The organism is Pseudomonas sp. Irchel s3a10 (genome assembly GCF_900187525.1).
In the GTDB taxonomy this organism is placed as follows: domain Bacteria; phylum Pseudomonadota; class Gammaproteobacteria; order Pseudomonadales; family Pseudomonadaceae; genus Aquipseudomonas; species Aquipseudomonas koreensis_G.
Window position 1 is genome coordinate 741,862 of record NZ_FYDR01000002.1, and the last position, 57,671, is coordinate 799,532.

47 protein-coding genes (2 of these 47 only partly in view) are annotated in these 57,671 nt (G+C 60.9%); 31 read left to right on the forward strand and 16 right to left on the reverse strand.

Features of this window, described 5'->3' with window-relative positions; translation table 11 throughout:
* On the forward strand, positions 1 to 609 hold the 3' portion of the coding sequence (locus tag CKW11_RS08975; protein WP_095137235.1) for an IclR family transcriptional regulator. The gene continues 195 nt to the left of window position 1, outside the view; only the last 609 of its 804 coding nucleotides appear in the window; its start codon lies off the left edge, out of view; it ends in the stop codon at positions 607 to 609.
* A 4-nt stretch (positions 610 to 613) separates the two neighbouring features.
* On the opposite strand, the gene CKW11_RS08980 is transcribed toward CKW11_RS08975, so the two are convergent.
* A complete protein-coding gene (locus CKW11_RS08980) occupies positions 614 to 1,666 on the reverse strand; it encodes an NAD(P)-dependent alcohol dehydrogenase (RefSeq protein ID WP_095137236.1) in 1,053 nt (350 codons plus the stop codon).
* 190 nt (positions 1,667 to 1,856) lie between these two features.
* Here CKW11_RS08980 and CKW11_RS08985 point away from each other — a divergent pair, with 190 nt between their 5' ends.
* A complete protein-coding gene (locus CKW11_RS08985) occupies positions 1,857 to 2,747 on the forward strand; it encodes an AraC family transcriptional regulator (RefSeq protein WP_007961974.1) in 891 nt (296 codons plus the stop codon).
* Between the two features lie 185 nt (positions 2,748 to 2,932).
* Here the strand turns inward: CKW11_RS08985 and CKW11_RS08990 are convergent, their stop codons facing one another.
* Complete coding sequence (locus CKW11_RS08990; protein WP_027612388.1) at positions 2,933 to 4,597, reverse strand: electron transfer flavoprotein-ubiquinone oxidoreductase; 1,665 nt, start codon at positions 4,595 to 4,597, stop codon at positions 2,933 to 2,935.
* Positions 4,598 to 5,122: 525 nt separating this feature from the next.
* Here CKW11_RS08990 and CKW11_RS08995 point away from each other — a divergent pair.
* The 10 genes from CKW11_RS08995 (at position 5,123) to CKW11_RS09040 (ending at position 14,564) form a co-directional block, all read left to right on the forward strand.
* On the forward strand, positions 5,123 to 5,872 hold the full coding sequence (locus tag CKW11_RS08995) for an electron transfer flavoprotein subunit beta/FixA family protein (protein WP_003226982.1): 750 nt from the start codon (positions 5,123 to 5,125) through the stop codon (positions 5,870 to 5,872).
* A 2-nt stretch (positions 5,873 to 5,874) separates the two neighbouring features.
* Positions 5,875 to 6,804: an electron transfer flavoprotein subunit alpha/FixB family protein gene (locus CKW11_RS09000; protein ID WP_041069267.1), complete on the forward strand. Its 930-nt coding sequence runs from the start codon at positions 5,875 to 5,877 to the stop codon at positions 6,802 to 6,804.
* Positions 6,805 to 6,884: 80 nt separating this feature from the next.
* The gene (locus CKW11_RS09005) at positions 6,885 to 7,706 is read left to right on the forward strand and encodes an ABC transporter substrate-binding protein (RefSeq protein WP_095137237.1); all 822 of its coding nucleotides are present in this window, start codon (positions 6,885 to 6,887) and stop codon (positions 7,704 to 7,706) included.
* A 9-nt stretch (positions 7,707 to 7,715) separates the two neighbouring features.
* Positions 7,716 to 8,072 carry a DUF4398 domain-containing protein gene (locus tag CKW11_RS09010; protein WP_177439987.1) on the forward strand — a complete coding sequence of 119 codons (357 nt, stop codon included), beginning with the start codon at positions 7,716 to 7,718 and terminating at the stop codon, positions 8,070 to 8,072.
* A complete protein-coding gene (locus tag CKW11_RS09015; protein WP_095137239.1) occupies positions 8,069 to 8,881 on the forward strand; it encodes an OmpA family protein in 813 nt (270 codons plus the stop codon). The genes CKW11_RS09010 and CKW11_RS09015 overlap by 4 nt, the downstream gene beginning before the upstream one ends.
* A 201-nt stretch (positions 8,882 to 9,082) precedes the next feature.
* Entirely contained in the window at positions 9,083 to 10,522 is a 1,440-nt protein-coding gene (locus CKW11_RS09020) for a PLP-dependent aminotransferase family protein (protein ID WP_064588649.1), read from the forward strand.
* A 78-nt stretch (positions 10,523 to 10,600) separates the two neighbouring features.
* Positions 10,601 to 11,092 (forward strand): translation initiation factor 2, encoded by a 492-nt coding sequence (locus CKW11_RS09025; protein WP_095137240.1) that lies wholly within the window; start codon positions 10,601 to 10,603, stop codon positions 11,090 to 11,092.
* A gap of 165 nt (positions 11,093 to 11,257) precedes the next feature.
* Positions 11,258 to 11,512, forward strand: a complete 255-nt coding sequence (locus CKW11_RS09030; RefSeq protein ID WP_095137241.1) for a YkgJ family cysteine cluster protein — start codon at positions 11,258 to 11,260, stop codon at positions 11,510 to 11,512.
* Positions 11,513 to 11,553: 41 nt separating this feature from the next.
* Entirely contained in the window at positions 11,554 to 12,159 is a 606-nt protein-coding gene (locus CKW11_RS09035) for an START domain-containing protein (RefSeq protein ID WP_095137242.1), read from the forward strand.
* 311 nt (positions 12,160 to 12,470) lie between these two features.
* Positions 12,471 to 14,564 (forward strand): LTA synthase family protein, encoded by a 2,094-nt coding sequence (locus CKW11_RS09040; RefSeq protein ID WP_095137243.1) that lies wholly within the window; start codon positions 12,471 to 12,473, stop codon positions 14,562 to 14,564.
* Between the two features lie 57 nt (positions 14,565 to 14,621).
* Here the strand turns inward: CKW11_RS09040 and CKW11_RS09045 are convergent, their stop codons facing one another.
* Positions 14,622 to 14,780 carry a DUF3309 family protein gene (locus tag CKW11_RS09045; RefSeq protein WP_169432680.1) on the reverse strand — a complete coding sequence of 53 codons (159 nt, stop codon included), beginning with the start codon at positions 14,778 to 14,780 and terminating at the stop codon, positions 14,622 to 14,624.
* Positions 14,781 to 15,103: 323 nt separating this feature from the next.
* Between CKW11_RS09045 and CKW11_RS09050 the strand changes: the two genes are divergently transcribed.
* From CKW11_RS09050 to csrA, 3 genes are all read left to right on the forward strand, one after another.
* Positions 15,104 to 15,919: an SDR family oxidoreductase gene (locus CKW11_RS09050; RefSeq protein WP_095137244.1), complete on the forward strand. Its 816-nt coding sequence runs from the start codon at positions 15,104 to 15,106 to the stop codon at positions 15,917 to 15,919.
* A 63-nt stretch (positions 15,920 to 15,982) separates the two neighbouring features.
* The gene (locus CKW11_RS09055; RefSeq protein WP_003226957.1) at positions 15,983 to 16,315 is read left to right on the forward strand and encodes a YnfA family protein; all 333 of its coding nucleotides are present in this window, start codon (positions 15,983 to 15,985) and stop codon (positions 16,313 to 16,315) included.
* A gap of 146 nt (positions 16,316 to 16,461) precedes the next feature.
* A complete protein-coding gene (gene csrA, locus CKW11_RS09060) occupies positions 16,462 to 16,647 on the forward strand; it encodes a carbon storage regulator CsrA (RefSeq protein ID WP_095137245.1) in 186 nt (61 codons plus the stop codon).
* On the opposite strand, the gene CKW11_RS09065 is transcribed toward csrA, so the two are convergent.
* The 5 genes from CKW11_RS09065 to mnmC form a co-directional block, all read right to left on the reverse strand.
* The gene (locus CKW11_RS09065; protein WP_003192759.1) at positions 16,644 to 16,871 is read right to left on the reverse strand and encodes a YheU family protein; all 228 of its coding nucleotides are present in this window, start codon (positions 16,869 to 16,871) and stop codon (positions 16,644 to 16,646) included. The two genes, csrA and CKW11_RS09065, sit on opposite strands and share 4 nt — an antisense overlap.
* A gap of 165 nt (positions 16,872 to 17,036) precedes the next feature.
* A complete protein-coding gene (locus tag CKW11_RS09070; RefSeq protein ID WP_027612398.1) occupies positions 17,037 to 18,227 on the reverse strand; it encodes an osmoprotectant NAGGN system M42 family peptidase in 1,191 nt (396 codons plus the stop codon).
* Between the two features lie 164 nt (positions 18,228 to 18,391).
* The gene (gene ngg / locus CKW11_RS09075; RefSeq protein WP_095137246.1) at positions 18,392 to 20,140 is read right to left on the reverse strand and encodes an N-acetylglutaminylglutamine synthetase; all 1,749 of its coding nucleotides are present in this window, start codon (positions 20,138 to 20,140) and stop codon (positions 18,392 to 18,394) included.
* A 3-nt stretch (positions 20,141 to 20,143) separates the two neighbouring features.
* Complete coding sequence (locus CKW11_RS09080) at positions 20,144 to 21,916, reverse strand: N-acetylglutaminylglutamine amidotransferase (protein WP_095137247.1); 1,773 nt, start codon at positions 21,914 to 21,916, stop codon at positions 20,144 to 20,146.
* A 150-nt stretch (positions 21,917 to 22,066) separates the two neighbouring features.
* The gene (gene mnmC / locus CKW11_RS09085; protein ID WP_095137248.1) at positions 22,067 to 24,046 is read right to left on the reverse strand and encodes a bifunctional tRNA (5-methylaminomethyl-2-thiouridine)(34)-methyltransferase MnmD/FAD-dependent 5-carboxymethylaminomethyl-2-thiouridine(34) oxidoreductase MnmC; all 1,980 of its coding nucleotides are present in this window, start codon (positions 24,044 to 24,046) and stop codon (positions 22,067 to 22,069) included.
* A 341-nt stretch (positions 24,047 to 24,387) separates the two neighbouring features.
* Between mnmC and pap the strand changes: the two genes are divergently transcribed.
* Positions 24,388 to 25,902: a polyphosphate:AMP phosphotransferase gene (gene pap / locus CKW11_RS09090; RefSeq protein WP_095137249.1), complete on the forward strand. Its 1,515-nt coding sequence runs from the start codon at positions 24,388 to 24,390 to the stop codon at positions 25,900 to 25,902.
* Between the two features lie 103 nt (positions 25,903 to 26,005).
* Positions 26,006 to 27,190, forward strand: a complete 1,185-nt coding sequence (locus tag CKW11_RS09095; protein ID WP_095137250.1) for a thiolase family protein — start codon at positions 26,006 to 26,008, stop codon at positions 27,188 to 27,190.
* A gap of 109 nt (positions 27,191 to 27,299) precedes the next feature.
* Here the strand turns inward: CKW11_RS09095 and CKW11_RS09100 are convergent, their stop codons facing one another.
* A complete protein-coding gene (locus CKW11_RS09100; RefSeq protein ID WP_095137251.1) occupies positions 27,300 to 27,494 on the reverse strand; it encodes a DUF6316 family protein in 195 nt (64 codons plus the stop codon).
* Positions 27,495 to 27,703: 209 nt separating this feature from the next.
* Between CKW11_RS09100 and CKW11_RS09105 the strand changes: the two genes are divergently transcribed.
* On the forward strand, positions 27,704 to 28,663 hold the full coding sequence (locus tag CKW11_RS09105; RefSeq protein ID WP_095137252.1) for a DMT family transporter: 960 nt from the start codon (positions 27,704 to 27,706) through the stop codon (positions 28,661 to 28,663).
* A 113-nt stretch (positions 28,664 to 28,776) separates the two neighbouring features.
* Here the strand turns inward: CKW11_RS09105 and CKW11_RS09110 are convergent, their stop codons facing one another.
* On the reverse strand, positions 28,777 to 30,171 hold the full coding sequence (locus CKW11_RS09110; RefSeq protein WP_095137253.1) for a class II fumarate hydratase: 1,395 nt from the start codon (positions 30,169 to 30,171) through the stop codon (positions 28,777 to 28,779).
* 193 nt (positions 30,172 to 30,364) lie between these two features.
* On the opposite strand from CKW11_RS09110, the gene CKW11_RS09115 reads away from it, so the two are divergent.
* The 5 genes from CKW11_RS09115 (at position 30,365) to CKW11_RS09135 (ending at position 34,820) form a co-directional block, all read left to right on the forward strand.
* Complete coding sequence (locus CKW11_RS09115) at positions 30,365 to 30,880, forward strand: DUF2059 domain-containing protein (protein ID WP_047598727.1); 516 nt, start codon at positions 30,365 to 30,367, stop codon at positions 30,878 to 30,880.
* Between the two features lie 12 nt (positions 30,881 to 30,892).
* Positions 30,893 to 31,192, forward strand: coding sequence for a BolA family transcriptional regulator (locus CKW11_RS09120; protein ID WP_095137254.1), 300 nt, complete (start codon positions 30,893 to 30,895; stop codon positions 31,190 to 31,192).
* A gap of 238 nt (positions 31,193 to 31,430) precedes the next feature.
* Positions 31,431 to 32,372 (forward strand): rhodanese-related sulfurtransferase, encoded by a 942-nt coding sequence (locus tag CKW11_RS09125; protein WP_007963600.1) that lies wholly within the window; start codon positions 31,431 to 31,433, stop codon positions 32,370 to 32,372.
* A gap of 35 nt (positions 32,373 to 32,407) precedes the next feature.
* Complete coding sequence (locus tag CKW11_RS09130) at positions 32,408 to 33,010, forward strand: DsbA family protein (RefSeq protein WP_177439993.1); 603 nt, start codon at positions 32,408 to 32,410, stop codon at positions 33,008 to 33,010.
* Positions 33,003 to 34,820 (forward strand): ABC transporter ATP-binding protein, encoded by a 1,818-nt coding sequence (locus CKW11_RS09135; protein WP_095137256.1) that lies wholly within the window; start codon positions 33,003 to 33,005, stop codon positions 34,818 to 34,820. Before CKW11_RS09130 ends, CKW11_RS09135 begins: the two co-directional genes overlap by 8 nt.
* On the opposite strand, the gene CKW11_RS09140 is transcribed toward CKW11_RS09135, so the two are convergent.
* A complete protein-coding gene (locus CKW11_RS09140) occupies positions 34,821 to 39,437 on the reverse strand; it encodes a deaminase domain-containing protein (protein WP_095137257.1) in 4,617 nt (1,538 codons plus the stop codon).
* Positions 39,438 to 39,610: 173 nt separating this feature from the next.
* On the opposite strand from CKW11_RS09140, the gene CKW11_RS09145 reads away from it, so the two are divergent.
* Together CKW11_RS09145 and CKW11_RS09150 are read left to right on the forward strand one after the other, a co-directional pair.
* Positions 39,611 to 42,070: an EAL domain-containing protein gene (locus tag CKW11_RS09145; protein WP_095137258.1), complete on the forward strand. Its 2,460-nt coding sequence runs from the start codon at positions 39,611 to 39,613 to the stop codon at positions 42,068 to 42,070.
* A 79-nt stretch (positions 42,071 to 42,149) separates the two neighbouring features.
* Positions 42,150 to 42,911 (forward strand): iron-containing redox enzyme family protein, encoded by a 762-nt coding sequence (locus tag CKW11_RS09150; protein ID WP_262924845.1) that lies wholly within the window; start codon positions 42,150 to 42,152, stop codon positions 42,909 to 42,911.
* Positions 42,912 to 43,047: 136 nt separating this feature from the next.
* Here CKW11_RS09150 and CKW11_RS09155 read toward each other — a convergent pair whose 3' ends face one another.
* The 5 genes from CKW11_RS09155 to CKW11_RS09175 form a co-directional block, all read right to left on the reverse strand.
* Entirely contained in the window at positions 43,048 to 43,974 is a 927-nt protein-coding gene (locus CKW11_RS09155; protein ID WP_095137259.1) for a GGDEF domain-containing protein, read from the reverse strand.
* Positions 43,975 to 44,336: 362 nt separating this feature from the next.
* The gene (locus CKW11_RS09160; protein ID WP_003226924.1) at positions 44,337 to 45,077 is read right to left on the reverse strand and encodes a YciK family oxidoreductase; all 741 of its coding nucleotides are present in this window, start codon (positions 45,075 to 45,077) and stop codon (positions 44,337 to 44,339) included.
* 167 nt (positions 45,078 to 45,244) lie between these two features.
* Entirely contained in the window at positions 45,245 to 45,916 is a 672-nt protein-coding gene (gene mupP, locus CKW11_RS09165; protein ID WP_003226921.1) for an N-acetylmuramic acid 6-phosphate phosphatase MupP, read from the reverse strand.
* 4 nt (positions 45,917 to 45,920) lie between these two features.
* Positions 45,921 to 46,619, reverse strand: a complete 699-nt coding sequence (gene ubiG / locus CKW11_RS09170) for a bifunctional 2-polyprenyl-6-hydroxyphenol methylase/3-demethylubiquinol 3-O-methyltransferase UbiG (protein WP_047598712.1) — start codon at positions 46,617 to 46,619, stop codon at positions 45,921 to 45,923.
* A 57-nt stretch (positions 46,620 to 46,676) separates the two neighbouring features.
* The gene (locus CKW11_RS09175; RefSeq protein ID WP_095137260.1) at positions 46,677 to 48,011 is read right to left on the reverse strand and encodes a TRZ/ATZ family hydrolase; all 1,335 of its coding nucleotides are present in this window, start codon (positions 48,009 to 48,011) and stop codon (positions 46,677 to 46,679) included.
* Between the two features lie 108 nt (positions 48,012 to 48,119).
* Here CKW11_RS09175 and mtnA point away from each other — a divergent pair, with 108 nt between their 5' ends.
* From mtnA to CKW11_RS09205, 6 genes are all read left to right on the forward strand, one after another.
* Positions 48,120 to 49,196, forward strand: coding sequence for an S-methyl-5-thioribose-1-phosphate isomerase (gene mtnA, locus CKW11_RS09180; protein WP_095137261.1), 1,077 nt, complete (start codon positions 48,120 to 48,122; stop codon positions 49,194 to 49,196).
* A gap of 415 nt (positions 49,197 to 49,611) precedes the next feature.
* Entirely contained in the window at positions 49,612 to 52,266 is a 2,655-nt protein-coding gene (gene gyrA, locus CKW11_RS09185) for a DNA gyrase subunit A (RefSeq protein WP_027612418.1), read from the forward strand.
* 221 nt (positions 52,267 to 52,487) lie between these two features.
* Positions 52,488 to 53,573, forward strand: a complete 1,086-nt coding sequence (serC, locus tag CKW11_RS09190) for a 3-phosphoserine/phosphohydroxythreonine transaminase (protein ID WP_095137262.1) — start codon at positions 52,488 to 52,490, stop codon at positions 53,571 to 53,573.
* Complete coding sequence (gene pheA, locus CKW11_RS09195; RefSeq protein ID WP_003226907.1) at positions 53,573 to 54,667, forward strand: prephenate dehydratase; 1,095 nt, start codon at positions 53,573 to 53,575, stop codon at positions 54,665 to 54,667. Before serC ends, pheA begins: the two co-directional genes overlap by 1 nt.
* 13 nt (positions 54,668 to 54,680) lie before the next feature.
* Positions 54,681 to 55,793, forward strand: coding sequence for a histidinol-phosphate transaminase (gene hisC / locus CKW11_RS09200; RefSeq protein ID WP_095137263.1), 1,113 nt, complete (start codon positions 54,681 to 54,683; stop codon positions 55,791 to 55,793).
* Positions 55,794 to 55,821: 28 nt separating this feature from the next.
* A protein-coding gene (locus CKW11_RS09205; protein WP_256582039.1) for a bifunctional prephenate dehydrogenase/3-phosphoshikimate 1-carboxyvinyltransferase crosses the window boundary here: on the forward strand, positions 55,822 to 57,671 show its 5' portion. The gene runs 358 nt beyond the window's last position; only the first 1,850 of its 2,208 coding nucleotides appear in the window; the start codon lies at positions 55,822 to 55,824; its stop codon lies beyond the right edge, outside the window.

The window sequence follows — 57,671 nt, forward strand, 5'->3', positions numbered from 1 at the left end:
GTGGTGCCACAAATCGGCTATCTGCTGGGGCCGAAGTTGATCGAACTGGGGTTTCAGGCGCGCGAAGAGTTGCCGCTGGTGAGTCTGGCCGGGCCGTATCTGGACGAGTTGTCGGCGCTGACCGGCGACACCGTGCACCTGGGCATTCGTGAAGGCGACGAGGTCTTGTATCTGCTGAAGAATCCGGGGCGCAACGGCCCGGAAATGCGTTCGCGGGTCGGCCACCGGATGCCTTTGGCACGCACCGGGATCGGCAAGGCGTTGATGCTCGATGATTCACCGCAGGATTGGCAGCGCCTGTACGACATCAGCCTGCCGGCGGGTGGGAAAAGTCAGTTCTGGCCGCAGCATCCGCAGCAGTCGTGGGAACAGCTCGAACAGCGCATGGCCGAGTACGTGGCCGGTGGCTACGCCTTCGATCTGGAAGACAACGAACCGTCGATCCGCTGCGTGGCGGCGCCGATTCGTGATGCGAGCAAGCGCATTGTGGCGGCGATCAGTATCGCCAGCACCGTGCCGTACATGCCGCTGGAAAAAATGGCCGAGCTGATCCCCCTGATCAAAGGGGTCACAGCCCGGCTGTCGGCGGAGCTTGGCTTGAAGGTCTGAGGCCTTAAACCTTGAGCGTCGCCATGTCGATCACGAAGCGATACTTCACGTCACCGGCAATCATCCGCGCGTAAGCCTCGTTGATCTGGCGGATGTCGAGCATTTCGATGTCGCAGGTGATGTTGTGCTCGGCGCAGAAATCCAGCACTTCCTGGGTTTCGGCGATGCCGCCGATCAACGAGCCGGCCAGTACGCGGCGGCTCATCACCAGTTTGCCGGCGTGTACCGGCGGATCAACCGGTTCGATCAGACCGACGATGATGTGCACGCCGTCGAAGCGCAGGGTGTCGAGGTACGGGTTGAGATCATGCTGCACCGGAATGGTGTCGAGCAGGAAATCGAAACGACCTGCGGCGGCGGCCATCTGCTCGGCATCGGTGGAGACGATCACATGATCGGCGCCCTGACGACGACCTTCTTCGGCCTTGCTCGCCGAGCGGGTGAACAGCGTGACTTCCGCGCCCATCGCCTTGGCGAACTTGATGCCCATGTGGCCGAGGCCGCCCATGCCGAGAATCCCGACCTTGTCGCCGGCCTTGACCCCATAGTGCTTAAGCGGCGAATAGGTGGTGATGCCGGCACAGAGGATCGGCGCGGCGCTGGCCAGGTCGAGTTTCTCCGGGATGCGCACCACGAAGTGTTCGCTGACCACGATGCTGTCCGAATAGCCGCCCATGGTGTTGCTGCCATCGACCCGGTCCGGGGTGGCGTAGGTCATGGTCGGGCCTTCGAGGCAGTATTGCTCGAGGTTCTGCTGGCAGGCAGCGCAGGTGCGGCAGGAGTCGACCATGCAGCCGACACCGACCAGATCGCCGACTTTGTGTTGAGTGACGTTCGCACCGACGGCGGTGACTTTGCCGACGATCTCGTGGCCGGGCATCAACGGATAAACCGCGATGCCCCATTCGTTGCGTGCCTGGTGGATGTCGGAGTGGCAAACGCCGCAATACAGGATCTCGATCGCCACGTCGTCAGCGCGTGGACTGCGGCGTTCGAATTTCATCGGGGCGAGGGGAGTGGTGGCCGATTGAGCGGCATAACCGATAGCGGTGTACATAAGAAACCTCGCAGAAGCAGTGACAGGTGAGGTGGCGCATTTTGGGCGCCGTCTGCCGCTGCGGCCATGACGATTCCTCCGGGTCTCATGCCTAATCCTCCGGCATGCAGGTCTGGGCAAGCGCATTGGCAAAAGGATCTGCGATGATGCTTGCATGCCTTTTTCCGTGACTTTTTTGAAGACCCCTCCGATGCAGTTGACCCGTCACCTTGATGCCAATGCCACGCTGGTTTCGCTGATCGAGCCGCTGGCGCTCTGCGATGGTTACAGCCAGACCGGGTTGCCCGGCGTGCAGGTCTTGCGCGCCAGTTGCGACGTGGCGCGTGGCCCGCACATTTATGAGCCGAGCCTGATGATTATCGCCCAGGGCAGCAAACTGGCGTTCCTCGGCCCGCGCACCATGGAGTACGGCGCCGGGCACTACCTGATTCAGGCGCTGCCGGTGCCGTTCGAGTGCGAAACCTTTGCCTTGCCGGATGCGCCGTTGCTGGGGGTGTCGGTGGCCATCGACCGGGTGCTGCTCGGCGAGCTGGTACTGGCCATGGGACTGGCGCCTGGGCGGCATATTCCGGCGCAAACGCCGGAGTCGATGACCTCGGTGGTGCTCGACGATGACATGCGTGGCTGCGTCGAACGCTTGCTGCGTTGTCTGCACGATCCGCTGGAGCGGCAGATTCTCGGGCCTGCGCGGGTGCGTGAATTGTTGTTCACTGCGTTGCGCGGGCCGCAGGCCGATGTGTTGCGCGCGCTGGTCGAGCAGCAGGGACAGTTCGCCCGGGTCGCGGCGTCGATCAGTCATCTGCATGCGCACTATACCGAGCCGCTGAACGTCGAGACTTTGGCCAGTTGCGCGAACATGAGCGTGTCGTCCTTTCACGAACACTTCAAGCGCAGCACGCTGTTGTCGCCGGTGCAGTATCTGAAGCGCTTGCGCCTGCTCAAGGCGCAGACCTTGCTGGTCGCCGAAGGGCTGGGCGTGGCGCAGGTGGCGCATCGGGTGGGGTATCAGAGTACGTCGCAGTTCAGTCGCGAGTACAAGCGCTACTTCGAGCGCAGTCCTGGCGACGAACGCGTTGCCTGAGTCTGCGCAAATCCCTTGTAGGAGTGAGCCTGCTCGCGATAGCGGTGAGTCAGTCAACGATGATGCTGACTGATACACCGCTATCGCGAGCAGGCTCACTCCTACAGTGATTTTGTGGTGCAACAAGGAATGGTGGGCAACAAAAAGGCCCCCATTTCGGGAGCCTCGTTGTTCAGCGATACGGCTTACATGTTCGGGTAAGTCGGGCCGCCAGCGCCTTCCGGCGTGACCCAGGTGATGTTCTGCGAAGGGTCCTTGATGTCACAGGTCTTGCAGTGCACGCAGTTCTGGGCGTTGATCTGGAAGCGTTTTTCGCCGTCTTCCTTGGTGATCACTTCATACACGCCGGCCGGGCAGTAGCGCTGCGCCGGTTCGTCGTACAGCGGCAGGTTCTTGCTGATCGGGATGCTCGGGTCGGTCAGCTTCAAGTGGCACGGCTGTTCTTCTTCGTGGTTGGTACCGGAGATGAACACCGAGCTCAGTTTGTCGAAGCTGAGTTTGCCGTCCGGCTTCGGATAGTCGATCTTCTTGCAGTCGGCCGCGAGCTTGAGGCAAGCGTAATCCGGCTTGGTGTCGTGCAGGGTAAACGGCAGTTTGCCGCCGAAGATGTTCTGGTCCAGCCAGTTGAAACCACCACCGACGATCGCGCCGAACTTGTGGATCGCCGGGCCGAAGTTACGGCTGGCGAACAGTTCGTCGTAGAGCCAGCTCTTCTTGAACGCGTCGACGTAAGTGGTTAGCTCTTCGGTGCCATCCTTCTCGGCGAACAGTGCGTCGGCCACCGATTCAGCGGCGAGCATGCCGGACTTCATCGCGGTGTGGCTGCCCTTGATCTTGGCGAAGTTCAGGGTGCCGAGGTCGCAACCGATCAGCGCGCCGCCCTTGAAGACCATTTTCGGCAGCGAGTTCAGGCCACCTTTGCAAATCGCGCGGGCGCCGTAGCTGACACGCTTGCCGCCTTCGAGGTACTGAGCCAGCACCGGGTGGTGCTTGAGGCGCTGGAACTCGTCGAACGGCGACAGGTAAGTGTTGCTGTAGGACAGGTCAACGATCAGACCGACCACTACCTGGTTGTTTTCCAGGTGATAGAGGAACGAGCCACCGGTATTTTCGGTGCCCATGATGTCCAGCGGCCAACCGGCGGTGTGCACCACCAGGCCTGGCTGGTGTTTGGCCGGGTCGATTTCCCAGATTTCCTTCAGGCCGATGCCGTAGTGCTGGGCGTCGGCATCGCTGTCGAGGTTGTAACGCTTGATCAACTGCTTGCCGATGTGACCACGGCAGCCCTCGGCGAACAGCGTGTACTTGCCACGCAGTTCCATGCCCGGGGTGTACAGGCCTTCTTTCGGGTTGCCTTCGCGGTCGACGCCCAGATCACCGGTGATGATCCCGCGCACGATGCCGTTTTCGTCGATCAGCGCTTCCTGAGCGGCGAAGCCCGGGTAGATTTCCACGCCGAGGTTCTCGGCCTGCTGCGCAAGCCAGCGGCACAGGTTGCCGAGGGAAATGATGTAGTTGCCTTCGTTGTGCATGGTCTTGGGCACAAAGAAGTCAGGAATTTTCTGCGCACTGTCGGCGTTTTTCAGCACGAAAATGTCATCGCGGGTGACCGGGGTGTTCAGCGGGGCGCCGAGTTCTTTCCAGTCCGGGAACAGTTCGTTCAGAGCGCGTGGTTCGAACACGGCACCGGAAAGGATGTGCGCGCCGACTTCGGAGCCTTTTTCGACCACGCAGACGCTGATTTCCTTACCGGCTTCGGCGGCCTTCTGCTTCAGACGGCAGGCGGCGGACAGGCCAGCGGGGCCGGCACCGACGATGACCACGTCGAATTCCATGTATTCGCGTTCCACAGGCTATCTCCTACTCAAGGCTCAACAGTTTTTTTTCTAATTTGGAGGTTCGGTGTCGTATCCGTTATTGCCTTTACGTTAACGTCAAGGGTAATAATGGGCAAACCACCTTTCTCTCTAGGCGGCGCATTATATCTACACCACTCCGAGCGTCCAATACAAACGTTTGTTTGAATCGGCTCCAGCCCAGAGAAATCAAAGAAGCGCGGCTTATGAACGGCCATTTTGCCGTATTGACCGGAATAGGCGTTCCGGTCAAGATACGGGCGGTTTTGCGCTCGCCGTAGGCAGACTGGCGGTTTCAAGAGCACCTCTAAAGACAGGGCACAGGCAGTACAGGGTGATGCGCAGCGCAAGTCCGGCGCGCAGTTTACACACCGTGCGATTCAATGACTTGTTGGTCACCACTGACGAACGGTCATCGCCCCCAGCCGGCGTTTTTAGAGGTGCCCTTGTGCCCGATGAGCATCAACCGCCAGGTTCGCCTAGGCGACTTTCTTTTCACCGGAGAGTAACGAGGAATCCATGAAGGTTCTTGTAGCTGTCAAACGCGTTGTGGATTACAACGTCAAGGTCCGCGTCAAGGCGGACAATTCCGGCGTAGACCTCGCCAACGTCAAGATGTCGATGAACCCGTTCTGCGAAATCGCAGTGGAAGAAGCCGTACGCCTGAAAGAGAAAGGTGTTGCGACTGAAATCGTCGTCGTCTCCATCGGCCCGTCCACCGCTCAGGAACAGCTGCGTACCGCACTGGCTCTGGGTGCCGACCGCGCCATCCTCGTCGAATCCGCTGAAGACCTGACTTCGCTGGCCGTGGCCAAGCTGCTCAAGGCTGTGGTCGACAAGGAACAGCCTCAGTTGGTGATCCTGGGCAAACAGGCCATCGACAGCGACAACAACCAGACCGGCCAGATGCTCGCTGCACTGAGCGGCTACGGTCAGGGCACTTTCGCCTCGAAAGTCGAAGTTTCCGGCGACAGCGTTGCCGTGACTCGCGAAATCGACGGCGGCGCGCAGACCGTTTCCCTGAAACTGCCGGCCATCGTCACCACCGACTTGCGTTTGAACGAGCCGCGCTACGCGTCCCTGCCAAACATCATGAAAGCCAAGAAGAAGCCTCTCGAAGTGCTGACTCCGGACGCTTTGGGCGTTTCCACCGCCTCCACCAACAAGACCCTGAAAGTCGAAGCGCCGGCTGCACGCAGCGCAGGCATCAAGGTCAAGTCGGTGGCTGAACTGGTCGAGAAACTGAAAAACGAAGCGAAGGTAATCTAATCATGACTATCTTGGTAATCGCCGAACACGACAACAAGGTGCTGGCCCCGGCCACACTGAACACCGTGGCTGCTGCTGCCAAAATCGGTGGCGACATTCACGTGCTGGTTGCAGGTCAGGGCGCTGGCGCCGTGGCCGAAGCCGCTGCGAAAATCGCTGGCGTGAGCAAAGTCCTCAACGCTGACAACGCCGCTTACGCGCATCAGTTGCCGGAAAACGTTGCGCCGCTGGTTGCAGAGCTGGGCGCCGGCTACAGCCACATCCTGGCTGCCGCCACATCCAACGGCAAAAACATCCTGCCGCGCGTTGCTGCTGCGCTGGACGTTGACCAGATCTCCGAGATCATCTCGGTCGAAAGCGCCGACACCTTCAAGCGTCCGATCTACGCCGGTAACGCCATCGCTACCGTGCAATCGACCGCCGCGATCAAAGTGATCACCGTGCGTGCCACCGGTTTCGACCCGGTTGCCGCTGAAGGTGGTTCGGCAGCTGTTGAAGCCGTAGCGGCTGCGCACGACGCCGGCACTTCCAGCTTCGTCAGCGAAGAACTGGCCAAGTCCGATCGTCCGGAACTGACCGCTGCCAAGATCGTCGTTTCCGGCGGCCGCGGCATGCAGAACGGTGACAACTTCAAACACCTGTACGCCCTGGCCGACAAGCTGGGCGCCGCCGTCGGTGCTTCGCGCGCCGCGGTCGACGCAGGTTTCGTACCGAACGACATGCAGGTCGGTCAGACCGGCAAGATCGTTGCGCCACAGCTGTACATCGCCGTCGGTATCTCCGGCGCGATCCAGCACCTGGCCGGCATGAAAGACTCCAAAGTGATCGTTGCGATCAACAAGGATGAAGAAGCGCCGATCTTCCAGGTGGCCGATTACGGCCTGGTGGCGGATCTGTTCGAAGCGGTACCTGAGCTGGAGAAGCTGGTCTAATCCGGCGGCTTCACTTATAAAGAGCCCGGCCTTCTGGTCGGGCTTTTTTTTGTCTCGAATTTGAGTGGGAGTGTTTTGCCATGGAGCTGCGCCGCGGGTTGTTACTGGGATTGATCCTGTTGCCGGGGATGGCTGCGGCCGCCGGCAAATGCGAGCGTCTCGTCGTCACCGGCAGCCCGGATGCGCCGCCGTACCTGTGGCAGGATCCACAGAATCCCAAGCACTTGATCGGCGCCAGTGCCGACCTGTTGCAGCAAGTGGCCAAGGATCTGGGGATCAAGGTCGAGCTGCTTTACGCCGGCAAACGCGCGCAGGCCCTCGATGAAGTGCGCAGTGGACGCATGGACATGCTGGCCGACACGCCGCTGATGTTCAACGAGCTGGAAAACCTCGACTACATCTATCCGCCGTTGCTGGAAAACGACTATCTGGTGTGGACGCGCAAAGGCTCGACGCTGGCCTACAGCGAAGCCAAAGACCTGCACGGGCACACCGGCGGGCTGTCGGAAAAGTCTCGAATGACCCAGGCATTCGGCACTTTCGCCGAGCAGAATCTGACCCTGACGCGGACGGCAAACCTCACTCAGGCCTTTCAGAAACTTCTGCTGGGCGAAGTCGAATATGTACTCGCCGGGCGCTACTCGGGCATGGCCGCCGCGCAGGCGTTGGGCATGGCCAATGATCTGCTGGCGTTCGAGCAACCGATCGACCGACCGGGACTGTTCCTCGCGGTTTCGCACAACTCGGCCTGCAACGATCCGTGGTTGCGCGGACAGCTCGCTAAAAAGATGACAGAATTGCCCGCGTCCGGACTGACCGAAGCCGCGCTGCAAAGCAACATCGAGCGCTGGAAGGCGCAGCAGCAACAGCCGCAGCCACCTGTCAGTGCCCCAAAACAGTAGGGATTCTTAGTGAGTATTCGACCTCTTTTCGCGGCCATGGCCGTTCTGGCCCTGGCCGGCTGCGCCAACGACCCGGCACCCAATGAGCAAATGCGTCTGACCGAGCAGGCCATCACCCAGGCCAGGGCTGTCGGTGCGACCGCCGATGAAGTGCCGGAAATGAAACTGGCCGAAGACAAGTTCAACCGAGCCAAAGGCAACATGAACGACGAGTCTTTCAAGAACGCCCGCATGCGCGCCGAACAGGCTGAGCTGGATGCTCGTCTGGCCGAAGCCAGGGTGCTGACGCAAAAGAGCGAAGAGCAACTCAACGTGCTCAACACCCGCATCATCCGACTGCGCAAGCAACTGGGAGATGCCCAATGAGCCTCAAGTCCAAAGCCCTCGGCGGGTTGATTCTGGCCGGTTGCGCGAGCCTCTATGGTTGCGCCGGTCAACACGGTGAGGCCGCATTGCAACAGGCCGGCAGTGATTTCCAGAAGGTCAAGGAAGATTCCAACGTGCTGCGTATCGCGCCGAAGGATGTGATCCGCGCCGGTGAGTCGCTGGCCCGTGCCGATCGCCTGTCCACCTATTGGGGCAGTGGCTCGGACGTGGTGCATTACGCCTACCTGAGTCAGCGCTACAGCGAAATCGCCCGCGAACACACCAATCTGGTGCTCAACGAAGAGCGCGCGGCGAAGCTTGAGCTGGAGCGTCAACGCCTGCAACTGGCCCTGCGCGAGTCCAAACTGCTGAGTGTGCAGCAGCAGGGCAAGTGGCTTGAGGAGCAGATCGTTGCGCTGGCCACCACGCAAACCGATCGCGGTCTGGTCATGACCTTGGGCGACGTGCTGTTCGACACCGGCGAAGCGGAGCTGAAAAACTCGGCCAACCGCGTGGTGCTGAAGATCGTGCAGTTCCTGCAGCTCAACCCGAAACGCGTGGTGCGCATCGAGGGCTACACTGACAGCACCGGCGGCAAACAGGAAAACCTCAAGCTGTCGCGTGATCGCGCGCAGGCGGTGGCCGATGTGCTGATGGACCTGGGGATCGAGGACAAGCGCATTCAGGTCGAAGGTTACGGCGACGAATACCCGGTGGACGTCAACGCTTCCGAGCGCGGGCGGGCACAGAACCGTCGGGTGGAAATTGTGTTCTCCGACGAAAAAGGCCAGCTCGGCGCCGCCCGCTGAGGGCTGCGTCTCTGGAAAGCCCGGCCTGTCATGCAGCGCCGGGCTTTTTTACGTCTGTCGAATAGCGCGCAAATCCGTACAGTTGTAGCTGACACTGCACTGTACGGTCGACTATGGTGGCAACTGTCCCAGTACACTTCTAAACTGTTCCGGTATTGTTTCACACAAGAATAAAATGCCCGTGAAATCGAGTGCTGCGTCATGACCAACCTCTTGCTCTACCAACGTATTGCTCAACAACTGGCGGAAGACATCCGGCGCGGTGTCTATCAGCCCGGAGAACGCGTGCCGTCGGTGCGCAAGATGAGTTCGCAGCTCAATGTCAGCCATGCAACGGTGTTGCAGGCTTACGCCAATCTCGAAGATCAGGGCCTGATCCGCGCACGGCCGCAGTCCGGTTACTACGTGCACCAGACCCCGGCACTGACAGCGCCGACCCCGGACATCGCCCGGGTCGAACGGCCAGGGCTGGTCACCCGCGCCAGCATCATTCAGCAAGTGCTGGTCGAATCCCGTCGCGAAGGGGTGTTCCCGTTGGGCGCTGCGGTGCCGAGTGTCGAATACCTCCCGGTGCGTGCGCTGCATCAGCAACTGGCCAAGGTCACCCGATTCCATAGCCCGCGCGCGTTCAGTTACATGTTCAGCCCCGGTTTCGAACCGCTGCGTCGGCAAGTGGCGATCCGCATGCGCGACGCGGGTGTGGTGGTCGATCCGTCGGAAGTGGTGATCACCCACGGGTGTGTCGATGCGTTGCAGATGTCGCTGCGGGTGCTGACCCGTCCGGGCGACCTGATCGCCGCCGAATCGCCAACCTATTACGGTCTGCTGCAACTGGCCGACCTTCTGGGCCTGAAAGTGATTGAGATCCCCAGCGATCCGGCCACCGGCATGAGCCTCGAAGCCCTGCAACTGGCGGCGAACCAATGGTCGATCAAAGCCCTGGTTCTGACCACTCGCCTGAGCAATCCACTGGGCGGCACCATGCCGGAAGAGCGGCAGAAACAATTGCTGCGCCTGGCTTCTGACTTCGATATCCAGATCGTCGAAGACGACATCTATGGCGAGTTGATGTTCGAACAGGGCCGCACCAAAGCCCTCAAGGCCTACGATCGGCTGGATCGGGTGATCTACTGCTCGAGTTTCTCCAAGACGTTGTCGCCGGGTGTGCGTGTCGGCTGGATGATCGCCGGCAAGTATCAGCAGGAAATCCAGCGTCTGCAGACCTTCACCACGCATTCGGCGTGCAGCGTGACGCAAATGGCGATTGCCGCTTATCTGGAAAATGGCGGTTATGACCGGCATTTACGGTACATCCGCCAGGAATACCGAAAAAACCTCAGCGCGTTCCAGCTGGCGGTGCAGCAGTACTTCCCTGAAGGCACGCAAATGACCCGGCCCACGGGCGGTTTCATCCTCTGGGTGAGTCTGCCTGGCAGGGTCAATACCCAGGAATTGCATGTCCGCGCATTGCAGCAGGGGATCAGCATTGCACCGGGGCTGATCTTCAGTAATACCGAGCAGTTCAACCACTGTATCCGCCTGAACTGCGGCACGCCGTGGAATCGCGAGGCGGAAAGGGCGCTGATGACCCTCGGTTTGCTGGCGACGCAGTTGTGTCAGGAAACCGCAGGCGGTTTCTGAACGAGTGGCGCACCGTGCTTGTCTTGTGACGCTCAACAGGCGAGCATATGGCCCTCTGCCGTTAGTGTTGTAGGGCTCATGAAAGCGATTTTGCCTACTGCCTGGATTTTGTTTGGTGTATTGACGATGGGCCTTGCGCCCGGTGTCATGGCAGCCGCCGTTCAGGAAAAGCCTGCGGCGTCAGCTCCGGCGAGCAAAACGGCCAGCAACAAAGCCGCTGCGGATAAAAAAGCTCAGACTAAAAAAGCACCGCAGAAGAAGGCCGCCCCGTTGAAGAAACGCCCCCCGGTCGCGTCCAAGTCGAAATCGGCCAGTGAGGTGGCGAAAACCCGACTGCCGCCGGCCAAGCTCGATCTGAGTCTGCCCAAGGACATGGTTCAGCAACTCAAACCTGCCGGCACCGTGCCGATGCCGAAAAACGACGCGATCCTGCCGCAGATGTTTGGCGAGAAGAACAGCGGCTTCCAGCTCAACGGCCGCCTGCTCAGCAACGAAATGCAGTTGCAGCTGCGCAACGAAGAGCGCCGCGATGTCGAAGGCGCCGCGCTGGATTTCGAATTCAAACAGTAAATTCAATCGACCCGTGACCCGCAGACCAGACGCTTTGTCGCAGACTGGTCAGTCACATTCAGTTATCGCTAAAAACCCCGGTTCAGGGAATTTGAAACAACCGTTTTAGCGGTTACTCTGTCCGTGTCTCTTTAACACATTGCCCGTCGCGAGGACTTGCTCGTCATGAAATGCCGTGAAGGCTGTGGCGCATGCTGCATTGCCCCGTCCATCAGCTCTGCCATTCCGGGCATGCCCAACGGCAAACCTGCCGGCGAACGTTGCGTGCAACTCTCGGTCGAAAACCTGTGCAGCATTTTCGGCCAGCAGGAGCGTCCGGCGGTCTGTTCAGGATTCGCCGCCGATGTCGAAGTCTGCGGCAGCAGCTCGGAAGAAGCGATCAGGTTGATCGGCTGGTGGGAGCAGATGACGGCGGCGTGATGTGTCAAACGAACGGAACTTCAACAATAAGGAATAAGACTATGGGTTCGCTGCATCGTATCGCTGTGTTGTGTGGTTTGACCGCTGTGCTGGCCACTTCGGTTGCTCAGGCTGAGGACTGGAAGGTCGCCAAGAACGAAGACGGAATCAAGGTCTCGCTGGCTGAAGTGCCGGGTTCTGATTACAAGTCCTATCAGGGTGTTGCCCTGATGAAGACCACCATTGCCAAACTGCGTGCCTTGCAGGAAGACGTGGCCGGAGCCTGCGCCTGGATTCACGAATGCAAAACCCAGAAGCTGCTCAAGCACGAGGGCGATCAGAGCTGGACCTACACCCAGTTCAATACGCCGTGGCCAGTGACCCCACGTGATTCGGTGTTGCATATCACCACGGTGGAGGGCGCCGATGGCAGCCTGACCCGCAACCTCGAAGGCGTACCGAAGTACATTCCCGAAGAGAAGGGCTTTGTCCGTGTCGCCCAGGTCAAGGGTTTCTGGAAGTTCGTACCCAAAGGTGATCAGGTCGAAGTGATCTACCAGGTGCACACCGAGCCCGGCGGCAGCGTGCCGAGCATGATCGCCAACAAGTTCGTGGTCGATGCGCCATTCAATACGCTTAAAGCCTTGAAGGAACGCGCCGAGAAGTAATTTTCGCGCTCACAGCAAAACGCCCCGACCGAATCGGGGCGTTTTGTTTTGTCGTTATATTGTGTTTCCAGATATGCGTTGGACGAAATTTTCACAACGTGTTCCCGACAATTCGCCCGCGTAATTCAGTTTGTCCCCCGCCCGAATGCTTGTATGAAAGAGTCGGGCAATGGGGCAGTAATCAATGGCAATGCTGCCGTTGATCGTGCAACATTTGCGCACCGCGCACGCCCCGGGGCCTGGAATGGCCAATAGAGGGCATGGCGCCGCTGTATTTTGCAACTTCAACTTCCAATGGGTCCTAAAACGACATGGCAAACCCGGACGCCCTGAATCAGCAGCGATCTTCCGCTCGCCTGCTGCAACCGACCGTCAAATCGCATCTGGCCTACACGCTGCTGTGTGCCCTGGTCATGATGGTGATGTTTTCCGTGCTGCGCCTCGCGCTGCTGGTCTACAACCGCGAGATGATCCTCGACACTCCCGCTTCGACCTTCCTCGAAGCCTTCGCCAATGGCTTGCGTTTCGACTTGCGCCTGGTGGTCTACATCTGCGTTCCGCTGGTGCTGGCGCTGTTCAGCGCTCGTGCAATGGCTGCGCGCGGTTTCTTCCGCTTTTGGCTGACCGTGACGTCGAGCATCGCGCTGTTCCTCGGCCTGATGGAAATGGACTTCTACCGCGAGTTCCACCAGCGCCTCAACGGCCTGGTCTTCCAGTATGTGAAGGAAGACCCGAAAACCGTGATGAGCATGCTCTGGTACGGTTTCCCGGTAGTGCGTTACCTGCTGGCGTGGGTCATCGGCACCGTGATCCTGACTCTGGCCTTCAAGGGCGCCGACCGTGCGACCCGTCCACGCGGCCCGTTCAGCGGCGGCAACGTCGGCACCCGTCAGGTGGCACCGTGGTACACCCGCCTGGCGGTGTTCGTGGTCTGCCTGCTGATCTGCGTGGTGGCGGCCCGTGGCACGCTGCGCCAAGGTCCACCGATGCGCTGGGGTGATGTCTACACCACCGATTCCAACTTCGCCAACCAGCTCGGCCTCAACGGCACGCTGTCGCTGATCGAGGCCGCCAAGTCCCGCATGGGCGAGGATCGCGATAACATCTGGAAAGCCACGCTGCCGCAGGAGCAAGCGCAGAAAGTCGTGCGTGACATGCTGCTGATGCCTGACGACAAACTGGTCGATGCCGATATTGCCGCCGTGCGCCGTGATTACATGCCACCGGCCGACAAGACCCTGCCGATCAAGAACGTCGTAGTGATCCTCATGGAAAGCATGGCCGGTCACTCGGTGGGCGCCTTGGGCGCGCCGGGCAATATCACGCCTTACCTGGACAAGCTGTCCAAGGAAGGCCTGCTGTTCGACCGTTTCTTCTCCAACGGTACGCACACCCATCAGGGCATGTTCGCGACCATGGCCTGCTTCCCGAACCTGCCTGGCTTCGAATACCTGATGCAGACTCCGGAAGGTAGCCACAAGCTGTCCGGCCTGCCGCAGGTGCTCAGCGCCCGTGACTATGACGACGTGTACGTCTACAACGGCGACTTCGCCTGGGACAACCAGTCGGGGTTCTTCAGCAACCAGGGTATGACCAACTTTGTGGGTCGTAACGACTTCGTCAACCCGGTGTTCTCCGATCCGACTTGGGGCGTGTCCGACCAGGACATGTTCAACCGTGGTCTGGAGGAGCTGAAGGCGCGGGAAAACGGCAAGCCGTTCTACGCGCTGCTGCAAACCCTGTCCAACCACACGCCGTATGCCTTGCCGACGCCATTGCCGGTCGAGCGCGTGACCGACCGCGGTTCGTTGAACGAGCATTTGACCGCCATGCGTTACTCCGACTGGGCTCTGGGCCAGTTCTTCGAGAAGGCGCGCAAAGAGCCGTACTTCAAGGAAACCCTGTTCGTGATCGTCGGTGACCACGGTTTCGGCAACGAGCGCCAGATCACCGAAATGGACCTGGGCCGCTTCAACGTGCCAATGCTGATGATCGCCCCGGGCATCCAGGAGAAGTTCGGTACCCGTGACCACACCGTGGGCACGCAGATCGACATCGTGCCGACCATCATGGGTCGTCTGGGTGGCGAAGTGCGTCACCAGTGCTGGGGTCGCGACCTGCTCAACCTGCCGGCCGGCGACACCGGTTTCGGTGTGATCAAGCCATCGGGCAGCGAGCAGACCACCGCCATCGTCACCGCCGACCAGATTCTGGTGCTGCCGAGAGAGAAGGAAATGGCGCCGAAGGTCTACCAGTACCAACTGGGCGCGAACCCTTCTGCCGAAGTCATTGCGGACGCACCGCGTACCGCGGAACTGAAACTCAAGCTTGAAGCGTTCCTGCAAACGGCGACCAAGAGCCTGATGGACAACACTGCCGGTGTCGTCAACGGCAAGCCGGACTGATAAAACCGCTGCATAAAAAAGAGGCCCCTGAGGGCCTCTTTTTTTTGTCTTGGGGTTTTATATCCTGCCGAGTAACAGCAAGACCAGCAGCACCACCAACACCACGCCAATAATGCCCGAAGGACCGTAACCCCAACTTCTGGAGTGCGGGAAGACCGGCAGACCACCGATCAGCAACAGGATCAGGATAATGATAAGAATTGTGCCCATGTCGATTTCCTTGTTTATAGCGTTCGAGAAGACTTGGTGTTCAAGGGCGACTGGAGGCTAACTAATTCCAGACGGCTTACAAATTCCGACCGGTGCGAATGAAAGAAAATTCAATGTTTTTTTAATGTATTTGGATTACTCGCTTATTTCCTTTAAAGCGCAAGATCAGAAGATCGCAGCCTTCGGCAGCTACTACAGAGAACTGATGTAGGAGCTGCCGAAGGCTGCGATCTTTTGATCCTGTATTCAGCAATCTGATGGAGCGTGGGTGGCCAGTATTCCTTCGCTACACTCCGCTCATCTCCTACAGAACAACAAGGCTGTCTGCTATGCAAAATCGCATGATGATCACGGGTGCGGGCTCAGGTTTAGGTCGCGAAATCGCGTTGCGCTGGGCGCGTGAAGGCTGGCAACTGGCCTTGTCCGACGTCAGCGAGCCGGGCCTGCAGGAAACCCTGAAACTGGTACGCGAAGCCGGCGGCGACGGTTTTATCCAGCGTTGCGATGTGCGTGATTACAGCCAGCTCACGGCGTTTGCCCAGGCCTGCGAGGAGAAGCTCGGCGGCATTGATGTCATCGTCAACAACGCTGGCGTGGCGTCGGGTGGCTTCTTCAGTGAGTTGTCGCTGGAGGACTGGGACTGGCAGATCGCGATCAATCTGATGGGTGTGGTCAAAGGCTGCAAGGCGTTCCTGCCGCTGCTGGAACAGAGTAAAGGCAAGATCATTAACATCGCCTCGATGGCCGCATTGATGCAGGGCCCGGCGATGAGCAACTACAACGTGGCCAAGGCCGGTGTGGTGGCGCTATCGGAAAGTTTGCTGATCGAACTGGCGCAGCAGGAAGTCAGCGTGCATGTGGTTTGTCCGTCGTTCTTCCAGACCAACTTGCTCGACTCGTTCCGCGGCCCGACCCCGGCGATGAAGGCGCAGGTCGGCAAGTTGCTGGAAAGTTCGCCGATCACAGCTGCCGACATTGCTGACTATATCTACCAGCAAGTGGCCGCCGGCGAGTTCATGATCCTGCCGCACGAGCAGGGGCGCATGGCCTGGGCGATCAAGCAGAAGAACCCCCAACTGCTCTACAACGAGATGACCACCATGGCCGATAAAATGCGCGCCAAGGCCAGACAAACCAACGGCTGAACTTGCCCCGAGGATGACGCGTGGTTAGGGTGGCCGCAATGGTCACCCTGTCGAGACGCATCAATGCTCAACTATCTGTGGTTCTTCCTCGCGGCGCTGTTTGAAATCGCCGGTTGTTTTGCCTTTTTCATGTGGTTGCGCCAGGGCAAAAGTGCCTTATGGGTGATCCCGGCGCTGCTCAGCCTGACCCTGTTCGCCCTGTTGCTGACCCGCGTCGAAGCGGCTTACGCCGGTCGTGCGTATGCCGCGTATGGCGGGATCTACATCGTCGCGTCGATCGGCTGGCTGGCGGTGGTCGAGCGGGTTCGCCCTTTGGGTTCGGACTGGATCGGCGTGGCGCTGTGCGTGATCGGTGCCAGCGTGATTCTGTTCGGTCCGCGCTTTTCGGCTGCGTGAGGCGAGGCTGTTCAGCGATTTGCAGGAAACGTCTGACGGGCGCAGCGCTTGCGGGTGTAGGGCAAGACTGAATTGCTCACCACGCATTGTCGAGCGGGCGTCCACCGCGCATCTTCAGGGCTGGCTAACCCTGAAGGATAAATTCCATGCTTGTACTCAGCCGTGTAGTGGGCGAGTTGATTTCCATCGGTGACGACATTTCCGTGCGCGTGTTATCAGTCAACGGCTCCAGTGTGCGCTTTGGTGTCGAGGCGCCGCAGCAGGTCAATGTGCACCGTTCTGAAGTCTACAAACGGATCCAGCGCAAACAGGTCACCGAGAAGGTTCGCTAGTCGAACAGGTGCTTGGGCACGTCGTGCTTGAGCATCAGTTGGCATTGTTCGCTTTCCGGATCGAAGACGATCAACGCCTGGCCTTTGGTCAGCGCCTGGCGTACGCGCAGCACGCGGGTTTCCAGCGGTGTGTCATCACCGTTATCGGTGCCGTCGCGGGTGACGAAGTCTTCGATCAGGCGGGTGAGAGTGTCGACTTCAAGAGCGTCGTAGGGAATCAGCATGGGCACCTCGGCTAAATCAATGGCGGGATGCTACGGCGATTGGTGGCTGGCTGCCAGTTTTGTGTGGGCAGTATCGGCCTCATCGCGAGCAGGCGCACTCCTACAGGGAAATGCATTTCAACTGTAGAAGTGAGCCTGCGATAGCCATAGTTCAGACAACAAGGATCAACTGTCGGAACGCTGCCCCACCAGACTGTCCACCGATGGCACCCGGGTATCGCTTTCCATCTGCGTCTCATGCTCGATCTGATGACTGAAGCGATCCAGCGAAGCATTGGCCGGCGCCGCATCACTGGCGAATACCGGCGGACTCAGAATGTACGCCCCGAGCAAACGACTGAGCGCCGCCAGGCTGTCGATGTGCGTACGTTCATAACCATGAGTGGCATCGCAGCCGAAGGCCAGCAGGGCCGTGCGGATGTCGTGCCCGGCGGTGACTGCCGAATGCGCGTCGCTGAAGTAATAGCGGAACAGGTCGCGACGCACCGGCAGTTCGTTTTCCCCGGCCAGGCGCAGCAAATGCCGCGACAGGTGATAGTCGTAAGGCCCGCCGGAATCCTGCATTGCCACACTCACCGCGTGTTCGCTGGAGTGCTGGCCCGGCGCGACCGGCGCGATGTCGATGCCGACAAACTCGCTGACATCCCACGGCAAGGCTGCCGCCGCGCCGCTGCCGGTTTCCTCGGTGATGGTGAACAGCGGGTGACAGTCGATCATCAATTCCTGACCGCTCTCGACGATGGCTTTGAGCGCAGCGAGCAACGCCGCAACCCCGGCCTTGTCATCGAGGTGACGGGCGCTGATGTGACCGCTGTCGGTGAACTCCGGCAGCGGATCAAATGCCACTACGTCGCCGACGCTGATGCCCAGCGAGTCGCAATCGGCCTTGGTCGCACAGTAGGCATCCAGACGCAGTTCGACGTGATCCCAACTGATCGGCATTTCGTCCACCGCGGTGTTGAACGCGTGTCCGGAGGCCATCAGCGGTAGCACACTGCCACGGATCACACCGTTGTCGGTGAACAGGCTGACCCGGCTGCCCTCGGCAAACCGGCTCGACCAGCAACCGACCGGGGCCAGGGTCAGACGGCCGTTGTCTTTCACCGCACGCACGGCGGCGCCGATGGTGTCGAGGTGCGCGGAGACAGCGCGGTCAGGGCTGTTTTTCTTGCCCTTGAGGGTGGCGCGAATGGTGCCGCGACGGGTCATCTCGAAAGGGATGCCGAGTTCTTCCAGACGCTCGGCGACGTAGCGCACGATGGTGTCGGTGAACCCGGTGGGGCTGGGAATGGCGAGCATTTCCAGCAGGACTTTTTGCAGGTAGTTCAGATCCGGTTCGGGGATTTGAGTGGTCATGGAAACTCCTGATGAGTTGAGGCGCATCGATGGTTTCGATGAGGGGAAGGATTTGTAGTGCCTGATCCGGCCCCTTCGCGAGCAAGCCCGCTCCCACATTTGGAATGCGTTGAACCTGTGGGAGCGGGCTTGCTCGCGAAGGCGTCAGTCCAGACGCCTCGGAGTCAAGAAACAGCCGGCTGACTGTGCGGAAACAACAAATCGACAAACCGCTCCGCCGTCGGCTGCGGCTCATGGTTGGCCAGACCGGCACGTTCATTGGCCTCGATAAACACGTACTCCGGCTGATCCGCCGCCGGCACCATCAGGTCGAGGCCGACCATCGGAATGTCCAGCGCCCGCGCCGCCCGTACCGCTGCATCGACCAGCGTCGGGTGCAGGATTGCGGTGACATCTTCCAGCGTGCCGCCGGTGTGCAGATTGGCCGTGCGGCGCACGAACAGATGTTCACCCGCCGGCAGGATGCTGCTGTAGTCATAACCGGCCGCGTGCAGGGTGCGTTGGGTTTCGTGATCCAGCGGGATCTTGCTCTCGCCACCGGTGGCGGCTTGCCGACGGCGACTCTGGGCCTCGATCAGCGCACCGATCGAATGATGCCCGTCACCGACCACTTCGGCAGGACGACGAATCGCTGCGGCCACTACTTCAAAACCGATCACCAGAATCCGCAGGTCAAGACCTTCGTGGAAGCTTTCCAGCAGCACGCGGCTGTCAAAACGCTTGGCAGCTTCGATGGCCTGCTGCACCTCTTCAATGCTCTGCAGATCCACCGCCACGCCTTGGCCTTGTTCACCGTCGAGCGGCTTGACCACCACACGCTGATGCTCGTCAAGAAACGCCAGGTTGTCGTCGGCATTGCCTGCCAGTTGCTGTGAAGGCAGCTTCAGGCCGGCGCCTTTCAACACTTTGTGAGTCAGGCTTTTGTCCTGACACAGACTCATGCTGATCGCGCTGGTCAGGTCGCTCAGCGATTCGCGGCAACGTACCCGACGCCCGCCATGGCTAAGGGTGAACAGCCCGGCTTCGGCATCATCCACTTGCACGTCGATGCCGCGCCGATGCGCTTCCTCGACGATGATCCGCGCGTAAGGGTTGAAGTTGGCCTCCGGCCCGGGCCCGAGGAACAGCGTCTGATTGATGCCGTTCTTGCGCTTGATGGCGAAGGTCGAGAGGTTGCGAAAACCGAGCTTGGCGTAAAGATTCTTGGCCTGACGGTTATCGTGCAGCACCGACAGATCCAGATAACTCAGGCCGCGACTCATGAAGTGCTCTATCAAATGCCGCACCAGCACTTCACCGACACCGGGCCGCGAGCACTGCGGATCCACCGCCAGGCACCACAGGCTGCTGCCGTGCTCCGGATCGTTGAAGGCTTTCTGGTGATTGAGGCCCATGACGCTACCGATCACCGCGCCGCTGTCTTCATCTTCGGCGAGCCAGTACACCGGCCCGCCCTGATGATGCGGGGTCAGTCGCGTGGCATCGATCGGCAACATGCCGCGCGCCTGATACAGCAGATTGATTGCCTGCCAGTCCGCTTCGCTCTGCGCGCGGCGAATACGGAAACCACGAAACACGCGGGTGGCCTGGCGGTAATCGCTGAACCACAGGCGCAGAGTATCGGATGGATCGAGAAACAGTTGCGTCGGTTCCAGACCGAGAATCTGCTGCGGCGCGGCGACGTACAGTGCGATATCGCGCTCGCCGGGCTGCTCGTTGAGCAGTTCCTGGGCCAGCGTCGCCGGGTCAGGGAAGGTGTGGCCGATCAGCAGCCGCCCCCAACCGCAATGCACGGCGATGGGGTCGGCGCCGAGTTCGCTGCCGTCTTCGGCCAGACGCGCCTGCAAGCGTTCATACGACGGTGTCTGACCGCGTAACAGGCGCTGATTGATCGCTGTGGCGTGAGGTTTCATCAATCAGATTCCTTGTTCACTGAGCCACAGGTTCAAGGCCGCCAGTTGCCACAGTTTCGAGCCGCGCAATGGCGTCAGTTGGCCTTGCGGATCAGTCAGCAATTTGTCGAGCATGGCCGGGTTGAACAGGCCACGATCCTGGCTCGGATCCAGCAGCAGTTCACGCACCCAGTTCAGGGTGTCGCCTTGCAAGTGCTTGAGGCCCGGCACCGGGAAATAGCCTTTCTTGCGGTCGATCACTTCGCTTGGAATCACCAGACGTGCAGCTTCTTTGAGTACCTGTTTGCCGCCGTCCGGCAGCTTGAACTGGCCGGGAATCCGCGCCGACAATTCAACCAGTCGATAATCGAGAAACGGTGTGCGCGCCTCCAGGCCCCAGGCCATGGTCATGTTGTCGACGCGTTTGACCGGGTCGTCCACCAGCATCACCGTGCTGTCCAGACGCAGGGCCTTATCGACTGCGGCATCGGCACCAGGCTGGGCAAAATGCTCTTTCACGAAGTCGCCAGCGGCGTCATTCGCGGTCAACCATTTCGGTTGCACGGTGGCCGCGTAGTCCTCGTAGCTGCGGTCGAAGAACGCCGCGCGATAGGCTGCGTATGGATCGGCCGCGCCATCGACTTGCGGGTACCAGTGATAACCGGCGAACAGCTCGTCGGCACCCTGGCCGCTTTGCACCACTTTGCAATGCTTGGCCACTTCGCGCGACAACAGGTAGAAGGCGATGCAGTCGTGGCTGACCATCGGCTCGCTCATCGCACGGAACGCAGCGGGCAGTTGCTCGATGATCTCTTTTTCGTCGATGCGCAATTGATGATGCTGCGTGCCGTAGTGTTTGGCGATCAGATCGGAATACTGGAATTCATCGCCGCGTTCGCCACCGGCATCCTGGAAACCGATGGAAAAGGTCGACAGGTTCTCAACGCCGACTTCACGCAGCAAGCCAACCAACATGCTCGAATCGACACCGCCGGAAAGCAGCACGCCGACATCCACCGCTGCGCGTTGACGGATTGCCACGGCCTCGCGGGTGCTGTCGAGCACGCGGTCGCGCCAGTCTTCGAGGGTCAGGTTTTTCTCGTCATCGTGTGGGCCGTAGGGCAGGGTCCACCAGGTTTTCTGCTCGGTGCGGCCATCGGCTTCGACGCGCATCCAGGTCGCTGGCGGCAGCTTTTCAATGCCCGCGAGCAAAGTGCGCGGAGCAGGTACCACCGCATGGAAATTCAGATAGTGATTGAGCGCCACCGGATCGAGGATCGGGTTGATGTCGCCGCCCTTGAGCAGCGCCGGCAGGGCCGAAGCAAAGCGCAAACGCTGACCGGTACGCGACAGGTACAAAGGCTTCACGCCGAGACGGTCGCGGGCAATGAACAGGCGCTGGGCATCGCGCTCCCAGATGGCAAACGCGAACATGCCGTTGAGTTTCGGCAGCAGCGCTTCGCCCCAGGCGTGGTAGCCCTTGAGCAGCACTTCGGTGTCGCCACCGGAATAGAAGGCGTAGCCGAGTGCTTCGAGTTCGGCGCGCAGTTCCGGGAAGTTGTAGATCGCGCCGTTGAAGGCCAGGGACAAGCCGAGTTGGCTGTCGATCATCGGCTGCGCCGAGCCATCCGACAGGTCCATGATTTTCAGGCGGCGATGGCCCAGGGCAATCGGCCCTTGGGCATGGAAGCCCCACGCGTCGGGGCCGCGAGGGGCCAGGTGATGGGTGATTCGCTCTACCGCTGCAAGGTCTGCAGGTTGATGATCAAAACGTAACTCGCCAGCTAATCCGCACATAAAGTCCTTACCGGTTTTTCCGTTGGGGAGGGGTGATTCCGAGGTCGGCCAAAATGGCCGGTACTCAGAAACTGACCCGCTGCAGATGTGGGAGTTTTAGAACGATGAGTTATAAGAGGGTGCGACTGACCAGCGGCCAGTCGCGATTTTTCATTTGCCGCGAATCAACGTGCGTAAGGCGAAACGGTTGGGATGGCAGGCCTCGGCGACGCTTCGGGGCAGCGGCAGCGGCTCGTTGTCCAGCCATGCCGCGAGCAGTTCGCCCGACAGCGGCGCGGTGATCAGCCCGCGTGAACCGTGGCCGCTGTTGACGTACAGGCCATCGAGCCAAGGGCAGGCGATGTCCGGCACTTGTCGTGCATCCTTGCTCAACGCCGCATAGGCCTGAGCGAAGGCTTCGCGGTGAGCGAGGGGGCCGACGATCGGCAGATAGTCGGGACTGGTGCAGCGGAATGCGGCGCGTCCTTCCAGGGTTTCCGGCGGCAGCTCATTGATGTGCAGACGCGCCACCAGATCGCTGGAGATTTCTTCGAGCATCGCCAGATTGCCCAGATGTTCGGCGGTGGTCGGCGTCAGGTCATCGCTGTTGAAGTCGAAACTCGCGCCCAGCGTGTGTTCGCCCAGACGTGCCGGGGCGACATAACCTTCGGCGCAGACCACGGTGCGCAGCGCCTGGCTCTCGGCGGTTTGTGGCAGGCGCGTGATCTGCCCGCGAATGCGCTTGAGCGGCAGCTCGGCACTTTGCGCAAAACGTTTGATCTCCGCCGCGCCGGCCAATATCACCACCGGCGCGCTGGCGAGCACGCGCTCGCCGTCGAGGGCTTGCCACTGAGCCTCGACCTTGCGCAGTTCCAGCACTTCGTGATGCTTGAGCAGTTCGATGTTCGCTTGCGCGGCTTGCGCCTGGCACAGCGCCGGCGGATGCACCCAGCCCCCTTCGGGGTAGAACAAGCCGCCGTGCGCCACAGCAATCCCGGCTTGAATTTCGGCTTGCGGCTGATCAAGCCAGTGCACCAGATCTTCCGGGAATGCCGCGGCCAGTTGCGCCTGACGCTCGGCTTCCTTGGCGTTGAACGCCAGTTGCAGCACACCGCAATCATCCCAGTCGGTGCCGCGTTGCAGGGTTTCCAGCAGGCGGCGGGTGTAGCCGAAGCCGCTGACGATCAGTTGCGACAACGCGGTGCCGTGGGCCGACAACTTCAGGTACAGCACGCCCTGCGGATTGCCCGACGCCTCCTGCGCCACCGCCTCGTGACGCTCCAGCAGACTGACTTGCCAACCGCGCGCGGCGAGGCTGGCAGCGGTCGCACAGCCGGCCAGCCCGGCGCCGATCACCAGCGCGCGCCGCTTACCAGTCAGCGGGGCAGGGCGGGCGAACCACGGTTTGTCCGGCAGCGGTGGCGCAACGTCCTGCGGCCAGCCGAGAAACTCGCCGCGCAGGATCTCCCATTTGTGACCGATGCCCGGCGTGCGCTTCATCTTGAACCCGGCGGCGTTGAGCAGACGCCGCACCCAACCGGTACTGGTGAAGGTGCTGATGGTCGAGCCGGGCGCGGCCAGTCGAGCCAGTTCGACGAACAGTTCAGCGGTCCACATGTCGGGGTTTTTCGCCGGGGCGAAACCGTCGAGAAACCATGCATCAATCTGCGCATCGAGTTGCGGCAGTTGCTCCAGCGCATCGCCGATCAACAGCGTCAGCGTCACCCGGCCATTGCCGAGAACGATCCGCTGAAAGCCCTGATGGATCGCCACGTAATGGGTCAGCAACTGATCGGCCAGCGGCTTGAGCTGCGGCCACAAGGCCAGTGCCCGTTGCAGATCCGCCGGGCTCAGCGGGTATTTTTCGACGCTGACGAAATGCAGCCGCGCCCCGGCCACCGCATGCTGTTCGAACAGCTGCCAGGCGCTGAGAAAATTCAGCCCGGTGCCGAAGCCGGTTTCGCCGATCACCAGCCGCCCGTGCGCCGGCAGCGCGGCAAAACGCTCGGCCAGACGGTTCTGTTCGAGGAACACGTAACGGGTTTCATCCAGCCCCGACTGGTCGGAAAAATACACATCATCGAACACCCGCGAGCGCGGGCGTCCCTGGTCATCCCAGTCGAGTTGGGCGTGGGGCAATACAGGTTTCATGGCAGGCTCGGCAGCGACAAGGCGGCCATTCTAGCTGATCGGCAGGAGGGTGCTTGATCCATGGCAAGGCCTGGCTGTGCAGCCTCGAAGACAATCAATGATTTGGGCGCGGATCAGAGCAACCTGTGGCGAGGGGATTTATCCCCGATCGGCTGCGTAGCAGTCGCAATCCCGCTACCAGCGTGCATCTGGCGTTGAATGGCTTTGGGGCCGCTGCGCTGCCCATCGGGGATAAATCCCCTCACCACAGAGTTTTTCTTGAAGCCAAAAGGAGCGGAATTTCTCCGCCGCGCCCATGCCCAATCCGCTAGTCTTGCTGAATCCTGGAAGGAGCCGTCCCCATGTTTGAATCCGCCGAAATCGGCCATGCCATCGACAAAGAGACTTACGACGCGGCTGTGCCTTCATTGCGTGAAGCACTGCTGGAAGCGCAGTTCGAGTTGCAGCAGCAGAAGCGTTTTCCGGTGATCATTCTGATCAATGGCATCGAAGGCGCGGGCAAGGGCGAGACCGTCAAGTTGCTCAACGAGTGGATGGACCCGCGCCTGATCGAGGTGCGCACCTTCGATCAGCAGACCGATGAAGAGCTGGCGCATCCACCGGCCTGGCGTTACTGGCGGATGCTCCCGGCCAAGGGACGGATGGGAGTTTTCTTTGGCAACTGGTACAGCCAGATGCTTCAAGGGCGGGTCCACGGTCTGTTCAAGGATCCACGCCTGGATCAGGCGATCAACGGCGCCGAGCGTCTGGAAAAGATGCTCTGCGATGAAGGCGCGCTGATCTTCAAGTTCTGGTTTCACCTGTCCAAGAAGCAGATGAAGGCCCGCCTCAAGGCGCTGGCCGATGACCCTTTGCACAGCTGGCGCATCAGCCCGCTGGACTGGCAGCAATCGCAGACCTACGACAAGTTCGTCAAATACGGCGAGCGCGTGTTGCGCCGCACCAGCCGCGACTACGCGCCGTGGCATGTCATCGAAGGCATGGACGCCAATTACCGCAGTCTGGCGGTCGGCAAGATCCTGCTCGAAGGCCTGCAGAATGCGCTCAAGCGCCCCGAGGTGCATGCCGAAGAGGTCAACGCGGCGCCGTTGGGCACGGCGGTCGATCAACTCAACCTGCTCGACAGTCTCGACCTGAACCAGCGGCTGGAAAAGAAAGACTACGAAGAACAACTGATCACCGAGCAGGCACGGTTGTCCGGGCTGATGCGCGATAAACGCATGCGCCGCCACGCCTTGGTGGCGGTGTTCGAAGGCAACGATGCGGCGGGCAAGGGCGGGGCGATCCGCCGGGTGGCGGCGGCGCTCGATCCGCGTCAGTACAGCATCGTGCCGATTGCCGCGCCGACCGAAGAGGAGCGCGCGCAGCCGTATCTGTGGCGCTTCTGGCGGCACCTGCCGGCGCGGGGCAAGTTCACCGTGTTTGATCGCTCCTGGTATGGCCGGGTGCTGGTGGAGCGGGTCGAAGGCTTTTGCAGCCCGGCCGACTGGTTGCGCGCCTACAGCGAGATCAATGATTTCGAAGAGCAGATCGCCGACGCCGGAGTCATCGTCGTCAAGTTCTGGCTGGCGATCGACAAGGACACGCAGATGGAGCGCTTCCAGGCCCGCGAGCAGATTCCGTTCAAGCGCTTCAAGATCACCGAGGACGACTGGCGCAACCGCGACAAGTGGGACGCCTACCGCGCTGCCGTGGGCGATATGGTTGACCGCACCAGCACCGAGATTTCGCCGTGGACGCTGGTCGAGGCCAATGACAAGCGCTGGGCGCGGGTCAAGGTGCTGCGCACGATCAATCGAGCCCTCGAAGAGGCGTTCGCGAAGTCCGACAAGCGCGCGAAAAAACACAAGGACTGAGCCGATGGACCCGCATACGCGGGGTGAATGATTGTCGCGGTCGGCGGCAGGGTGGACTTATGCTCGGTCCACTCTCCTCCGACAACAACAATTGAGGTATGCCATGCGTGAAGTGGTGATCGTCGACAGCGTGCGGACCGGCCTGGCCAAGTCCTTTCGCGGCAAGTTCAATCAGACCCGTCCCGACGACATGGCGGCCCATTGCGTCAACGCGCTGCTGTCGCGCAACGACATCGACCCGGCCAGCGTCGAGGACTGCATTGTCGGCGCCGGCTCCAACGAGGGCGCGCAGGGTTACAACATCGGCCGCAACGTGGCGGTGCTCTCGCACCTGGGCACGAATGTGGCCGGCATGACCCTCAACCGTTTCTGCTCGTCGGGGTTGCAGGCGATTGCGATTGCCGCCAACCAGATCGCCTCCGGTTGCAGCGACATCATTGTTGCCGGTGGCGTCGAGTCGATCAGCCTGACCCTGAAAAGCGTCAACACCGATCACCTGATCAACCCGCTGCTCAAGCAGCAGGTGCCGGGCATCTACTACACCATGGGCCAGACCGCCGAAGTGGTTGCGCGGCGGTATGCCGTCAGCCGCGAGGCGCAGGATCGTTACGCGCTGCAAAGCCAGTTGCGCACTGCTCAGGCGCAGGCGGCCGGTCTGTTCAATGACGAAATCGTGCCGATGGCGGTCAAGTACCGGGTCGAGGACAAAAACAGCGGTGAGGTGCAGATCCTCGACGGCATCGTTGATCACGACGACTGCAATCGCCCTGATACCACTTACGAAAGCCTCGCCGGACTGAAACCGGTATTTGCCGAGGACGGTTCGGTGACGGCCGGCAACTCGTCGCAGCTGTCCGACGGCGCGTCGATGACCCTGGTGATGAGCCTGGAAAAAGCCCTGCAACTTGGGCTCAAGCCGAAGGCGTTTTTCCGTGGTTTCACCGTCGCCGGTTGCGAGCCGGACGAGATGGGCATCGGCCCGGTGTTCTCGGTGCCGAAACTGCTCAAGGCCAAAGGCTTGCAGGTGGCGGACATTGATCTGTGGGAGCTCAACGAGGCGTTTGCTTCGCAATGCCTGTATGCCCGGGATCGATTGGAGATCGACAACGAAAAATACAACGTCAACGGCGGCTCGATTTCCATCGGCCACCCGTTCGGCATGACCGGGTCGCGGCAGGTCGGGCATCTGGTGCGTGAGTTGCAGCGACGTAACCTGCGTTACGGCATTGTGACCATGTGCGTGGGGGGCGGGATGGGGGCGACGGGGTTGTTTGAGGCGGTGCGCTGACCCTGCAAGGTGGGGTGGTTGATCTACCGCTTTCGCGAGCAAGCTCGCTCCCACAGGTGACCGCGTTCTCCTGTGGGAGCGAGCTTGCTCGCGAAGGGATCGACCGGATTTACCGTTTGGAATCCAGAAGCTGCATCCGCGCGATATACGCCTGAATCTCCCGCTCTGCCTTCTCGGCGCTGTCGAACGGCCCCTCAAGGGTGTTCTCCCGCGTGCTGAAAAACAGTTCGCCATTGACCCGACACACTCGGTCACTGCGAAAGTGCGTGGCGGGGGCGCTGTCATCGGCGCGCATTCCGTACATGATCGGGCTCCTTGATTAATCCGTTGCAGGGATCCAATCAGCTTATGCCTTAAGCACTTGGCGCGCCTCGTCAGCCGATCAACGGCAAAGCGTCAATTTAATGCTGCGACCTGCACAGTTTCATTCGCGGCCTGGCCGTAACTGTCCCTGTGTTGCGTCTGACGGCGGGCCTAGAATGACCGCTCTTGTCAGCAGGCATTGGGGTTCGCATGCACATTTCATCCGGTCGCTGGGTTTACGGTCTGTTCCTGGCGCTGCTGACGGCGTTTTTGTGGGGCATTTTGCCGATCAAGCTGAAACAGGTATTGCAGGTGATGGATCCGATCACTGTGACCTGGTTTCGCCTGTTGGTGTCCGGCGGCTGTCTGTTCATCTACCTGGCGGCCACCCGACGCCTGCCGAGCCGCAAGGTGCTCGGCCCCCGGGGCGGCTGGCTGGTGCTGATGGCGGTGCTCGGGCTGGTGGGCAACTACGTGTTGTACCTGATGGGCCTCAATCTGCTCAGCCCCGGCACCGCGCAACTGGTGGTGCAAATGGGGCCGATCATGCTGCTGATTGCCAGCCTGTTTGTGTTCAAGGAGCGCTTCAGCATCGGTCAGGGCATTGGCCTGGCGGTGCTGCTGATCGGCTTTGTGCTGTTCTTCAATCAGCGTCTGGCTGAACTGCTCACCTCATTGTCGGATTACACCGCCGGGGTGTTGCTGGTGCTGTTGGCCTCGACGGTCTGGACCTTCTACGCATTGGGGCAGAAGCAATTGCTCACGGTGTGGAATTCGTTGCAGGTGATGATGGTGATCTACCTGTTCTGCGCGCTGTTGCTGACGCCGTGGGTGCATCCGCTTGAGGCACTGGAACTGAGCCCATTGCAGGGCTGGTTGTTGCTGGCGTGCTGCATGAACACGCTGATTGCCTACGGTGCATTTGCCGAAGCGCTGGCGCATTGGGAAGCGTCACGGGTCAGTGCGACGCTGGCGATCACGCCGTTGGTGACCTTCGGCGCGGTGGCGATTGCCGCCGGGGTGTGGCCAGAATATGTGCATGCCGAGCAGATCAACGGGCTGGGTTATGGCGGGGCGGTGCTGGTGGTGCTGGGGTCGGCTCTGGTGGCGTTGGGGCCGTCGTTGATTGCCGGGCTGAAGGCGCGGCGGATGCGGATTGCAGCCAGTTAGACCGCGTTATCGTTCTTCGCGAGCAAGCCCGCTCCCACATTGGTACGGCGTACACCGATCCAAATGTGGGAGCGAGCTTGCTCGCGAAGGCGGCCTGTCAGGTGCTACAAATCTCAACCCTTGGCGCCAGCCTCGATCATGTTTTCCGGCCGCACCCACGCATCGAACTCTTCACTGGTCAGATACCCCAGCTGCAGCGCCGCCTCGCGCAAGGTCAGACCCTCGCCGTAAGCCTTCTTGGCGATTTCCGCCGACTTGTCGTAACCGATGTGCGGGTTCAGCGCTGTCACCAGCATCAGCCCACGTTCCAGGTGCTGGGCCATGACCTGCGCGTCCGGCTCAAGACCGGCGATGCAGTGCTGCTGGAAGTTGCTGCAACCATCGGTAAGCAAGCGGATCGATTGCAGCAGGTTGTGGATGATCACCGGTTTGTACACGTTCAGTTGCAGGTGTCCCTGACTCGCCGCGATGCCGATGGTGACGTCGTTGCCCAGCACCTGGCACGCCAGCATCGACAGCGCTTCGCACTGAGTCGGGTTGACCTTGCCGGGCATGATCGAACTGCCGGGTTCATTGGCCGGCAATTTGACTTCGGCAAAGCCTGCGCGAGGGCCGGAGCCGAGCAGGCGCAGGTCGTTGGCGATTTTCATCAGCGCCACGGCGAGGGTCTTCAGGGCGCCGGACAGGCTGGCTAGCGGCTCGTGCCCGGCCAGTGCGGCAAACTTGTTCGGCGCGGTGACGAAGGGCAGGCCGGACAGGGCGGCGAGTTCAGCAGCAATCGCTTCGCCAAAGCCGTGCGGCGAATTCAGGCCGGTGCCGACCGCGGTGCCGCCCTGCGCCAGCTCACACACCGCCGGCAGCGCGGCGCGGATCGCTCGCTCGGCGTAATCCAGCTGCGCTATGAAGCCCGATAGCTCCTGACCGAAGGTGATCGGCGTCGCGTCCATCATGTGCGTGCGACCGGTCTTCACCAGTTTCATGTGGCGCGCGGCCAATTCGGCCAGGCCACCGGACAGCTCGGCGATCGCCGGCAGCAATTGCTCCTGCACGGCTTTGGCAGTGGCGATGCTCATGGCGGTAGGGAAGCAGTCGTTGGAGCTTTGCGAGCGGTTGACGTGATCGTTGGGGTGCACCGGCGTCTTGCCGCCGCGCGGGTTGCCGGCCAGTTCGTTGGCGCGACCGGCGATCACTTCGTTGACGTTCATGTTGCTCTGGGTACCGCTGCCGGTCTGCCAGACCACCAGCGGAAACTGGTCGTCGTGCTGGCCGTCGAGGACTTCGTCGGCGGCCTGTTCGATCAGGCGGGCGATGTCGGCGGGCAGGTCGCCGTTGCGGTCGTTGACCCGGGCGGCGGCTTTCTTGATCAGGGCCAGGGCGTGCAGTACCGGCAGCGGCATGCGTTCCTGACCAATGGCGAAGTTGATCAGCGAGCGTTGCGTCTGAGCACCCCAGTAGGCGTCGTCCGGGACTTCGATCTGGCCCAGGCTGTCGGTTTCGATACGGCTCATCGTGCACACTCCTGTTGGTTCGTTTGCGCAGTTTAGGCCCGGTCAGGCCCAGGTGGTTCCCTCGAACCGATTGTTGACCGGTAAAACCCGGCCAATCAAGCACGGCAAGGGCCGGGGGTTGAGCCATAAGGTTTTTTAGGCGCAGAATGGTCGCCCTTGGGGTTTGACCTCGCCTAGCTGAAAAGGAAACTCGATGACTCGTCTTCGTGCCATCTGCACCGCGGTTGCACTGGTTTGCGCCAGCGGCCAGGTGCTTGCCGATACCGCCAGCCACAACGCCAGTGCTGAAGCTTTCCTGACCCTGGCGCACGCTGACAAGCTGGGCACTCCGGTGTACATGCAAGTGCAGCAAATGTTCGCTCAGCGCTTTGAACAGACCAAAGCCCCGGAATCCAAGAAAGCCGTACTGGAAACCTACCAGGCCAAGGCCAACGCCGCCCTGGACCAGGCCATCGGCTGGAACAAGCTCAAGCCTGACATGGTCAAGCTCTACACCAGCAACTTCAGCGAATCGGAGCTGAAAGATCTGGTCGCGTTCTACCAGTCGCCACTGGGCAAGAAAGTCCTGGAAAAAATGCCGCAGCTGACCCAGCAATCGGCCCAGATGACCCAAGGCAAGCTGGAAAGCGCCGTGCCTGTCGTCAACAAGCTGCTCGACGACATGACCAAAGAGCTGACCCCGGCAGCCCCTGCGGCCAAGAAGAAGTAAGCGGAGTTCGTGATGACCATGCAACAACGCATCGAATCGACGCTGGGCCTGCTGCAGCCTGAGCATCTGCAAGTGCTGGACGAAAGCCACATGCACAGTCGCGGGTTACAGACCCACTTCAAGGCAGTGGTGGTCAGCGCGCAGTTCGATGGCCTGAACCGGGTCAAGCGCCACCAGAAAGTCTACGGCACGCTCGGCGAGCTGATGGGCGAGTTCCATGCGTTGGCGCTGCACACCTACACCCCGCAGGAATGGGCAGAAGTCGGCGCCGCCCCGGCGTCGCCGACCTGTGCCGGCGGTAGCAAACACTGAGGATTGCGAGGGCTGTTGTGGCGAGGGAGCTTGCTCCCGCTGGAGTGCGCAGCACTCCCAAAATGCGAGTTTTGCGACTGCTTCGCAGCCGAGCGGGAGCAAGCTCCCTCGCCACAGAGCTTTGACAGATCCTAAATCCACCGTGTTTTTGCTAGAATCCGCAACGCGCCGCTTACCCGGCGCGTTTTTTTTGAATCCGGTTCACCCTTTGCGAGGGTAGCCACCTGGAGAAATACCCATGACACAACCGATTGTCGTGGCGGCACTGTATAAGTTCGTCACCCTCGAAGATTACGTCAACCTGCGCGAGCCCCTGCTGCAAGCGATGGTCGACAACGGCATCAAAGGCACCTTGCTGATCGCCGAAGAAGGCATCAATGGCACCGTGTCCGGCAGCCGCGAAGGCATCGATGGCCTGCTCGCCTGGCTGAAGAACGACCCGCGCATGATCGACATCGACCACAAAGAGTCGTACTGCGACGAGCAGCCGTTCTACCGCACCAAGGTCAAGCTGAAGAAAGAGATCGTCACCCTCGGCGTAGAAGGCGTGGACCCGAACAAAAAGGTCGGCACCTATGTCGAACCGCAGGACTGGAACGCGCTGATCAGCGATCCGGAAGTGCTGCTGATCGACACCCGCAACGACTACGAAGTGGCGATCGGCACCTTCGAAGGCGCCATCGATCCGAAAACCACCAGTTTTCGCGAATTCCCCGACTACATCAAAGAACACTTCGACCCGGCCGTACACAAGAAGGTCGCGATGTTCTGCACCGGCGGTATTCGCTGCGAGAAAGCCTCCAGCTACATGCTGGGTGAGGGTTTCGAAGAGGTTTACCACCTCAAGGGCGGCATCCTGAAGTACCTCGAAGAAGTGCCGCAGGAAGAAACCAAGTGGCAGGGCGACTGCTTCGTGTTCGACAACCGCGTGACCGTGCGTCACGACCTCAGCGAAGGCGACTACGATCAATGTCATGCCTGCCGCACACCGGTCAGCGTTGAAGATCGCGCCTCCGAGCACTACGTGGCCGGCATCAGCTGCCCGCATTGCTGGGACAAGCTGAGCGAGAAAACCCGCCGCAGCGCCATCGATCGGCAGAAGCAGATCGAACTGGCCAAGGCGCGCAACATGCCGCACCCGATCGGCTACAACTATAAACAAGCGTCCACCGAGGCCTGATCATGACTGCGCGCCTGCTCTATGTGATGGATCCGATGTGTTCCTGGTGCTGGGGGTTCGCTCCCGTCGCCAAGGCATTGGTCGAGCAGGCGCATGCAGCCGGAGTGGAGTTGCATCTGGTGGTCGGCGGGTTGCGTACCGGCAGCGGTGCGGCGCTGGAGCCGACCACGCGGCGTTACATTCTTGAGCATTGGCAGGCGGTCACCGAGGCCACCGGTCAGCCATTCAAGTTCGAAGGTGCGTTGCCCGATGGTTTCGTCTACGACACCGAGCCGGCCTGCCGGGCAATTGTCACCGCGCGCAGTCTGGCGCCGGATTGCGCGTGGACACTGGTCGGCCTGATCCAGCAGGCGTTTTACGCGCAAGGCCGCGATGTCACCCAGGCCAGCGTGTTGGTCGAGCTGGCCGAGCAGGCCGGTGTGCCGCGTATCGAGTTTGCCGCGCTGTTCGATCATGCCGATCAGCACAAGGCGACTCAAGCTGATTTCAGCTGGGTGCAGGATCTGGGCATCGCCGGGTTCCCGACTCTGCTCGCCGAGCGCAACGGCCAACTGGCGCTGTTGACCAACGGCTATCAACCACTCAGTGAACTCTCACCATTGCTCGGCCGTTGGCTGGAGCGCGCAGCCTGTGCCTGACCGGGCCGATGACACGCCAGCCGTAAAGCGTGTCGACCGGCTGAGCTGGGCAGAAGTCCGGCGCCTGGCACTGCATCACAAAAAATCCCTGTGGATCGCCAACGGCGTGGCCGTGCTGGCGACGCTGTGCAGTGTGCCCATTCCGTTGCTGTTGCCCTTGCTGGTGGACGAGGTCCTGCTCGGCCATGGCGATGCCGCGCTGAAAGTCATGAACCACGTGTTGCCGTCGATGTGGCAACAAGCGGCGGGTTACATCGGCCTGATGCTGCTGGTCACCCTGACCCTGCGTTGCAGCGCCCTGTGTTTTGGCGTGTTGCAGGCGCGGCTGTTTGCCCGGCTGGCGAAAGACATCGTCTACCGCATTCGCGTGCGCCTGATCGAACGCCTCAAACGCATCTCCCTCGGCGAATACGAAAGCCTCGGCAGCGGCACCGTGACCACCCATCTGGTCACCGATCTGGACACCCTCGACAAGTTTGTCGGCGAAACCCTCAGCCGGTTTCTGGTGGCGATGCTGACCTTGGTCGGCACCGCGAGCATCCTGATGTGGATGCACTGGAAACTGGCGCTGCTGATCCTGCTGTTCAACCCGCTGGTGATCTACGCCACGGTGCAATTGGGCAAACGGGTCAAGCACCTGAAGAAGCTGGAGAACGACAGCACCTCGCGTTTCACTCAGGCCTTGAGCGAAACCCTCGATGCGATCCAGGAAGTGCGCGCCGGCAACCGTCAGGGTTTCTTCCTCGGGCGTCTCGGCTTGCGCGCGCAGGAGGTACGCAACTACGCGGTCAACTCGCAGTGGAAAACCGATGCCTCGAACCGTGCCAGCGGTCTGCTGTTCCAGTTCGGCATCGACATCTTCCGCGCCGCGGCGATGCTCACGGTACTGTTCTCCGACCTGTCGATCGGCCAGATGCTCGCGGTGTTCAGCTACCTGTGGTTCATGATCGGCCCGGTCGAACAACTGCTCAATCTGCAATATGCCTACTACGCGGCGGGCGGTGCGCTGGCGCGGATCAACGAATTGCTGGCGCGGGCCGACGAACCGCAGTACCCCGGTGGCGTCGATCCGTTCAAGGGCCGGGATACCGTGGGCATCGAGGTGCAGGGGCTGAGCTTCGGTTACGGCGATGAGCTGGTGGTGGATCAGATGAACCTGTCGATTGCCCCCGGAGAGAAAGTCGCGATTGTCGGTGCCAGTGGCGGCGGCAAAAGTACTTTGGTGCAGTTGCTGCTGGGGCTGTACACACCGTTGGCGGGGACCATTCGTTTCGGCGGTTCGACCCAACAGGAAATCGGCCTGGAGCTGATTCGTGAAAACGTCGCGGTGGTGCTGCAGCATCCGGCGTTGTTCAACGATACGGTACGGGCCAACCTGACCATGGGCCGCACCCGCAGCGACGAAGCTTGCTGGCAGGCGCTGGAAATCGCCCAGTTGGAAGCGACCATCCGCGCGCTGCCGGACGGACTCGACAGCATCGTCGGACGTTCCGGCGTGCGCCTGTCCGGTGGTCAGCGTCAGCGTCTGGCAATTGCGCGGATGATCCTCGCCGAGCCGAAAGTGGTGATTCTCGACGAGGCCACCTCGGCCCTCGATGCCGCCACCGAATACAACCTGCATCAGGCCATGGCGCGCTTTCTCAATGGCCGCACCACGCTGATCATTGCCCATCGCCTGTCGGCGGTGAAGCAGGCGGATCGGGTGCTGGTGTTCGATGGCGGGCAAGTGGCCGAGGATGGCGACCACCAGCAACTGATCGCCGATGGCGGCCTTTACGCCAAGCTCTACGGCCACCTGCAGCGCCTGTAATCAGCCCCACAGCACCTGCAACGCCGCCTCGCCGCCGTCATGGCCGAACTGCTTCATCACCACCGAACAGGATTCGCACGGGCGCATGGTCGTCGCGATGTCGACCGCGCGGATCTCTGTCGGGTCGGGGTATTTCTCGCGCAGCACGCTGATCAGTTTGCTTTCGCTGTCCAGCGAGGTCGGCCGGCTGGTCTGCGTCGGCTGATAGGTTTTCAGCTCCTTGATGGTTAGCGGCACGGCCAGCAGTTGCCCATGCTCGGTGACCTCCAGCGAGGTTCGCGGGAAGCTTGGGTTGTAGTCGATGTTGATGTAAGTGGTGTCGCCGATCCGCACGTGATTGGCACCCATGTGGCGAAACAACGGCAGGCGCTGGGTGCTGCCTTGCGCGCCGGACACGCTGACGTAGATCTCCCGTTTGCCGCTGGCCGTAGTGACTTCGGCATAGGCGATGTTACGTGCGTTGAGCGGCCGCTCACGCACGGGCAGCAGGTTGTGCAGTTTCTGCATGGCACTGTCGATGCGCAGGGCCGCGTTAGTGTTGGCCGGGGTGATTGTCGGTGACAGAAACAACGTGTCGAAAATCTCTGCGGTTTTCTGCCGAAAGGCTTCCGGCGCTTCCTTGCTGCGCGCCCAGGTGGCGGCGCCTTCGGGCAGGCGGGTGACGATCATCCGTGTCGAGTGATCGAACATCAGCGCCTCGCCCGGGCTGGTGTCGACCTTCAGCCATTTCATGTTGTTTGCAGGAATGGCCGTGGTGCCGATGGGGATCGCGATCTGCTCCATGGTCTGCATCGCGCGCTGCACCGATTCGAGGCCATGGATGCGCACGATGTTGTTGGCGTGCAGCGAGCCGGTGTAGACGGTCAGCAGTTCTGCGCCGAGGGTGCCGTCAGCCAGTTCGGCGGGGGTCAGGCGCTGGAATGTCAGTTGCCTACCGGGGAGTTCGCCTTTGGCGAAGCTGGCCAGGTAGTAGTCATGGATGTTGATTCGGAAGAACACATAGGTGGCCGAGTCATCGACGGCCGGCACCAGTACGGCACCGACCTGATGTGAGTCGTTGATCCCATCGTAGGTGCCGCCGGTTTTTACCCGGGCAAAAATACCTTTGCGAAACTGCAGCGTGGCTTGAATCTGCTGTCTTGGCACCAGCCTGCCTTGATGGAATCCAAGGCGTCGCAGGTCGCCGGTGAACAGCCTCGGGCGGTTATCGATGATTTGATAAAGCCTGGCATCGACCGCCAGGAACGTTCCGTCCTGCCGGAGCAGTGTGGCCGGCTCCGAAACCCGCTCGCCGAACCATGGCGCGTAACCCTTTTCCTTGTCGATGGTGCCGACGGCGGGCGTCGGGGCGGGTTCTGCGGTGATGTAGCTGACGCGGCAGTCGCCCGCGCCCGGTGCGCGGCGTATCCGGCACGGCAGCAGCGTCCAGTGCTGACTGTCATCGAGCAGATCGGCCCGGCGCAGTTCATCGCCGTCGAGTCGATAGGGCACATCATCGATCAATACCGTGGTGCGTCCGCCAGCCTCGGGGACAAGCTCGACGCGGGTGTTCGGCGCCAGTTCGATATCGATCTGATCTTCGGTTTTTTTCACGGTGCGGTAGTGCGAACGCCCCAGCGAAAACTCATGCTCGTGTGCGAGCAACTGCGGCCCATAAGGGCGCTCCGACAGCGGATCGAGCAAGTGATACCGCGAGCCGCCGACATTGCGCACCGGCACATCGTCAATGCCTCTGACCACGGCCAGATGATCGGCAGGGTTCAGCGCTTTCCAGCGCCCGGCATCCAGTGCCTGGGGCAGACTGTGCAGCAGGTCATAGTCAGCGCTTCTGCCGGCCAGCCTTTTCAGACGTGCAACCGCGCGGTGTTCCAGATGCGCCACGGCCCGCACTGCGCCGATCGCACCTCGGCCGCCGAACTTGAGCAGGGCAGGCGCAGCGTCCAGCGGATTGAAGTTTCTCAAGCTCGAAACCAGCAGGTTTTTCGACAATTGCGCCATGCGTGGCAGGGCGACGCGAATCGCCATTTTCCCGGCCACGGCAGCGAGGCGAATGCTGCCGGCGACGAACTTGCCCAAAGGAATCGCGAACGAGACGATATCGAGGAGCAGGCCGAGTACGCCCAGTGCGTGTATGCCCGGACTGTCCGACTGCAGGTCTTCGAGACTGCCCCAGAACGGGATGAAGCCCTTCAGAGCATGAGTCCAGTGCTTTTTGCGGCTGTCGCGCTCGAAACGGGTATCACCCCAGGCCTCATTGCGCAGCGCCTGCTCATCGACATAGAACAATCGGGTCGCGATAAACGAGGCGATTTGCACCGTGCGCGGCGAGGTGAAGGTCAGGTTCGGTGAGCTGTCGTGATGGGCCGCAGGGATGAGCGAAGCGGGCAGGGAGTCGCCCAGCGGTTCGAGGATCGCGACGCATTTGGCGTCGGGGGCGGGTGTCGAACCGTCCCAGTGTGCTTTTCGATCGAATGGCAGGCGGCGGGCGACGATGCGGCTGATGCTCTGGCCCTTGGTGCGTCCACGTTTGGGCGGCAGGGGTGGCAATAACAGACCGCCAACATGTGTGCCATCCAGATCCGGGCGTTTGCGAAGGATGCCGGCGCGAGGCAGGCATTCGTAGAATTGTGCCGGGCCCTGATACGTCGCCTGCAACACGAAGCCCATGCGAGCCCGGTACGGCAGGATGTTTTTCAGTGTTTCCAGATGAGATTCGATGTGCCGTGTCGGATCCCTGAGGCTGTGAATCCGCACGTCGCCGTGCTCCAGTGCCCGGCGGTCGGGCCACGGCAGTGTGACCAGCAGCGACTTGATCAGGTATTCATAGGCTTTGCGGGTTGCGCTCAGATAGTCGTCGAACTGCTGGTCGAACAAGGCCTTGATATCGGGCAAGGTGCGGTTGCGCGGAAACCGGGAGAGGCGGCGACCGGGTTGGTGGGTGTTGACGAAGCCGCTTTGCAGTTGGCCGTCTGCGTTGAGGCTGATCCATTCGCTGGCGTTGCGGCCATCGTCGCTGACGTACCAGCGTGTGTCGCTGCTCAGCCCGCCGGCGGCATAGACCTCCAGCAACGGCCAGGTCGGCAATGGCACATCCGGGGTGTCGATAATGCTGCGTCGGCTACGGTTGGGCGCTGAAGGATGGTGGCGTTTGAGGCGAATCGTCGAGTGATCGTACAGCTCGTTGGCCAGCGCCTTGTCCAGTTGCTGTTTTGCCAGGGCAAGTCGCCGGGGCGGCTCGATGTCCAGCTGCAGGATCGCTGCGTTCATTTGCTTCTTGTGGTCTTCCAGCGCTTGCAGTGCCGCGTCATCGTCGGATGTCTCGTTCGCTGCGGCCGGCGCTCCGGTGGCCAGTGTCCAGGTCTGTGCGGCAGCCACTCGGGTCATGGCGATCAGGGTTTGCAGGTCGGTGCTGGCGTTTTCGCTTTTGTGTAGCGGCAGATCGACCAGTTGCTGAAAGCTCAGATGTTCCAGCAACTGTGGATCAAGGGCATGTGCTAGGTGCACGCCATGCACGAAATTGACCCAGACCACCGAGCTGGCGTACGGCAGCTCGACAGGAATATCGCGCACTTGAAAATCCAGTCCGAACTGCGCAAGGCATACCCATCCCAGCACATGTTTTTCGGTGGTGGTCGAGGTTCGGTGTGAATCCTCAAGATGCTGTAAAAAGTCCCGGCGAATCGCGGCGTAGCAGTCGCCGTAGTGAGCGCGTTGTTCCAGCGCAAAACCGGCCACTTCGGTCGAGTTGCCGTCGCCGGGCAGTTCGTACCACAGGCACAACGCTTCGAGCAGTAAACGCAGGCCGATATCGGCGACTGTCGGCTCATCGGGCCGCGCGCCATACCATTGCAGTTTCTGCAGCAAGCGCTGGCCCAGGTCACGCGCCTTGGGCGTGTCGAGCAGGCGCTCCAGGCAGGCGGCGGGCTGCTGCTCCAGCTGCTGGCGGGTGAATGGAGGCGTTACTTCGCTGGCCAGGCTGTCGATGGCCGACAGGGTTTTGCCGGTGAGCCAGTCGCCAATCAGGTCGTGAATCGCGGCTTTGTCATCGTCGCTCATCAGTACCGTCAGCGCCGGCTGGTTTCGCAGATTCAGTCGGTGGCTGGCGCGTTGTTCTTCGACCTTGCCGATCAGCCGGGTCAGTGTCGTGGTGTCCTGTACGTCGGCAAATGTGAACCCGGACTCACGCAGCAGTTGTGACAACGGCAGCAGCCTGTCGGAACGCAGGTGTGCGCCTATACTCAGCAACGCTCGCTGAAATTCTTCAATTGTGCTGGAGGCCCGGGTGACATCCTCGATGGCGTAGCGAGCGCAGCTGCCATCGGGACGGTTGAAGGAAAAGCTGCATTGACCGGCTGCGGCGTCGACTTGCAGCAGTGATCCTCTGGACGTTTGCAGGTACGCCGCCAATTGTGGTTCGGCGCTGTCTTCGAACAGGGCTTGCAGAAGTTTTTGCGCCAGGGCGTGTGCTGCACCCAGTCGCGAATGTGCCTGGGGCGCCAGGTAGTAGGTCTGCAGTGAGGTCGATGCGCTGAGCACCGCGCGCAGGGCAGAGATCATTGCGCGGTATTCGCTCTGTTGGGCAGTATGGCGTTGCAGCGTGGCGGAAGGTGACTGCATGGAGAACGGCTCTGGAATGATTGAAAGCCGTCAGTGTCGAAGCATGGCGAACAGCGGGTGCGGTACATACGTATCGCCGGTTGAAAATGTCCTGGCTTGCTGGAAGGGGTCGCCCCCTGGTCTGGCTCTGGCGGTCTCCCCTTGAAGATGACAGTGCGTGCGCAAAGGACCTCATGAAGCAAAAAAGGACTCTCGGAACGCCACGGTTGTTGGGCATCGTCTGGCCATTTATTGCCGTCGTGTTGTTTCAGGCTTTACTGGGGGGCGTGAGTCTTTACGTCCTGTCGGCCGTTCGCGGCTATGTCGCCGGCGAGAGTCTCTGGTCCAAGGGCCAGAAGGACGCCATCTATTACCTGAACCTGTATGCCGACAGCCGCGACGAGGCGACCTTCCTCAAATACAAGGAAGCGATTGCCGTGCCTCAGGGCGGTCACCAGTTGCGTCTGGCGCTGGATCGTCAGCCGCCGGATCTGCAGGCGGCACGGGAGGGGATCCTCAAGGGTGGCAACCATCCCGATGATGTGTCGAGCCTGATCTGGCTGTACCTCAATTTCCGTCATTTCAGCTATCTGGAAACCGCGATCGAGCGCTGGACCATCGGCGACGCCTATCTGGTGCAACTGGACAACGTAGCGCGCGAGATGCATCAGGCCATCAGCGAAAACGTCGCGACGCCGGCTGATATCCAGCACTGGAAAGCGCAGATCTTTGCCATCAACGACGGTGTGACGCCGGCGGCCAAGGCGTTCAGCGATGCCTTGGGCGAAGGTTCGCGGATGATCCTGCGCCTGCTGCTGTTCACCAACCTGGCCACGGCGCTGGGGTTGATCGTGCTGGCCCTGTTGCGCACCCATAAACTGCTCAAGCAGCGGCATGCCTTTGCCCAGGCGCTGCAGCTGGAGAAGGATCGGGCGCACATCACCCTGCAATCGATTGGCGACGGGGTGATCACCACCGACGTCAACGGCGCGATCGATTACATGAACCCTGCGGCGGAGGCCATGACGCACTGGAAGTCCGAGCACGCGGCGGGGTTGCCATTGGCAGCGCTGTTCAATCTGCTCGATGACAATGCGCAGACCGAAGGGCTGACGCTGATCGAGCATATTCTCAGCGGGCAACTGATTGGCGGCAGCGAGCACTCCAAACTGATTCAGCGTCTGGATGGCAGTACGGTTTCGGTGACGCTGGTGGGCGCGCCGATCCGCAATGCCGAGAAGGTTATCGGTACGGTGCTGGTGCTGCATGACATGACTCAGGAGCGGCAATACATCGCCAACCTGTCGTGGCAGGCGACCCACGATGCCCTGACCGGTCTGGCCAACCGCCGCGAGTTTGAGTATCGCCTGGAGCAGGCCCTGCACAATCTGACGCGCCAGCCCGGTCGGCATGCGCTGATGTTCCTCGATCTGGACCAGTTCAAACTGGTCAACGACACTTGCGGTCACGCCGCCGGCGATGAGTTGCTGCGGCACATTTGTACGCTGTTGCAATCGGGCTTGCGCGAGAGCGACACCTTGGCCCGGCTGGGCGGCGACGAGTTCGGCATTCTGCTGGAGAACTGCGCCCCGGATGCCGCCGAGAAAATCGCCGAGAGCCTGCGCCAGACCGTGCAGAACCTGCACTTCGTGTGGAAGGGTCGGCCGTTTTTGACCACTGTGAGCATCGGCCTGGTGCACATCGCCCAGACCCCGACCACCCTCGAAGCCTCATTACGCGCCGCCGACATGGCTTGCTACATGGCCAAGGAAAAGGGCCGCAACCGGGTCCAGGTCTATCATGCCGACGATTCCGAACTGTCGCTGCGCTTCGGCGAAATGGCCTGGGTGCAGCGCCTGCATATGGCGCTGGAGGAAAACCGCTTCTGCCTCTATGCCCAGGAAATTGCTCCGCTGGGCGCTACAGCCCATGGCGGGGGGCACATCGAAATACTCTTGCGTCTGCATGACGAAGCCGGACGGATGATCCTGCCGGACAGTTTCATTCCGGCGGCCGAACGTTATGGTCTGATGAGTCAACTGGATCGTTGGGTCGTCGAGAATGTTTTTAAAGTCATTGCCCAATGTATTACCGAACAACATGAAGGTCCGTTGGCAATGTGTGCGATTAATCTTTCAGGCATTACTATCGGAGATGACGCGTTCTTGCACTTTCTGCGTGAACAGTTTGTTAATTACGCTATACCCCCTGAAATGATTTGTTTTGAAATTACTGAAACCAGCGCCATTGCCAATCTTGGCAGTGCAATTCGATTTATTAATGAACTCAAAGGCTTAGGTTGTTACTTCTCACTTGATGACTTTTGTGCCGGAATGTCTTCATTCGCTTACCTGAAACATTTGCCTGTAGACTTCCTGAAGATCGACGGGAGTTTCGTAAAGGATATGCTGGACGACCCGATTAACCGCGCTATGGTCGAGGTGATCAATCACATCGGGCATGTCATGGGTAAGCAGACAATTGCCGAGTTTGTTGAAACAACCCAGATCGAGCAGGCATTGCTTGAAATCGGGGTGGATTACGCTCAGGGTTATGTCATCGAACGCCCGCAGTTGTTTACCTGCGACAGTTTGCAAAGTCGGCCCGCCAGACCGCAGCCGCTGTTGTTCAAGGCGCCTGGCACGTTCCGTTGAAATCTCTTGCCGATCCTTACAATCACAAATCAAAAGGAGCCGAACAGTGATCGACACATTCAACCGAACCGGACCACTCATGGAAGCTGCAAGTTATCCTGCCTGGGCACAACAGCTCATTGCAGATTGCAGCGAGAGCAAGCGCCGGGTTGTCGAACATGAACTGTACCTGCGCATGCGCGATAACAAGCTCAGCGCCAAAACCATGCGCCAGTACTTGATCGGGGGCTGGCCGGTAGTTGAACAGTTTGCGTTGTACATGGCGCAGAACCTGACCAAAACCAAGTTTGCTCGCCATCCTGGGGAGGACATGGCGCGCCGCTGGCTGATGCGCAACATCCGCGTTGAACTCAATCATGCCGACTACTGGCTGAACTGGAGTCGCGCGCATGGCGTCAGCCTGGAGGATCTGCAGGCCCAGCAAGTACCGCCGGAACTGCATGCGCTGAGTCACTGGTGCTGGCATACGAGTTCGGCGGATTCGCTGATCGTCGCCATCGCTGCGACCAACTACGCCATCGAGGGTGCGACCGGGGAGTGGTCAGCGCTGGTCTGCTCCACTGGCGTGTACGCAGCGGCGTTCCCGGAAGAGGAACGCAAGCGCGCGATGAAGTGGCTGAAGATGCATGCCCAGTATGACGATGCCCACCCCTGGGAAGCGCTGGAAATCATCTGCACGCTGGCGGGTATGAATCCGAGCAAGGCACTGCAGACCGAACTGCGTCAGGCGGTGTGCAAGAGCTACGACTACATGTACCTGTTTCTGGAGCGCTGCATGCAACTGGAAACCGCCGAGCGTGCGTTGCACGGGCGTGAACGCCGGGCACTCGTAGAGAGCTGATAGCCAATAACCCCGCAAAAAAGTGTAGGAGTGAGCCTGCTCGCGATCCGGTGTGTCAGTCAACAAAGAGGGTGACTGACACACCGGATCGCGAGCAGGCTCACTCCTACAGTGGTTTGTGGTTGTCTGGAAGGACTCAGCCAGCCATCGCCAACCGATTACGTCCTTCGCGCTTGGCCACATACAGCGCACTGTCGGCCCGACGCAGCAGACTGTCGGCCGACTCCCCCGGCAACAGCGTCGAACAGCCAAGGCTGACAGTCAGGTCGATCAATTGACCGTCCGCAAAGTATTCCGCAGTCTGCGCGGCATGGCGCAGACGCTCGCCGACCATCGCCGCCGCTTCCCGGCCGGTGTTGCACAGCAAGATCAGAAACTCTTCCCCGCCATAGCGAAACACCATGTCGACGTTGCGCAGCTGGCCCTTGATCGACGCTGCCACCGCTTTGAGTACGTCATCCCCGGCGCTGTGGCCGTGGCTGTCGTTGACTCGTTTGAAGTGGTCGATGTCGAGCATCAGCACCGACAACGGTTGCAAGTGCCGGCGGGACATGTCGATCTCGCGTTGCAGGGTCTGCTCCATGGCGATCCGGTTGCCGGTTCCGGTCAACGGGTCGCGCAATGCACTTTGCGTTGCGGCGCGGTAGAGCAGGGCGTTGCGCATCGGGAACAACAGCGACGACAGCAGCGATTCGAGGTTGCCCTGATCCTGCTCGCTGAAGCGCTGGTTGCGGCGAAAGACCAGTTCGCCCAAGTGCTCGCCTTCGTGGCTGAGGCTGTAGCTGACCGAATGGTGACCGCGGGCGCCGAATTCCAAGCGCAGGTCGCTGGCCGAATGCACGTAGCTCAAGGCATCCAGCGGCACCAGACGCTGAACTTCGCGGAAAAACAGACCGAGGATTCGTTGCGGCTCAAGACTGGTTTGCAGTTGCAGGCTCATTTGCTGACGCAATTGCGCCAGGCTGGCCGGGCGTTCCAGAAGCGGAGGCAGCTGACCAAAGCCCAGGCGTTGCAATTTGGCACTGTCAAAGTCAATTGCATTGGTCTGGGAGGGTGATTTCATATGGCGTGAGCCCCTAAGCAGTAAGTCTGTCTTACAGGCTGGGTGAGAGCGGCTATGGGCTGCGCGTCATACTGATCCATCAGTCCCGTAGGACATTTGGCGTAAGTTTAGTCTGCCTGATGACGATTAGTCAGCTATCGAAATCGGCCTGGCCCCAGTGCCTTCACACGGCATGCTTTGAGGAAAATTAGAGCGAAAGTCGTGCCATTCGGTTCAGGTTTATTAAAACCTTTATGAATCAACGGGATGGCTTTTTGCTTTGAGGGCGGGTGGCGGATATTTGACTGAAGTTTGACGGCGGGAAGCGGCAATTGTGTGCCGCGACGGTAATCCGCCACGGCAACAAAAGCGACGTATGGCAGTTATTGCGCGTTGAATGCCTGGCCATTGATGCCGGTGCTGTCCGGCCCCATCAGGTACAGGTACACCGGCATGATCTCCTCCGGGGTCGGATTGTTCAGCGGGTTTTCCCCTGGATAGGCCTGTGCACGCATGCTGGTACGCGTGCCGCCCGGGTTGATGCTGTTGGAGCGCACGGGTGCTACGCCATCGACTTCATCGGCCAGGGTTTGCATCAGGCCTTCGGTGGCGAACTTCGATACGCCATAGGCGCCCCAGTAGGCCCGGCCCTTGCGTCCGACGCTGCTGGAAGTGAACACCACCGAGGCATCCTGCGACAGCTTGAGCAGCGGCAGCAAAGTGCTGGTCAGCATGAACATGGCATTGACGTTGACTTGCATGACACGCATGAAGTTTTCGCCCGACAGCTGTTCGATCGGCGTACGCGGCCCGATGATCGAGGCGTTGTGCAGCAGGCCGTCGAGGTGGCCGAACTCGGTTTCGATCATCGCCGCCAGCTCATCGTATTGATGGGGCAGGGCGGTCTCGAGGTTGAACGGGATCACTGCCGGTTGTGGATGCCCCGCCGCTTCAATCTCGTCGTAGACCTGAGTCAGATTGGCTTCGGTCTTGCCCAGCAGCAGCACAGTGGCGCCGTGGGCGGCGTAGGTTTTTGCGGCAGCTGCACCGATGCCACGGCCGGCACCGGTGACCAGAATGACCCGATCCTTGAGCAATTCGGGACGGGCGGTGTAATCGAACATAAGAACCTCACAATCCATTCATGAAGACCTGCTTCCCTGTGGTGAGGGGATTTATCCCCGACCGGCTGCGAAGCAGTCGTAAACCTGCATATCGAATCGACCTGAAAGATTGCGGGGGCTGCTTCGCAACCCATCGGGGATAAATCCCCTCGCCACAAAGGCCGTTTTCAGCAGCTGCACAGCGCGCTGTCGAGCACTTTGCGCAACTCCAGCGGATGATCCACCACCACGTCCGCGCCCCAGTGCCGCGGGTTATCGTCCGGGTGGATGTAGCCGTAGGTCACGGCGCAGGTTTTGGTGCCGGCATCGCGGCCCGACTCGATATCGCGCAGATCATCGCCCACAAACAAAACCGTCGACGGATCCAGATCAAGCATCTTGCACGCGAGGATCAGCGGCTCCGGGTCGGGCTTGCTGTTTTTCACGTGATCCGGGCAGATCAGCAGCGCCGAACGCTCGGCCAGCCCCAGTTGCTGCATGATCGGCTCGGCAAACCGAACCGGTTTGTTGGTGACCACGCCCCAGATCAGGTTGGCCCGCTCGATGTCGGCCAGCAGCTCGCCCATGCCGTCGAACAGCTTGCTGTGTACCGCGCACCCGGCCAGATAGCGCTCGAGAAATTCCTGACGCAGCTCCTCGAAGCCCGGCGATTCCGGGTCCATCGAGAACGTCACGGCGACCATGGCTTTCGCGCCGCCGGAGATTTCGTCGCGGATGTGCTTGTCGTTCATCGGCGGCAAGCCGCGATCCGCGCGCATCGCCTGACAGATGGCGATGAAGTCCGGCGCGGTGTCGAGCAGGGTACCGTCCATGTCGAAAAGGACTGCTCTGATGGCCATCGGCTTACTCCTCGCGCAGGGTCTGGATCATGTAGTTGACGTCAACGTCGTTGGCCAGCTTGTAGTGCTTGGTCAGCGGGTTGTAGGTCAGGCCGATGATGTCCTTGACGGTCAGGCCGGCGATGCGGCTCCAGGCGCCCAGCTCGGACGGGCGGATGAATTTCTTGAAGTCGTGGGTGCCACGCGGCAGCAGCTTCATGATGTATTCGGCGCCGATGATGGCGAACAGGTACGCCTTCGGGTTGCGGTTGATGGTCGAGAAGAACACCTGGCCGCCGGGCTTGACCATGCGGTAGCAGGCGCGGATCACCGATGACGGATCCGGTACGTGCTCAAGCATTTCCAGGCAGGTCACGACGTCGAACTGCTCGGGCATTTCTTCAGCCAGGGCTTCGGCGGTGATCTGCCGGTATTCGACGCTGACCCCGGATTCCAGCTGATGCAGTTGCGCGACCGCCAGTGGCGCTTCGCCCATGTCGATGCCCATGACAGTGGCGCCGCGCTGGGCCATGGCTTCGCTGAGGATGCCGCCGCCGCAGCCGACGTCGAGGACTTTCTTGCCGGCCAGATTGACTCGCTCGTCAATCCAGTTGACGCGCAGCGGGTTGATGTCGTGCAGCGGTTTGAATTCGCTTTCACGGTCCCACCAGCGATGGGCCAGGGCTTCGAATTTGGCGATTTCGGCGTGGTCGACGTTGCTCATATCTATTCCTCGAAAAACTTGAAAAGGGCTGTAGCCGCGGAGTCTGCTCCGCAGTGTTTACGATTCGGTGTGGCCGCTGATGCGCTGGCCCCAGGCCCGGGCGGTGGCGCCCAGCTGTTTTTCGTCCAGACGGGTCAGGCGCCGGTCGTCGAGTAACTGTTTACCGGCGACCCACAGGTGTTTCACGCAGTCGCGGCCGGTGGCATAAATAAGCTGCGACACCGGGTCATAGACCGGTTGCTGGGCCAGGCCGGACAGGTCGAACGCGACGATGTCCGCAGCCTTGCCAATCTCCAGCGAGCCGACCTGCGCCTCGATGCCCAAGGCTCGGGCGCCGTTGAGCGTGGCCATGCGCAGCGCACGATGGGCGTCCAGCGCGGTGGCCGAGCCGGCGACGGCTTTGGCCAGCAGCGCGGCGGTGCGGGTTTCGCCGAGCAGGTCGAGGTCGTTGTTGCTGGCGGCGCCATCGGTGCCGACGGCGACGTTCACGCCAGCCTGCCACAGGCGCTCCACCGGGCAGAAACCGCTGGCCAGCTTCAGGTTCGATTCCGGGCAGTGGATCACGCTGGTGTTGCTTTCTACCAGCAATGCCAGATCGTCATCGCTGATCTGGGTCATGTGCACCGCCTGGAAGCGCGGGCCGAGCAGGCCGAGGCGACCGAGGCGGGCCAAGGGGCGTTCGCCGCGATGCTCCAGCGATTGCTGGACTTCGAAGGCGGTCTCGTGGACATGCATATGGATCGACGCGTCCAGCTCTTCGGCGATCACGCGGATTTTTTCCAGGTTCTCGTCGCCCACGGTGTAGGGTGCATGCGGGCCGAAGGTGATCTTGATCCGTTCGTGATGCTTCAGATCGCCGAACAGCTCGACGCCCTGACGAATGGCCTCATCGGCACTGGCGGCGCCAGGAATCGGGAAATCGAGGATCGGAATCGCGATCTGGGCGCGAATGCCGCTGTTGTGCACGCGCTCGCTGGCGACTTTGGGGAAAAAGTACATGTCCGAGAAACAGCTGATGCCGCCCTTGATCTGCTCGGCAATCGCCAGATCAGTGCCATCCCGGACGAACTCTTCATCGACCCATTTGGCTTCGGCCGGCCAGATGTGGTTTTCCAGCCAAGTCATCAGCGGCAGATCGTCGGCCAGGCCACGGAACAGGGTCATCGCCGCATGCCCGTGAGCGTTGATCAGGCCCGGGGCGAGCAGTACGTCCGGCAATTCGCGGACTTCAGTGGCGTTACACTTCAATGCTTCGTCGCGCGGGCCGATAAACACGATGCGGCCGTCGCGAATGCCCAGGCCATGCTCTTTGAGCACAACGCCTGCGGGTTCGACGGGTACCAGCCAGGTCGGCAGCAATAATAAGTCGAGCGCAATGGCAGGTTTCGGCATCGAGGGTCGGTTCCAGTGCTTTTGTAAAGGATGGCGAAGTATACCCGAGCGTCTTCGCGGGGGGATCGCTATAATCGGCGGCTTTTGTTCATGAGTGCGAGGTGAGGGATGCGCGATCGACTGTTGGCTGCGGAGAAAGTAAAGGCCATCGATTGGCGAGATGGCGCGCTCCACCTGCTGGATCAGCGTGTTTTGCCGTTCGAGGAAACCTGGATTGCCTACACCAGCGCCGCCGGCGTGGCTGAGGCGATTCGTTCGATGGTGGTGCGTGGCGCACCGGCGATCGGCATCAGCGCGGCCTATGGCATTGTGCTGGCGGCCCGCGCCCGCGTGGCCGAAGGCGGCGACTGGTACGCGGCGCTGGAAGAGGATTTCGCTCTGCTGGCGGATTCCCGTCCGACGGCGGTCAACCTGTTCTGGGCCCTGAATCGCATGCACGATCGGCTCGATCGCCTGAAGGACAATGCCGATCCGCTGGTGGCGCTGGAAGCCGAAGCTATTGCCATTCACGAGAGCGATCGCGAAGCCAACCTGACCATGGCCCAGCTCGGCGTCGATCTGATCCGCAAGCATCAGGGCAATGCCCAGGCAATCCTGACCCACTGCAACACCGGCGCTCTGGCTACCGGTGGTTTCGGTACCGCGCTGGGGGTGATTCGTGCGGCGTACCTGGAAGGCATGGTCGAGCGGGTTTATGCCGATGAAACCCGACCATGGCTGCAGGGCTCGCGCCTGACCGCTTGGGAGCTGGCGAACGAAGGCATCCCGGTGACGCTCAATGCCGACTCGGCTGCTGCGCACATCATGAAGACCAAAGGCGTGACCTGGGTGATCGTCGGCGCTGACCGCATCACCGCCAATGGCGACGTGGCGAACAAGATCGGCACCTATCAACTGGCGGTCAATGCCATGCACCACGGCGTGCGTTTCATGGTGGTGGCGCCGAGTTCGACCATCGACATGCATCTGGCCAGCGGCGACGACATTCCGATCGAGGAACGTGACGGTGCCGAACTGCTGGAAGTCGGTGGCAAGCGCGTGGGCGCGGACGTCGAGGCGTTCAATCCGGTGTTCGACGTGACGCCGGCGGATCTGATCGATGCGATCGTTACCGAGAAGGGCATCGTCGAGCGCCCGGATACGGCGAAAATGGCCCAGTTGATGTGCCGCAAGCGTCTGCATTGATTGGCTTGATGTCTGCGTTGTCCTCTTCGCGCTCCCACAGGTTTTGTGCATGCCACAGAACATTGTGGGAGCGAGCTTGCTCGCGAAGGGGCCCTAAAAGTCAATAAACATCCACAAATCAGCCTCAAAATCTGCATTCAAAGAAGCTCTGAGCCTCTCTCGTCCCCTTTACGCCTGTCATCGGTCAACTAACTATGCTCCATGCGCAGCTGGGGGATAGGTGCGTGGCGGCTCTTGTGATAACATCCGGCGTTTTCCGAGGCAGCTTCACGGAGCTGTCTTTACTGCGCAAATCCACGGTTCGATTTGTTGATTTGTCGTAAGTCGGCGCATGGCACTCAGCCTGCCCCGACGAGCTTCGTTCATCCCATATGGACATGACGAAGTTTCACCAGAAAAAGGAATCAGGCTTCTCATGGGCGAACTGGCCAAAGAAATCCTCCCGGTCAATATCGAAGACGAGCTGAAACAGTCCTACCTCGACTACGCGATGAGCGTAATCGTCGGCCGTGCACTGCCGGATGCGCGCGATGGCCTCAAGCCCGTGCACCGTCGCGTACTGTTCGCGATGAGCGAGCTGGGCAACGACTTCAACAAGCCGTACAAGAAATCTGCCCGTGTTGTCGGTGACGTGATCGGTAAGTATCACCCGCACGGTGATACCGCGGTGTACGACACCATCGTCCGCATGGCTCAGCCTTTCTCCCTGCGCTACCTGCTGGTTGACGGTCAGGGCAACTTCGGTTCGGTGGACGGCGACAACGCCGCGGCCATGCGATACACCGAAGTGCGCATGACCAAGCTGGCGCACGAGCTGCTGGCTGACCTGCATAAAGAAACCGTGGACTGGGTGCCGAACTACGACGGCACCGAAATGATCCCGGCGGTGATGCCGACGCGCATCCCCAACCTGCTGGTCAACGGTTCCAGCGGTATCGCCGTGGGCATGGCGACCAACATTCCGCCGCACAACCTCGGTGAAGTCATCGACGGTTGCCTGGCCCTCATCGACAATCCCGAGCTGACCGTCGATGAGCTGATGCAATACATCCCCGGTCCGGACTTCCCGACGGCCGCGATCATCAACGGTCGTGCCGGCATCATCGAAGCCTACCGCACCGGTCGCGGCCGCATTTACATGCGTGCCCGTTCGATCATCGAGGACATCGACAAGGTCGGTGGCCGTCAGCAGATCGTCATTACCGAACTCCCTTACCAGCTGAACAAGGCGCGTCTGATTGAGAAGATCGCCGAGCTGGTAAAAGAGAAGAAACTCGAAGGCATCACCGAGCTGCGCGACGAGTCCGACAAGGACGGTATGCGCGTCGTGATCGAACTGCGTCGCGGCGAAGTGCCTGAGGTGATCCTCAACAACCTCTACGCCCAGACCCAGCTGCAATCGGTATTCGGCATCAACATCGTTGCGCTGATCGATGGCCGTCCGCGGATTCTGAACCTCAAGGATCTGCTGGAAGCCTTCGTCCGTCACCGTCGCGAAGTGGTTACCCGCCGTACCGTGTTCGAACTGCGCAAGGCCCGCGAGCGTGGTCACATCCTCGAAGGTCAGGCCGTCGCCCTGTCGAACATCGACCCGGTGATCGCTCTGATCAAGGCGTCGCCGACTCCGTCGGAAGCCAAGGAAGCACTGGTCAGCACCCCTTGGGAATCCAGCGCCGTAGTCGCGATGGTTGAACGTGCCGGCGCTGATTCGTGCCGTCCGGAAAATCTCGATCCGCAATACGGTCTGCGCGAAGGCAAGTACTTCCTGTCGCCAGAACAGGCGCAAGCCATTCTGGAACTGCGTCTGCACCGTCTGACCGGTCTGGAGCACGAGAAGCTGCTGGCCGAGTATCAAGAGATCCTCAACCAGATCGGCGAGCTGATCCGCATCCTCAACAGCGCCGTGCGCCTGATGGAAGTGATCCGCGAAGAGCTGGAAGTGATCCGCGCCGAATACGGCGACGTGCGTCGCACCGAGATTCTCGATGCGCGTCTCGACCTGACCCTGGGCGACATGATCCCGGAAGAAGAGCGCGTCGTGACCATCTCCCACGGTGGCTACGCCAAGACTCAGCCGCTGGCTGCGTACCAGGCACAGCGTCGTGGCGGCAAAGGTAAATCGGCGACCGGCGTCAAGGATGAGGACTATATCGCTCACCTGCTGGTGGCCAACAGTCACACCACGCTGCTGCTGTTCTCCAGCAAGGGCAAGGTGTACTGGCTGAAGACTTACGAAATTCCGGAAGCGTCCCGCGCCGCCCGTGGTCGTCCGCTGGTCAACCTGCTGCCGCTGGATGACGGTGAATACATCACCACCATGCTGCCGGTCGAGGAATACACCGAAGGTCACTACATCTTCATGGCGACCGCCAACGGCACCGTGAAGAAGACTCCGCTGGAATCCTTCAGCCGTCAGCGCAGCGTCGGTCTGATCGCGCTGGAGCTGGACGAAGGCGACGTGCTGATCTCCGCGGCCATCACCGATGGCGAGCGCGAAGTGATGCTGTTCTCCGACGGCGGCAAGGTCACGCGCTTCAAGGAATCCGACGTGCGTGCCATGGGCCGTACCGCCCGCGGTGTGCGCGGCATGCGTCTGCCGGAAGGGCAGAAGCTGATTTCGATGCTGATCCCGGAAGAAGGCAGCCAGATCCTCACCGCTTCCGAGCGTGGTTATGGCAAGCGCACCGCGATCACCGAGTTCCCTGAGTACAAGCGTGGCGGCCAGGGCGTGATCGCCATGGTCAGCAACGAGCGTAACGGCCGTCTGGTCGGTGCGGTTCAGGTGCTCGACGGCGAAGAAATCATGCTGATCTCCGATCAGGGCACCTTGGTACGTACCCGTGTCGACGAAGTGTCGAGCCTGGGCCGTAACACCCAGGGCGTGACCCTGATCAAACTGGCCAAGGACGAAACCCTGGTCGGTCTGGAGCGGGTTCAGGAGCCATCGGAAGTCGAAGGCGACGAGCTTGAAGGTGAAGAGGGTGCCGGGTTCGAGGGGGATGTCGTGATCGACGACGTTGCCGAGGACCAGCAACTCGACGCCGCAGCTGACGAAGAGCCGCAGGAATAAGCGGACAAGCGAGGGGGCGGATGAAAATTCGCCCCCTTGTTATTTGTCCGGTATGAAATATCGGCGCCCATGACGAACCCTGTGGGAGCGAGCTTGCTCGCGAAAGCGGAGCAACAGGCGACATCGTTGTTGAATGTCAGTCCGCCTTCGCGAGCAAGCTCGCTCCCACAGGATCGGCGCCGACTGATATGTGATACCACCAAATCAGAGCGAGATTGGATGTGAGCAAGCGAGCCTATAACTTCTGTGCCGGTCCTGCGGCGCTTCCTGAAGCTGTCCTGCAGCGTGCCCAGGGTGAACTCCTTGATTGGCACGGCAAGGGTCTGTCGGTCATGGAAATGAGCCATCGCAGTGATGAGTTCGTGTCCATCGCCACCCAGGCCGAGCAGGACCTGCGTGACCTGCTGAATATCCCGTCGAACTATAAAGTGCTGTTCCTGCAGGGTGGCGCCAGCCAGCAGTTTGCGCAGATCCCGCTGAACCTGATGCCTGAAGGCGGCAGCGCCGACTACATCGACACCGGTATCTGGTCGCAGAAAGCTATCGAAGAAGCTTCGCGCTACGGCCACGTCAATGTTGCTGCCACCGCCAAGCCTTACGACTATTTCGCCATTCCGGGCCAGAACGAGTGGAACCTGTCGAAAGACGCCGCTTACGTTCACTACGCGCCGAACGAAACCATCGGCGGCCTGGAATTCCAGTGGATCCCGGAAACCGGTGATGTGCCGCTGGTGGCCGACATGTCTTCGGACATCCTCTCGCGTCCGGTCGATATCTCGCGTTTCGGCATGATCTACGCCGGCGCACAGAAGAACATCGGCCCGAGCGGCATCGTCGTCAATATCATTCGCGAAGACTTGCTGGGCAAGGCTCGCGCGCTGTGCCCGACCATGCTCGACTACAAGGTCGCGGCCGATAACGGTTCTATGTACAACACCCCGCCGACCCTGGCCTGGTACCTCTCCGGTCTGGTGTTCCAGTGGCTGAAAGAGCAGGGCGGCGTCGAAGCGATCGCCAAACTGAATGACGTCAAGCAGCGCACGCTGTACGACTTCATCGACGCCAGCGGCCTCTACAGCAACCCGATCAACAAGTCGGACCGCTCGTGGATGAACGTGCCATTCCGTCTGGCTGACGATCGCCTGGACAAGCCGTTCCTCGCCGGTGCCGACGAACGCGGCCTGCTCAACCTCAAGGGCCACCGCTCCGTGGGCGGGATGCGCGCCTCCATCTACAACGCCGTCGACATCAACGCCGTTAATGCGCTGGTGGCGTACATGGCTGAATTCGAGAAGGAACACGGCTGATGTCCGAGCAAGAACTCAAGGCACTGCGCGTTCGCATCGACGCTCTGGACAGCAAGGTCCTGGAGCTGATCAGCGAGCGTGCCCGCTGCGCCCAGGAAGTTGCGCGAGTAAAGATGGCCTCGCTGGCCGAAGGCGAAGTGCCGGTGTTCTATCGTCCCGAGCGTGAAGCTCAGGTGCTCAAGCGGGTGATGGAGCGCAATCAGGGGCCGTTGGGCAACGAAGAGATGGCGCGGTTGTTCCGCGAAATCATGTCCTCTTGCCTGGCACTCGAGCAGCCGCTGAAAGTGGCTTACCTCGGCCCTGAGGGCACTTTCACCCAGGCGGCGGCCATGAAGCACTTCGGCCACGCGGTGATCAGCAAGCCGATGGCGGCAATCGACGAAGTGTTCCGTGAAGTCGCGGCGGGTGCGGTGAACTTTGGCGTGGTGCCGGTGGAAAACTCCACCGAAGGCGCGGTCAACCACACCCTCGACAGCTTCCTTGAACACGACATGGTGATCTGTGGCGAAGTCGAGCTGCGCATTCACCATCACCTGTTGGTCGGTGAAAACACCAAGACCGACAGCATCAGTCGCATCTACTCCCACGCCCAATCGCTGGCCCAGTGCCGCAAGTGGCTGGACGCGCATTACCCGAATGTCGAGCGCGTGGCAGTGTCGAGCAATGCCGAAGCGGCGAAGCGGGTCAAGGGTGAGTGGAATTCGGCGGCGATTGCCGGCGACATGGCCGCAGGCTTGTATGGTCTGACGCGTCTGGCCGAGAAGATCGAAGACCGTCCGGACAACTCGACGCGCTTCCTGATGATCGGTAACCAGGAAGTGCCGCCGACCGGCGACGACAAGACTTCGATCATCGTCTCGATGAGCAACAAGCCTGGCGCGCTGCATGAACTGCTGGTGCCGTTCCATGACAACGGGATCGACCTGACCCGGATCGAAACCCGTCCGTCGCGCAGCGGCAAATGGACCTACGTGTTCTTCATCGACTTCGTCGGCCACCACCGTGATCCGCTGATCAAAGGTGTGCTGGAAAAGATCAGTCAGGAAGCAGTAGCACTCAAAGTGCTGGGTTCCTACCCGAAAGCAGTTCTCTAAGGGGCGGTAGCAAATGAGTGGCAACTTCCTCGCTCTGGCACAGCCGGGCGTGCAACAACTTTCGCCGTACGTTCCGGGCAAGCCTGTGGACGAACTGGCGCGCGAGCTGGATCTGGATCCGGCGAAAATCGTCAAACTGGCGAGCAATGAAAACCCGTTGGGCGCCAGCCCGAAAGCGCTGGCAGCGATTCGCGAAGAGCTGGCCGAGCTGACCCGTTATCCGGACGGCAACGGCTTTGCGCTGAAATCGCTGCTGGCCGAGCAGTGCCGCGTCGAGCTGAATCAGGTGACCCTGGGCAACGGCTCCAACGATATTCTTGAGCTGGTGGCGCGCGCCTATCTGGCGCCGGGCCTGAACGCCGTGTTCAGTGAGCACGCGTTCGCTGTCTACCCGATCGCCACCCAGGCTGTCGGTGCGCAGGCCAAAGTGGTTCCGGCCAAGGACTGGGGGCACGACTTGCCTGCGATGCTCGCAGCCATCGATGCCAACACCCGTGTGGTATTCATCGCCAATCCAAACAACCCGACCGGTACCTGGTTCGGCGCCGAAGCGCTGGACGAGTTCCTGCAGGATGTGCCGGAGCACGTGCTGGTGGTGCTGGACGAAGCGTACATCGAGTACGCCGAAGGCAGTGATCTGCCGGACGGTCTGGATTTCCTCGCGGCGTACCCGAATCTGCTGGTATCGCGCACCTTCTCCAAGGCCTATGGCCTGGCAGCGCTGCGCGTCGGTTATGGCCTGTCGACTGCGGTGGTGGCGGATGTGCTCAATCGTGTGCGCCAACCATTCAACGTCAACAGCCTGGCCTTGGCCGCGGCCTGTGCGGCGCTGAAAGACGAGGAGTATCTGGCGCAAAGCCGTCAGCTCAACGAATCCGGCATGCAGCAGTTGCAGGCAGGTTTCCGTGAGTTGGGTCTGAGCTGGATCGAGTCCAAGGGCAATTTCATCTGCGTCGATCTCGGTCAGGTAGCTGCGCCGATTTTTCAGGGCTTGCTGCGCGAAGGCGTGATCGTGCGTCCGGTGGCCAATTACGGCATGCCGAACCACCTGCGGGTGACCATCGGTCTGCCGGCGGAAAACAGCCGCTTCCTCGAAGCGCTGCGTAAGGTTCTGGCTCGTGGGTGATGTCACTGCTCTGCAATCTGCTGCACCTATGATCGGTCGCCTGGTGGTGGTCGGTCTGGGATTGATCGGTGGTTCGTTTGCCAAAGGCTTGCGTGAAAGCGGTGTGTGCCGCGAAGTGGTCGGGGTCGATCTCGACCCGCAATCGCGCAAGCTGGCGGTCGAGTTGGGGGTGGTGGATCGTTGTGAGGATGACCTGATCGCTGCGTGTCAGGGCGCCGACGTGATTCAGCTGGCGGTGCCGATCCTGGCCATGGAGAAAGTGCTCGCGCGTCTGGCGAGTGTTGATCTGGGCCAGGCGATTTTGACCGATGTCGGCAGCGCCAAAGGCAATGTGGTGCGTGCGGCGACCGAGGCGTTCGGCGGCATGCCGGCGCGTTTCGTCCCGGGCCATCCGATTGCGGGTTCCGAGCAGAGCGGGGTGGAAGCCTCGAATGCCGAGCTGTTCCGTCGGCACAAGGTGATTCTGACGCCGCTCGAGCAAACCGATCCGGCGGCACTGGCGGTGGTCGATCGTCTGTGGCGCGAACTGGGTGCCGACGTCGAGCACATGCAGGTCGAGCGCCACGACGAAGTGCTGGCTGCGACCAGTCATCTGCCGCACCTGCTGGCCTTCGGTCTGGTTGACTCGTTGGCCAAACGCAATGAAAACCTTGAGATCTTCCGTTACGCTGCGGGCGGTTTCCGCGATTTCACAAGAATCGCCGGAAGCGACCCGGTGATGTGGCACGACATCTTTCTCGCCAACCGCGAGGCTGTCCTGCGCACACTCGATACATTTCGCAGCGACCTCGACGCCTTGCGCGACGCGGTCGATGCAGGGGATGGGCACCAATTGTTGGGCGTCTTTACGCGCGCCCGGGTTGCCCGCGAGCATTTCAGTAAAATCCTGGCCCGCAGGGCCTATGTGGACGCTATGAATTCCAACGATCTGATTTTCCTGGCTCAACCTGGTGGCCGCCTGTCCGGTCGGATTCGCGTACCAGGTGACAAATCGATTTCCCACCGTTCGATCATGCTCGGCTCGCTGGCCGAAGGCGTGACCGAGGTTGAAGGTTTCCTCGAGGGCGAAGATGCCCTGGCGACCTTGCAGGCATTTCGCGACATGGGCGTGGTCATCGAAGGCCCGCACCACGGTCGTGTGACCATTCACGGCGTCGGCCTGCACGGCCTGAAGCCAGCGCCGGGTCCGATCTATCTGGGCAACTCCGGCACCTCGATGCGCCTGTTGTCCGGCCTGCTGGCGGCGCAGAACTTCGACAGCACCCTGACCGGCGATGCGTCGCTGTCCAAGCGTCCGATGAATCGCGTGGCCAATCCGCTGCGTGAAATGGGCGCCGTGATCGAAACCGCTGCCGAAGGTCGTCCGCCGATGACCATTCGTGGCGGGCACAAGCTCAAGGGTCTGACCTACACCATGCCGATGGCCAGTGCGCAGGTGAAGTCCTGCCTGCTGCTGGCGGGTCTGTACGCGGAAGGCAAGACCACCGTGACCGAGCCGGCCCCGACCCGTGACCACACCGAGCGCATGCTGCGCGGTTTCGGTTACCCGGTAAGCGTCGATGGCGCCACCGCATCGGTCGAGTCCGGCGGCAAGCTGACCGCTACCCACATCGAAGTGCCGGGCGACATCTCGTCGTCGGCGTTCTTCCTGGTGGCGGCGTCGATCGCCGAAGGTTCCGAGCTGGTGCTGGAGCACGTTGGCATCAACCCGACCCGTACCGGCGTTATCGACATACTGCGTCTGATGGGCGCGGACATCACTCTGGAAAACCAGCGTGAAGTTGGCGGCGAGCCAGTGGCTGACCTGCGCGTGCGCGCTGCTAAACTCAAGGGTATCGAGATTCCGGAAGCGCTGGTGCCACTGGCCATCGACGAATT

What these genes read in the sequence shown, in the direction of transcription:
- CKW11_RS09050 (WP_095137244.1), top strand. Translation starts at nt 15,104, where the DNA reads ATGCAAAATCGCATGATGATCACGGGTGCGGGCTCAGGTTTAGGTCGC.
- CKW11_RS09005 (WP_095137237.1), top strand. Translation starts at nt 6,885, where the DNA reads ATGGAGCTGCGCCGCGGGTTGTTACTGGGATTGATCCTGTTGCCGGGG.
- CKW11_RS09115 (WP_047598727.1), top strand. Translation starts at nt 30,365, where the DNA reads ATGACTCGTCTTCGTGCCATCTGCACCGCGGTTGCACTGGTTTGCGCC.
- CKW11_RS08985 (WP_007961974.1), top strand. Translation starts at nt 1,857, where the DNA reads ATGCAGTTGACCCGTCACCTTGATGCCAATGCCACGCTGGTTTCGCTG.
- CKW11_RS09080 (WP_095137247.1), bottom strand. Translation starts at nt 21,916, where the DNA reads ATGTGCGGATTAGCTGGCGAGTTACGTTTTGATCATCAACCTGCAGAC.
- pap (WP_095137249.1), top strand. Translation starts at nt 24,388, where the DNA reads ATGTTTGAATCCGCCGAAATCGGCCATGCCATCGACAAAGAGACTTAC.
- CKW11_RS09020 (WP_064588649.1), top strand. Translation starts at nt 9,083, where the DNA reads ATGACCAACCTCTTGCTCTACCAACGTATTGCTCAACAACTGGCGGAA.
- gyrA (WP_027612418.1), top strand. Translation starts at nt 49,612, where the DNA reads ATGGGCGAACTGGCCAAAGAAATCCTCCCGGTCAATATCGAAGACGAG.
- CKW11_RS09055 (WP_003226957.1), top strand. Translation starts at nt 15,983, where the DNA reads ATGCTCAACTATCTGTGGTTCTTCCTCGCGGCGCTGTTTGAAATCGCC.
- CKW11_RS09145 (WP_095137258.1), top strand. Translation starts at nt 39,611, where the DNA reads ATGAAGCAAAAAAGGACTCTCGGAACGCCACGGTTGTTGGGCATCGTC.
- CKW11_RS09155 (WP_095137259.1), bottom strand. Translation starts at nt 43,974, where the DNA reads ATGAAATCACCCTCCCAGACCAATGCAATTGACTTTGACAGTGCCAAA.
- CKW11_RS09065 (WP_003192759.1), bottom strand. Translation starts at nt 16,871, where the DNA reads ATGCTGATTCCCTACGACGCTCTTGAAGTCGACACTCTCACCCGCCTG.
- CKW11_RS09105 (WP_095137252.1), top strand. Translation starts at nt 27,704, where the DNA reads ATGCACATTTCATCCGGTCGCTGGGTTTACGGTCTGTTCCTGGCGCTG.
- CKW11_RS09120 (WP_095137254.1), top strand. Translation starts at nt 30,893, where the DNA reads ATGACCATGCAACAACGCATCGAATCGACGCTGGGCCTGCTGCAGCCT.
- CKW11_RS09070 (WP_027612398.1), bottom strand. Translation starts at nt 18,227, where the DNA reads ATGACCACTCAAATCCCCGAACCGGATCTGAACTACCTGCAAAAAGTC.
- CKW11_RS09030 (WP_095137241.1), top strand. Translation starts at nt 11,258, where the DNA reads ATGAAATGCCGTGAAGGCTGTGGCGCATGCTGCATTGCCCCGTCCATC.
- ngg (WP_095137246.1), bottom strand. Translation starts at nt 20,140, where the DNA reads ATGAAACCTCACGCCACAGCGATCAATCAGCGCCTGTTACGCGGTCAG.
- hisC (WP_095137263.1), top strand. Translation starts at nt 54,681, where the DNA reads ATGAGTGGCAACTTCCTCGCTCTGGCACAGCCGGGCGTGCAACAACTT.
- CKW11_RS09000 (WP_041069267.1), top strand. Translation starts at nt 5,875, where the DNA reads ATGACTATCTTGGTAATCGCCGAACACGACAACAAGGTGCTGGCCCCG.
- pheA (WP_003226907.1), top strand. Translation starts at nt 53,573, where the DNA reads ATGTCCGAGCAAGAACTCAAGGCACTGCGCGTTCGCATCGACGCTCTG.
- ubiG (WP_047598712.1), bottom strand. Translation starts at nt 46,619, where the DNA reads ATGAGCAACGTCGACCACGCCGAAATCGCCAAATTCGAAGCCCTGGCC.
- CKW11_RS09150 (WP_262924845.1), top strand. Translation starts at nt 42,150, where the DNA reads ATGGAAGCTGCAAGTTATCCTGCCTGGGCACAACAGCTCATTGCAGAT.
- mupP (WP_003226921.1), bottom strand. Translation starts at nt 45,916, where the DNA reads ATGGCCATCAGAGCAGTCCTTTTCGACATGGACGGTACCCTGCTCGAC.
- CKW11_RS09110 (WP_095137253.1), bottom strand. Translation starts at nt 30,171, where the DNA reads ATGAGCCGTATCGAAACCGACAGCCTGGGCCAGATCGAAGTCCCGGAC.
- CKW11_RS09015 (WP_095137239.1), top strand. Translation starts at nt 8,069, where the DNA reads ATGAGCCTCAAGTCCAAAGCCCTCGGCGGGTTGATTCTGGCCGGTTGC.
- mnmC (WP_095137248.1), bottom strand. Translation starts at nt 24,046, where the DNA reads ATGAAACCTGTATTGCCCCACGCCCAACTCGACTGGGATGACCAGGGA.
- CKW11_RS09175 (WP_095137260.1), bottom strand. Translation starts at nt 48,011, where the DNA reads ATGCCGAAACCTGCCATTGCGCTCGACTTATTATTGCTGCCGACCTGG.
- CKW11_RS09125 (WP_007963600.1), top strand. Translation starts at nt 31,431, where the DNA reads ATGACACAACCGATTGTCGTGGCGGCACTGTATAAGTTCGTCACCCTC.
- CKW11_RS08995 (WP_003226982.1), top strand. Translation starts at nt 5,123, where the DNA reads ATGAAGGTTCTTGTAGCTGTCAAACGCGTTGTGGATTACAACGTCAAG.
- CKW11_RS09160 (WP_003226924.1), bottom strand. Translation starts at nt 45,077, where the DNA reads ATGTTCGATTACACCGCCCGTCCCGAATTGCTCAAGGATCGGGTCATT.
- CKW11_RS09095 (WP_095137250.1), top strand. Translation starts at nt 26,006, where the DNA reads ATGCGTGAAGTGGTGATCGTCGACAGCGTGCGGACCGGCCTGGCCAAG.
- csrA (WP_095137245.1), top strand. Translation starts at nt 16,462, where the DNA reads ATGCTTGTACTCAGCCGTGTAGTGGGCGAGTTGATTTCCATCGGTGAC.
- CKW11_RS09040 (WP_095137243.1), top strand. Translation starts at nt 12,471, where the DNA reads ATGGCAAACCCGGACGCCCTGAATCAGCAGCGATCTTCCGCTCGCCTG.
- CKW11_RS09100 (WP_095137251.1), bottom strand. Translation starts at nt 27,494, where the DNA reads ATGTACGGAATGCGCGCCGATGACAGCGCCCCCGCCACGCACTTTCGC.
- CKW11_RS08980 (WP_095137236.1), bottom strand. Translation starts at nt 1,666, where the DNA reads ATGTACACCGCTATCGGTTATGCCGCTCAATCGGCCACCACTCCCCTC.
- CKW11_RS09025 (WP_095137240.1), top strand. Translation starts at nt 10,601, where the DNA reads ATGAAAGCGATTTTGCCTACTGCCTGGATTTTGTTTGGTGTATTGACG.
- CKW11_RS09140 (WP_095137257.1), bottom strand. Translation starts at nt 39,437, where the DNA reads ATGCAGTCACCTTCCGCCACGCTGCAACGCCATACTGCCCAACAGAGC.
- CKW11_RS09035 (WP_095137242.1), top strand. Translation starts at nt 11,554, where the DNA reads ATGGGTTCGCTGCATCGTATCGCTGTGTTGTGTGGTTTGACCGCTGTG.
- mtnA (WP_095137261.1), top strand. Translation starts at nt 48,120, where the DNA reads ATGCGCGATCGACTGTTGGCTGCGGAGAAAGTAAAGGCCATCGATTGG.
- CKW11_RS09130 (WP_177439993.1), top strand. Translation starts at nt 32,408, where the DNA reads ATGTGTTCCTGGTGCTGGGGGTTCGCTCCCGTCGCCAAGGCATTGGTC.